The following is a 57,671-nucleotide window of genomic DNA, read 5'->3' as shown; positions in this document are numbered from 1 at the left end:
GCACGCGTTCGAGCAGCGCGTGTGCGGTGCGCACCGCATCGTTGCGATCGCGGCCGAGAATCCGGACCGGGGCGACGACGAGGTTGTCGAGCACGCTCAGGTGCGGAAACAGGTTGTATTGCTGGAACACGAAGCCGACCCGCTTGCGCAGCGCGATTTCGTCGCGCTCCGATGCGAGCAGGTCGACGCGCGTGCCGTCGACCTCGATCAGGCCGCGCTGCGGCCGCAACAGCCCGGTGATGCAGCGCAGGATCGTCGATTTGCCGGAGCCGGACGGACCGATGATGGACACGGCCTGGCCGCGGTGCACGTCGAGATCGATGCCGCGCAGCACGGGCGTCGTGCCGTAGGACAGGTGCACGTCGCGCAGGCGGACGAGCGGCTCGTCCGCGCCGCGCGGAGTTTCAGTGGAATGCATGACGTCTTTCGAGAAGGCGGGTGAAACGGGCGATCGGGTAGCAGTACGCGAAAAACAGGCCGAGTACCGTGAAATAGACGACGACGGTGAAGTCGGCTCGCGCGACGGTGTTGCTCGCGACCTGCGCGGTGTCGAGCAGGTCGTGCACGCCGACCAGCGACGCGAGCGCGGTGGCCATCGCGATGCTCGCATACAGGTTCATCCACGGCGGCAGCATGCGGCGTACGCATTGCGGCAGGATGATCCAGCGGAACACTTGCGCGCGGCTGAACGCGAGCGAGCGCGCTGCGTCCCACTGCGCATGCGGAATCGACTGGATCGCGCCGCGGAAGATTTCCGCGAAATTCGCGCTCGCGGGCAGCGCGAGGCCGAGCGTTACCTTGAACCAGTCCGGAAACGGCAGCGACGCATGGCCGAACCTGATTTCGAACGGGAATACGTAGGTCGAAAAATAGATCAGCACGAGCAGCGGCGCGTTGCGGAACAACTGCACGTACGCGCGCGCCAGCACGCGCGCGATGCCGAGCCGCGACAGCGTCAGCGGGCCGAGTACGAGGCCGGCGAGCGTGCCGATCGCAATCGCGATCGCGCTGATGCCGATGTTGACCAGCATCGCCTTGCCGAGCGCCGGCAGCCACGTGGCGAGCGCGACGAGGGCCGGGTGACGGCGACCGGCGGCGGCCAGCGCGACGACGGCCAGCGCGCCCAGGGTTGCCGCGACGGCGCGCCATCGCACGAGGCGCACGGGCTGCGCGTTCACGTCAATGGCCATAGCCGGGTATCCTCAGGCGGTGTTCCAGCCAACGTCCCGCGAGGTTGACCGCGAACGTGAGCGCGCCGAAGAAGAGCAGGATCAGGATCATCAACTCGAGCACATTGTCGCGCTGCGTCCAGATCATGATCGACGCATAGGTGACGTCGCCGACGGCGATCGCCGAGGCGACCGTCGTCATCTTCACGAGGTCGACCAGGTTGTTGACGAGCGCGGGCAGCGCGAAGCGTATCGCGAGCGGTAGCTGCACGTGCCAGAGCCGCTGGCGGCGGCTGTAGCCGAGCGACTGCGCGGCCTCGAGCGTTGCGCGCGGTACCGCTTCGAGGCCGGCGCGCAGCGCTTCCGCATGGAACGCGCCCTTGTGCAGCGAGATCACGATCACGCTCCAGATGAACGGCGTCAGCGGATTGCCGCCCAGATCGCGCAGTGCGGCGCTGACCAGCATGTTGACGACGAGGAATGCGCAGAACAATTGCACGAGCGTCGGTGTGTTGCGGGTGACCTCGACGAATGCGCGCGCAGGGCGCGCGAGCGCCGCGCGCGGCGACACCAGCAACGCGGCGAGCACGACGCCGCAGGCGAGGCTGCCGAACGCGGTCGCGATCGACAGTTCGAGCGTCACGCCCATCCCGTGCACGAACGACGCGCGTTCGTCCGGGGCGAGCACGAAGCTGTAATCGAGGCCGAGCTTGCGGAGCGCATCGACGGCGGCGGCCACCGTCATGTGCGCTGCGCCTTGAGCTTCGCGTGCAGGTCGAGCACGGCTTGAGACGGCGTCATGCCGTTCTTGCGCTCGACGTCGAGCAGCCAGCCGCTGCGGTGCCAATCCTGAACGATCCGGTCGAGCGCGCCCTGCGTATCGGTCTCGCCCTTGCGGACCCAGATCACCGCCGGCGACGGAATCAGGTCGGTCGACAGCGGCGTCGTATAGTCCTTCCAGTCGGGGTTGCGCGCGACGAGCATGCGCAACGTCGGCGCGACGTGCACGGCGGCCACGCAGTTGTTGCCGCGAAGCGCGAGCAGCGATTCCGGCTGGCCGCGGAAGGCCTTCACCTGCGCGCCGTATTCCGTCGCGAGCGGCTTCGTGTAGTTGCTGCCTTGCGACACGCAGACCGGCTTGCCGCGCAAGTCGGCCCAAGATTTGATACCGCTGTCCTTGCGCGCGATCAGCGCGCCGCCGATGGATTCGAACGGCGTCGGCGCATACGACAGGATCTCCGCGCGCTCCGTCGTCAGCTCCATGTTGGCGATCAGCGCGTCGACCTTGCCCTGCTGCAGGAACTGCACGCGGTTCGACGGCTGCACAGGTGTCAGCTCGACGTCGACACCGAGTCGTTTCGCGACGTCGTTCGCCAGATCGACGTTGAAGCCGACCGGCTTTTGCGTCGCGGGATCGAGCGAGCCGAACGGCGGGCCCGACAGGATCACGCCGATCGTGATCGTGTGACGTTGATGGATGCGATCGAGCGTGCTGTCCGCGCGGGCGACGCCGGAAAAGGCGGAAAGGAGGGCGGCGACGCACAGCGCGTGGCCCGACGTAGTGCGAAACGATCTGCTGAACATGGGAAAGAGGAACGTTGTTTGAGCGACGCGGGGCGGCGCATCGCGCGCCCGGTTGTCGGGAGCTCGTATTTTCGGGATGTGGAACGCATCCAAGAACCAAGAAATTCTCATACCGTTATCTGGTCCGCAGATTTACGCAGACGAACACGATGCTCAAACGGCCAGAATGGCGATGTGGCGGAGGGCTTGCGCCAAAGTAGGCTGCAATAATCTTCGCGAACCGGTTGTCCGGCCATTGCCGGGCTTCGATCGGTGTCCCGATACCCAACCCGCCGCGCCGTGTTCCCGAAGCCGGGCGACCAGCCGCTCAAGCCGCCGCACGCTCAAATCCGGCCGTTCGGCCGCCTGGCCGGGCTTGAGCCGACACCCGGCTACCGCCTCGATGACTTTCAGCCGATCTGCTTCACGGATCGTCATCGTGATCCGTTCTGTCGCAGTCGTCGAAGCTCCCGGCGCCGGACAGCTTACGAGGGGTCGAAAAGCGGGGGCTCCTTGATTTTTATGCAGGTTACCCACTCCGCCGTGTACGGCTTCGCAACCGCACGCCACGCTGACCGCCCGATTACCGTTTTGTAATCCATGGCGTTTGCGCACGCACGCAGCGATTCCCTGTCGCCGTTTGCCGGTAACATCGCCGGATGTCCCCACGAAAGCAACGGAGCCGGCCGTGCGTATCCTGATAGTCGAAGACGAACCGAAGACGGGCGCATACCTGAAGAAGGGGCTCGAGGAATCGGGCTTCAGCGTCGATCTCGCGAAGGACGGCGGCGAAGGGCTGACGCTCGCGCAGGAAGAGCGTTACGACGTGATCGTGCTCGACGTGATGCTGCCCGTGCTCGACGGCTGGGGCGTGCTCAAGCGGCTGCGCGACACGCATACGACGCCGGTGCTGTTCCTGACCGCACGCGACGACGTGCAGGATCGCGTGCACGGCCTCGAACTCGGCGCCGACGACTACCTCGTGAAGCCGTTCGCGTTCGTCGAGCTGCTTGCCCGCATCCGCACACTCGCGCGTCGCGGGCCGCCGCGCGAGACCGAACACCTGGCGGTCGGCGATCTGGAAATCGACGTGGTGCGCCGCCGCGTGAAGCGCGGCGCCACGCGCATCGACCTTACGCCGCGCGAATTCTCGCTGCTGCAGCTGCTCGCGCGCCGGCAGGGCGAGGTGCTGAGCCGCACGCAGATCGCGTCGTACGTGTGGGACATGAATTTCGACAGCGACACCAACGTCGTCGAGGTCGCGATCCGACGCCTGCGCGCAAAGATCGACGACGCGTTTCCGGTCAAGCTGATCCATACCGTGCGCGGCGTCGGCTACGTGCTCGAACCGAAGGACGACGCATGACGCGGCCGCGCTCGCTTGCCGCGACGCTCGCGCTCGCGTTCGCCGCGACCACGCTTGCCGCGTTTGCGCTGGTCGGCGCATACGTCTATGCGGGCCTCGAACGGCAGGTGAACACGCAGGACGACCTCGACATCGTGCTGGCCGCGCGCCACACGCGCCGGCTCGCGGGCGAGCTCGAGTCGCTCGATGCAGTCCGCACGCATGCCGAGCGGTTGACGAGCCAGGTGCTCGGCAACGAGGCGCTGTCGATGGCCGCCGTCGATGCGCGCGGCGACGTGCTCGCGCGCCACAACGTGCGGCTCGCCGCGCTCGACGATGCGCCTGCCGCCGCATCGGTTCCACTTGCCGATGCGCAACTGTTCGCGCCGCATGCGGTGCCGGTTCCGGCGGACGAGCGGATCACGGCCGACCAGCTCGTCACGTGGACGGCCGACAGCGGCACGCCGATGCGCGGCGTCGTGATCGAGGCTGCGCTCGGCGACCGCACGCCGATCCGCGTCGCGATCGCGCGCAACATGCACGACCGCGCCGACCTGCTCGACGGCTACCGCGACCGGCTCGAGATCGCCGGCGGGCTCGGCGCGCTGTTTGCGCTGCTGCTCGGCTACTGGCTGATCCGCACGGCGCTCGCGCCGCTGCGCGAGATCGTCGACAACACCGGCCGGATCACGGTCGACAAGCTCGACACGCGGCTCGACGCGTCGCGTGCACCGAGCGAGCTGCGCGCGCTCGTCGATGCGCAGAACGCGATGCTCGGCCGCCTGCAGCAAGCGTTCGCGCATCTGTCGCAATTCAGCGCCGATCTCGCGCACGACCTGCGCACGCCGCTGAACAACATGCGCGGCGCCACCGAAGTCGCGCTCGCGCGGCCGCGTTCGGTCGACGAGTATCAGACGCTGCTCGAATCGAATCTCGAGGAATACGATCGTCTCGCGCGGATGATCGAGAACGTGCTGTTTCTCGCGCGCGCCGAGCATCCGAGCTTCGTCACGCGGCAGCGTGCGTTCGACGTGCACGACGAACTCGAGCGCATCGCGGAGTATTTCGAGGGGCTCGCCGACGAAGCGGGCTCGACATTGCGCGTCGAAGGACGGGGGCATCTGACTGCCGACGTCGAGCTGTTCCGCCGCGCGGTGGGCAACCTGCTCGCGAACGCGCTGCGTTACACGCCGGCCGGGGGCGTCATTACGCTGAGTGTCGATGACGCCGCCGACGCGGTGCGCGTCGTCGTCGCGAATCCGGGCGAGCGGATCGATCCCGCGCTGCTGCCGCGGATCTTCGACCGGTTCGTGCGCGGCGACCCCGCACGCAGCGGCGGTGCGCCGGGCGGCACGGCCGGGCTCGGCCTCGCGATCGTGCGCTCGGTGATGGAACTGCACGGCGGCACCGCGCAGGTCGAAAGCGATGCGCGCGGCACGCGCTTCGTGCTCACGTTCAACCGGCCGACGGCTGCGTGACCGCGGGGTCGGGCAACGCGGCTGCCGGACGTTCGTCCGTGCCGGTTTTCGATTCCGCGTCCGCGCTCGCTTGCCAGCCGCCGCCCAGCGCCTTCAGCAGGCCGACCGCGGCCTCCATCCGGCGCGCGTCGATCTGGTCGGCCGTGCGCCGGTTCGTCAGCGCGATCGTCTGTGCGGTCACCACGTCCAGATAGCTGACGGCACCCGCGTTGAAGCGATTCGTCGTCAGCCGCAGCGACAGGTCGGCCGCATCGGTCGCGCGCTGCTGGCTGCCGGCTTCGGACGCGAGCGCATCGAGCGTCGACAACTGATCCTCGACCTGCTGGAACGCGACGAGTGCGGTCTGCCGGTAGTCGGCGACCGCGCCGTCGTATTGCGCATGCGCGCCGCGCAGCGATGCGCTGCGGCGACCGCCGTCGAACAGCGTGCCGGCGAGTTGCGGGCCGAGCGACCAGAACAGGCTCGGCGCGGCGAGCCACGGCGCGAAGAACGAACTCTCGAGCCCTGCGCTCGCCGACAGCACGAGATCGGGAAAGAACGCGGCACGCGCCTCACCGATCTGCGCGTTCGCAGCCGCGACACGACGCTCGGCCGCCGCGATATCGGGCCGCCGTTCGAGCAGTTGCGACGGCACGCCGGTCGGGATGGCCGGCACGTGGAACGCCTGCACGCGCGGCGGCAGCGCGAACGTCGACGCGCTTTCGCCGACGAGCGTCGCGATCGCGTGCTGCAACTGCGCACGCGACGCGTCGATGTCGGTGTCCTGCGTGCGCGTCGATTCGAGTTGCGTGTCGGCTTGCGCGACCGCCGACGCGTCGATCGCACCGGCCGCGAGCTGCTGCTTGAGCAGCGTCAGCGCGTCCGCGTACGCGCGCACCGTGTCGTCGAGCAGCCGCTTCTGCGTGTCGAGCGAGCGCAGTGCGAAATAGTCAGTCGCGAGTTCGGCCGTGACCGACAGCTTCACGGCCTGCAGGTCGGCCGCGCTCGCTGCTGCGTTCGCCTGCGCGTCCGTCACCGCGTCGCGCACGCGACCGAACAAGTCGGGCTCCCAGCTCGCGGCCACGCCGGCCTGGTAGTCGGGTGTCGTCTTGCCGGCGAGCGACGAGCCGAGCCGGTTCTGTGACACGCGCGCGCGGCTCTGCGCAGCGCCTGCCGTGATCGTCGGCAGGAATCCGGCGTGCTGGTAGTCGACCATCGCGCGTGCCTGCTGCAGATCGGCGACGGCTTTCTTCACCGTCTGGTTCGACACGTCGACGCGCGCTTCGAGCGCGTTCAGGTCGGCGTCGCCGAACACGGTCCACCACGCACCGCGCGCGGCGGCATCGGCCGGCATCGCGACATGCCAGCCGGCCTGCGCGGCCGGTGCGCCCGCGTAGTGCGCGGGTACCGTGACGGCGGGCGGCGAATAGGGCGGCAACGTCGAGCACGCGGTCAACGTGGCCAACGCCGCGGCGGCGCCGAGTGCGACGGCGTGGCGGGCGAACGGGAGCGGGGGAGGAAGGCGCATGGCAGGTATCTCGTGAGTCGTCGTCGATGGGTCAGCCGCGGGCGGCCGCGGGAGCGGGCGTCGACGCGGCCGGCGCGGTGCCGGCCGCGCGCAGCGGCGGCACGTCGCTGGCAGCGGCCGCGGCCCCCGTTTGCGCGGCCTGCGCCGACGAAGGGGACGAAGGGGACGAAGGGGACGAAGGGGACGAAGGGGACGAAGGGGACGAAGCGGCCACCGGTGCCGCGGCGCGCACGGTCGACACGATCTTCACGGCTTCGCCGGCCGTGATCGCGTCGCCCGGGTTGTCGATCACGCGATCGGTCGCCGCGAGCCCCTCGACGATCTCCACGCGCGTGCCGAAGTCGCGCCCGATCTGCACGGTCTTCAGTGCGGTTCGCCCGTTCGTACCGACGGTGGCGACCGTCACGCCGTTCGGGCGGAACAACAGCGCACTGACCGGCAGGTCGAGCGCCGGCGCCGCGCTCGGCACGACGAGATGCGCCTGCGCATACGCACCGGGCATCAGCGCGCCGTCGCGGTTGTCGACGTCGATCTCGACGCGCAGCGTGCGCGTGACGGGATCGATCGCGCCCGCGCTGCGCGCGACACGCGCGGCAAAGCGCCGCCCCGGATACTGCGGCGTCGTCAGGTAGACCGGCGTGCCGGTCGATACGCCGGTCGCGCTGTCCTGCGGCACGTCGACAAACACGCGCAGCGTGTCCGTCTGTTCGAGATGGAACAGTTCCCCGGACAGGCCCGGGCTGCCTGGTGTGCCGCCCGCCGTGACCAGCGTGCCGACGTCGACGCTGCGTGCGGTGATCACGCCGTCGAACGGCGCGGTGACGGACTCGTACGACACGAGTTCGGCAAGGTGCGCGACGTTCGCCTGTGCGGACGCGAGCATCGCGCGCTTCGCGTTCATGTCCGCGACCTTCGTGTCGGTGTCCTGCTGCGACACCGATTGCGTTTTCAGCATGTCCTGCCAGCGCTGCGCGGTCGATTTCGCATAGTCGTAGTTCGCCTGCGCGCTCGCTTCGTCGGCGCGCGCCTGGCGCAACTGCGCGTCGAGATCGGGCGCCGAGATCTGCGCGAGCGTCTGGCCGGCCTTCACGTGCGTGCCGAGATCGACGCTCCAGTGCGCGATGTAGCCGCTCGTGCGCGCGTAGATCGACGCGTCCGCATACGGCGCCACCGAGCCGGGCAACGTCAGCGTCTGGTCGGCCGGCGCCGCGCCGGGCACGATGACCGACACCGGCAGCGCCTGCTGCGCGGCCACCTGCGCACGCTGCGCGGCGCGTGCATCGATACGCGGCACGATGCCGAGCGCGAGCAGCGCTACGGCGAGCGCAGCGGCCGCGAACGGTACTGCGAGCTTGCGGCCGCGGCGGGCCGGCGGGGTGTCGGGCGCGGCGCCGCGCGCGGCGGACGGCACGGCGGTGGCCGCTTCGGCGGCGGGCGGCGGGGCGACGGGTTCGATCGAGTCGTTCATGATGGGTCCGGGGTCGGGCGAATCGAAGGATGAGAAGGGGGGCCGTCCGAACTCAACGCAGCGCCGGCGTGTCGGGCGCGTGCTGCGTGCGCCGCGCGGCCGCAGTGTCGCGGCGCCGCGCGAGCCATGCGTGGACGAAGCCGAACAGCACCGGGACGAACAGCAGCGTCGAGAACGTGCCGAACGCGAGGCCGCCGATCACCGCGCGGCCGAGCGGCGCGTTCTGCTCGCCGCCGTCGCCGAGGCCGAGCGCCATCGGCAACATGCCGATCAGCATCGCGAGCGCGGTCATCACGACGGGCCGGAAGCGGCTGAAGCCTGCGTCGAGCGCCGCCTGCCACGGCGACGCGCCGCCCGCGAGCAGCTCGCGCGCCGCGTTCACGACGAGAATGCTGTTCGCGGTCGCGATGCCGATGCACAGGATCGTGCCGGTCAGCGCGGGCACCGACAGCGTGGTGCGCGTGACGAACAGCATCCACGCGATGCCGGCGAGCGATGCCGGCAGCCCGCCGACGATCACGAGCGGATCGAGCCACGACTGGAAGTTCACGACCATCAGCAGGTAGACCAGCGAGATCGCGAGCACGAGGCCGCCGAGCAGGCCCGCGAACGACTCGTGCATCGCCTGCACCTGGCCGCGCAGCACGATCGACGAGCCGGGCGGCAGCTGCGCGCGCGCGGCGTCGACGAGCTTCGTCACGTCGGCCGTGACGCCGCCGAGATCGCGCCCCTGCACCGACGCGAAGATGTCGAGCACCGGCTGCACGTTGTAGTGCGACACCACGGCCTGCTGCGTCGAGCGCGAGAACGTGCCGAGCGCGCCGAGCAGGTTCTGCGCGGGCGCGCCCGCGGCCGGGCCGCCAGCCGGCGTCTGCGGCGAGCGCGCGGTGCCGGCGGGCAGCGGCACGTTCGCGAGCGACTGCAGCGAATTCACCGTGTATTGCGGCGTCTGCACGAGCACGGGATAACTGACGCCGTTGCGCGGATCGAGCCAGAAGTTCGGCGTCGTCTGCGAACTGCCGGACAGCGCGATCAGCAGATTTTGCGCGACGTCGCGCTGTTCGAGGCCGGCCTGGATCGCCTTCGTGCGGTCCACGTTCACGTCGATTGCCGGTTCGTCGCCGGGTTGCTGGATACGCGCGTCGACGAGCCCACGCACGCCGCGCAGCTTCGCGAGCAGCGTATTCGCGACCGCGCGGTTCTGGTCGAGCTTGTTGCCGACGATCTGGATGTCGATCGGCGCGGGCAGCCCGAAGTTGAGGATCTGGCTGACGATGTCGGCCGGCAGGAACGCGAACGTCACGCCGGGGAACGACTGCGCGAGCACGTTGCGCAGCTTGGCGACGTATGCGGCGGTCGACGCGTGGTTCGGCTTCAGCGTCACCAGCACGTCGGCGTCCTCGGTGCCGATCGGATCCGACGAGTCGTACGTGAGGTTGATCCCGCTCACCGGCACGCCGATGTTGTCGAGTACGCCAGCGAGTTCGCCCGCCGGAATCACGCTACGGATCTTCGCTTCGACCTCGTCGGTCAGCCGCGCGGTTTCCTCGATCCGCGTGCCGGTCGGTGCGCGCAGATGCAGGCGGATCTCGCCGGTGTCGACCGACGGGAAGAAGTCCTGCCCGGCGAACGCGTAGAGGCCCGTCGACGCGATGCACGCGAGCAGGAACGCGGCCGCGAAGCGGCGGCGCCGCGCGATCGCCGCCGAGAGCAGCGCGCGATAGCGCAGCCGCACGGCCTCGAAGCGATGCTCGAACGCAGCCTGGAAACGCGCCAAATGCACGAGGGGCGCGAATACGCCGCGCGGCGGCCGGCCGTTTCCTTTTGCGCGCATCAGCGCCATCGCGAGGGTCGGCACCAGCGTGCGCGAGAAGAAGTACGACGCGATCATCGCGAAGATCACGGCCTCGGCCAGCGGCACGAACAGATAGCGCGCGACGCCCGTGAGCAGGAACATCGGCACGAACACGATGCAGATCGACAGCGTCGACACGAAGGTCGGCACCGCGATTTCTCCCGAGCCGGTCAGGATCGCGTCCTCGAGCGGCGCGCCGAGCTCGAGATGATGCGTGATGTTCTCGATCGCGACGGTCGCGTCGTCGACGAGGATCCCGACCGCGAGCGCGAGTCCGCCGAGCGTCATGATGTTGATGGTCTGGCCGAGCGCGGACAGCGCGAGCAGCGACGTGAGCACCGCGAGCGGGATCGTGATCGCGATGATCAGCGTCGCGCGCCAGCTGCCGAGAAACAGCAGGATCATCAGCGCGGTCAGGCACGCGGCGATCAGCGCCTCGCGCACGACGCCCTGGACCGCTGCCTTCACGAACACCGACTGATCGTCGAGCGGCGCAATGTGCAGCGCCTTCGGCAGCCCGGCCGCGATCTTCGGCAGCATCGCCTTCACCTGATCGATGATCGTCAGCGTCGACGCGCTGCCGGTCTTCTCGACCGTCAGCAGCGCCGCGCGCTTGCCGTCCGCCCGCACGATGTTGGTCTGCGGTGCGTAGCCGTCGCGAACGTGCGCGACGTCGCGCACGTACACGACATTGCCGCCGATCGTCTTCACCGGCAGATCGTTCAGCGCGGCGACCGTCTGCGTGCTGCCGTTCATCTGCACGTTGTATTCGTGCGTGCCGATCTTCGCGGTGCCGCCCGGCAGGATCAGGTTCTGCGCGTTGATCGCGTTCACGACGTCGATCGGCGCGAGCCCCTTCGCCTGCAGCGCGCGCGTATCGAGATCGACGACGATCTGGCGGATCTTGCCGCCGAACGGCAGCGGCACCGCCGCGCCCTGGACGGTCGCGAGCTGCGTGCGGATGAAGCTGTTGCCGAGGTCGTACAGCTGCTGCTCGGCGAGCGTGTCGCTCGACAGCCCGAGCTGCAGGATCGGCACCGTCGACGCGTTGTACGTGATGATGTTCGGCGGCAACGTGCCGGGCGGCAGGATGCGCAGGATCGACGCGGCATTGCTCGCGGCCTCGGCGATCGCGCGATTGATGTCGGCGCCCGGGTGGAAGAAGATCTTCACGACCGACACGCCGTTCAGCGACTGCGACTCGATGTGCTCGATGTCGTCGACGTCGGACGTGAGCGCGCGCTCGTAGTTCGACGTGATCCGCTTGGCCATGTCCTCCGCGGAGAAGCCGTTGTACGACCAGACGATGCTGACGACCGGAATGTCGATGCTCGGGAAGATATCGGTCGGCGTGCGCAGCAGCGCAAGCGGTCCCGCGATGAAGATCAGCAGCGCGAGTACGACGAACGTGTAAGGCCTGCGTAACGCCAGCCGGACGATCCACATGATGGTGCTCCTCGAAGCAGGGCATGGATGCCGCGTGCGATGCGGCGAGCATGCAGTCTGCCGGCGCGGCGTTGACCCGATCCTGACCCGAGGATTACGAAACCGTTATCTATGCTGGCGCGCAGGTGCGAGTGTCCGACCGGACGGGCCGGCCCGTGACCGACATGCGGCCGCGATCAGATGACAGGACCGTAATCGAAGCCTCACCTTCCCGAAAGCGCGCGAATCGCAGAATGGACACAACTCTTCATCACGTCGATGCGGAGCGGATGTCCGGCCTGATCTGCGGACGCGAACATGCCATCTTGAGAGGTGAACATCATGAACAACCTGATTCGTGCGGTCCTGCTGTCCTGCGCACTGAGCGCACCGGTCTTCGCATATGCGCAAACCACCGACCATACGGTCACGCGGGCCGACGTGCGCGCCGATCTCGTGCGGGTCGAGAAGGCCGGCTATCGGCCAGTCGGTAGCGATCCTTACTATCCAGACGACATCCAGGCCGCGGAAGCGAAGATCGCCGCGCAGCCATCGCAATCGGTGGCTGCACGGCCGAGCGTCGCCGCAAAGACTGCCACGCAATCGCTCGCGTCGCTCGACACGGAACAGCTGTACGAGCATCACTGAGCGCAATTTTCGACCGCCGTCCGCGGCCCGAAGGAAGCGGCCGCGGATTTCGAATGCGTCATCTGCCGGTCGGCGCCGTGCGCGTCGCGATCGCGAGAATGAACGCGTCTGGCAGCACATCGCACGCGCGGTCGTGCCGGCAGCGCATCTTCGGTGCGCCCTCATCGAGTCTTCCCCGGGAGTTTCATCATGCATCGCACACTGATTGCAGCCGCATTGCTCGCCTTTTCCGTCGGTACGCCGGTCGCTGCGTTCGCACAGGCTACGTCGTCCGCCACGACGCGTGCCGACGTGGTTGCCGACCTCATTCAGGCGGAGCGCGACGGCACGCTGCCGACGTCGAACTGGGACTATCCACCGAGCGCGCAGATGATCGCGCGCAATCGCGCGCTGTATGCGATCGCCCATGGCGACCGGCACATGGCAATGGCCATGCCGTTGGCCTCCGTGTCGGCCGCGAGCGCGCCATGAAGCCCGGCCGCGTATCGACATGCGTGACAAGGCTGACGGCCGCCGCGTTGCTCGCGGCGGCCGTGGCCCCAGCTTTCGCGCGCGGGCAGCCGCAATTGCCCAATGACGACGGCGGGCGCGCCAGCGTGCTGCGCGCGCTGGATCCTTGGTTCGACCCGCACCGCATGGGAGTCCACTCCCGGCCGGCTGCCCCTCACGCCGCGCCCGTCAGCCGTGCGCCGAGCGCGATTCCGCGCGTGGACAACAGCGCGCCGGCCGACCGCTGATGAGCATCCCGGCCCGCCAGCGCGGCGTCAAACGCGGTACCGCGGGCGACGTCGCGCAATGCTTCGGCGAGACCAACCGCGTTGTCCGCCGCTTCGCTATGCCCGCCGCCGTGTGCGGGCGCACGACGCATTCAGTGTCGCCGAGCAGGACAGCACGCCCGAACGCCATGCGTGCGGGCGCGAGATCGAGAATGGCCTGCGCGAACCGTGCGGGCGCCGCGTCGACGAGCGCGGCAAGCATTGACGCGAGCAGCCGGTCGCCGGCATCCGCGAGTTTCGTGCGGTTGTCGCCGCGCATCGCACCGGGCGGCAGCGACCCGCCACGCTGCGTGCCGTCGCGCGCGAGGAAGAGCGACGGCAGCGGTGCGGTGAATCAGCTTCCGGTTTACCGGTGTGTCGTCCAGCAAGTAAAGCACTCGATCGTGCAGCACTGCCGGCGATTTCGATACCCGACGTATTTCACGCTAGGTCAACACTGTGTCCAGATGCTCGTCATCCTGCAGCGGCCGATGCGTATCGAAATCGCTCTTCGGTGGCTGCGCGAAGCGTGTGTTGTAAGCAGCGGCGAAGGAGGGCGCATAAGCGTTGGCGCGGGTCCAACTCCACGCATGTGTATCCGAAAGCGTGCAGTGGATAGTCGGACCCGGCCCCGGAACAGAAGCAACTCTTCCGTCGGCTTCCGGTCGGACGCGCCGTTTACGCGTCGTTCAACCAGGGCATTTCCACGGGTGAAACGACCAGTTGCCGGAATTCTCGCTTCAGATCGAAGATGAACCCGACCAGGATCATGGAGTCGGCGTAGGGAATCGGAAAGACCTGCGGATTCTCCGGCGTCCGCAGGGGCCGCTCTGGCGTGTCCGCTGTCGCTGCGGCGTTCTCGCGAACGCTTTCCAGGTCGTCAGCCATGGCCGGGCCACCGACTTTCAGCACACGGCTACGCAGCTCGCTGAAGGGTTCGATGCGCGCAGCGTCTTCGTGGTATTCGGGCACTTCATAAACGAACCAGGACATTGTCGTCTCCCATGAGAAGGGGCGCTATTCTAACGCTGCGCAAGGATCCACCAAACATCGACAGTCGGCTTGCGAGGCGTCTCCGCGTCTCAACTTTCAAGAACGCCTTGCGGGCGGTATCATTTGCGCTACAATGCAGTATCAAATGATACTGTTTGGGAGTCGCCATGTCACTCGTTACCCCTGAAGCCGTGGCTGCGGTCATGGAGCTGCGGCCGCTCCCGCATACGCTGGCGGAGCTGGAAGCGCTTGTGCGCGGCGGTCTGCCGAAGTCCGCGCTGCGCGCGGGCGTCGAACACGCGACGCAAGGCGCCGATGCTCGGCGCGCGCTCCTCGCCCGCATCATCCCCGAAGCGACCTACAAGCGCCGCCGCGATCGACTAACGCAAGACGAATCGGAGAAGACGGAGCGTCTGGCCCGGATCGTTGCAACGACCACCTACGTCTGGAACGACGAAGAGGACGCGCGGGAATTTTTGTCGACGCCGCATCCTGAACTTGAGGGACGGGCGCCGCTCGACGTCGCGCTGACCGAGCTCGGTGCGCGCAGGGTTGAAGAGTTGCTCTGGAAACTGTTCTACGGGCTACCGGCATGAAGTTGTTTCGCATCGGTGACACGCGACACACGATCTGGAGCGGCACCGGCGCGATGCTGGTCGGTGGCCGCTTTAATAGTCCGGGCCGGCCTGTCATCTACGCGGCGTCGACCTTCGCGGGTGCGATGCTCGAGGTGCTCGTGCATGCACGCATCGGCAAGGTGCCGAAAACCCACGGATGGGTCGAAGCAACCGTTCCCGACGACGTCAGCGTCGAACGCCATACGGCAGAAACGTTGCCGAGAGGATGGGATGCGGCGGCACTGCAGGCAGCACGGCAGTTCGGCGACGAATGGATGGCAGAATCGCGTACAGCGCTCCTGATCGTCCCTTCCGTCGTCGTCCGTGCAGAGTTCAACGTGCTCGTGAATCTGGCGCATCCTGACACCGCGCGGATCATCGTGACGGATCCACAACCGGTCGTGTGGGACGAGCGACTTTTTGTCATACCGCCAGTTGGCCGATCATAAATGTTTGATGGTGGTCTACTAACCAACCTTCGAGGCCTTTCTCCTGGAGACAGGAACGACTACGAGGCTGCTTTTGGTTTCATTCGCACTCCCACCGAGTTCCCGCCCGAGTAGGTTCCAAAGCCGCTCGCGCAGTTCGTTGCGAACTGCTTGCCAGGCTTAACGAAGCGTCCCTTGCTGGCTTATACCGCGAGGCTCGGTTGGAAGCCGATGTGGGAACCCATCCCGAAGCTTAAGCGAGTCGACATCGAAGCGTATGGCTTCGGGCTCACGATTGACGGTGTCGGCGTACCGCTTATTGCACGAATGCGTAGAGCCGCGAAAGATGTGTTGTCGGTCAAGATGCCGGAGCGGGATCCTCGGCAGATGAGTTTTCTCTAAACGTCAATTTCAACCTCGCCATCGACGTATGGCCGCTTATCCTTGCAGGGGCAAGGTGGCCGAACTCGTTCCTGTGCAGGGGCGGTTTGGGGGGGCGCATCTGCCGAATATCCAGGCCACGTATATCGACTTGCGCCGATTGCTCTCAAAGACACAACACCGCGGCTACATGATCCGCTGTTCGTTCTGCCAGGGTGTGGAGTGTCTCACCGGAGCGTCGATGCGATGCCGGCGCGACCGTCGCACGTATGAGGTTGAAAAATGGCACGCGGCAAATTCGAGAAAATCCTCAGAGGACTGTGATCCCGATTCGGTCTATGTGCATTGACTAATAGGAGCCAGGGGCGCCCGAACTGGCGAGGGAGCAAGCCGAATCCTCGGGAGCGCGCATACAACTTGCAGAGCACGCAATCTCGCATGCCGATGTCGCGGCCGATGCCGAGCGACGAAGTGACATCTCAGCTTTCATAGCTTCAGCACATCAGACTCTCTTGCTGAGACAGAACCCTGTAGACCGTACGCCGTGCCTCAGAAAAACTCTGGCAGTTTTTGCAGATGCGTTGTCATCTTCCACAAATTCAGGCCAGGTGAATGTAGATAAAGTACTCATCATGGTGACGCGTCAAAGCACCGGAGTGTCAGGTTCTCGTGCTTCGAGCCGGTAGTGAACAAGCGTTCTGCAATGTGGATGGCTGCCGTGCGTCATGAATCAATGGAGCATCGTTCACGCGCAAGTCAGCGCCATTGACAGATCGCCGACAGGTCAACCGTGAGGCCAAATCAAATTGGGGAGTCAATCATCATGAAGCTTGTCTTTTCGAAAGCCGTAAAGGCAATAGTGTCCATGTGCGCCATTCAGAAGCTGGACATCATGGTCTGCAATTCGGCAGGACAGGAAATCCCGTACGTCATGTTGTTCACCATGTATGGCTTCGTCTGAGCGCGGAACCGTCGCTTTACAAGGAAGGAGTTTTTCATGCGAACGATAATTGCAGCGGTACTCTGCATTGTCATGTTTTTCCCGTTGGCTGCAAGCGCCGGTGTAGCCGACGCGAGCTGCCCCGCGACGGTGGTCACGAGTGGAAAGACGCGCGCCGAGGTACGGGCCGAACTCGTGCAGGCAGAGCGCGACGGCTGGATTTCGGCACACTCGGGCAGGCAGCGAAACTATCCGCCCGATATGACCCAGGCTCGCCGGAATCAGGATGTCCATGATGCAGGCGCTGGGGCGATGCCGTCCTACCAGACATCGAACCAGCAACCTTGAGAAACCACCGTGGCGCCGGCATGTCGACAATGAAATACCGCCGCATCGTCATGTCGAAGCGTGGGCGAGCATCGCTCCTTAGAATTTATGTCGAACAGCAAGCCGAAAAACCATCTGATGGTTATTCGACGAATCGCCGGATCCGCCAATGTCGGCGACCGCCAGCGCGCCCGTCGACGATGTGCCGGAAGCGCGTTGCCAACCGCCCGAGAAGTATACGTCGGTACGTTTCGACAGCAGATAGTCCAGCGTGAACGCGACCTGATTGTAGTGCTGATTGCCGACGGAATTGCCTTGTGCCGTCGTGACGCCCCGCGCTTTCATATAGTCATACGCGACGCCGACGAAAAACGCCGGCGTTACACGGTAATTCAAACCGATGTCGTAGTTGTTGAAGATGGCCGTGCCGTTCTGGAACGACGCACCCAGATTCGCGTATTGAACGTTCGAGTACGACGCGCTGATCGTCGCATTGCCGATCGTGTAGGCCGCCGCGATGACGGCGCCCTGATAGGCTTGTGCGACCTGGTAAGCCGAGTTCAACGACGAGGCCAACAGATTGAAGCCGCTTGCATAGTTGGTGAACCATCCGTTACCTGGCGTCGACGTCGGGTGTTTGAAGTAATCGAACGCCGCGCCGATCTGAAGCGGACCGTGTGTGTAACCGGCTCCAACCGAATAGCCCGACGTCGAGGTGAAGTCGCCGGGCACGCCGCCCAGGCTGTATTCGACGCCAAAGGAGAAGCCGTGGAAGTCCGGGCTCATGTAGCGCACCGAGTTGTTGAATCGTACGCTGTTACTGGTGTTGTCGAAATCGCCCGGGTGCGCGCTCGCCAGGTCGCCAACCGCCGCGGCGCCGGCAAGAAACTCGGGGAAATACCACACCATGTCGTATTGACGGCCGACGGTGACAGAACCGTAAGCGTCACTGCTCAGTCCGACGAAAGCTTGCCGGCCAAACGCCGTGCCGCCTTGCGCAAGTTGTCCGTTATTCACGTTGATGCCGGACTCGAGCGTAAAAATGGCCTTGAGACCGCCTCCCAGATCTTCCTTGCCCGTCAGCCCCCAGCGACTGCCGTCGATACCGTCCAGCGAGTCCATGTAGACGGCTTTGCCGCCACCCACGTTGGTCTGGTAATGAATACCGTTGTCGATCTCGCCATAGAGCGTGACGCTACTTTGGCTATGCGCGACGGAGCTGGCGAGCCCCACGAGCGAGCCGACAATGATTTTGATTTTTTTCGTTTTCATGAGATCTCCGCATTTCAAAGGCAATACAAAAGAACAGTTAACCTGACGTCCATCGATTCAGTGCGCGGTGCAGGTCAGGCCGAAAAGGACTTCTTCAGGTCTTTCTTCGTCAGGCCATAGCAGGCGCCCATCAGCGCCACGCAAGCCGCCGCAACGAGTATTGGCGCTGCTGCAACGCGAAACATCGCGTCGGCGGTCCAGTTGTTCGCGTACAGCACGCCCGCGAGGTAGGTGCCGCCCGCGGCGCCGAGCCGACCGAATCCGTAGGCCCATGCGACGCCCGGGGCGCGCAGTTCCGGGCTATAGAAGAGCGTGCACAACGCGATGGCGCAGGTTTGTCCGCCGCTGATGCAAAAGCCGCAAAAGAAGATCGTCGTGAGCAAGGCGAGATGCGATGAGCCGATTGCGATCGAGATCGCGTACATCGAGACGGCGCCGCCGACGTAGGCCGCGGACAGGATTCTGTAAGGGCTCGTGCGGTCCATGATCGGTCCCATCAGCAGACTGGCCACGATGCCGCCGATGATCACCGTGATGGTCGCCCAGACCACGAGCGCGGGCGGGAACGAGATGGACGCGAGAACGGTCGGCAGCCAGCTTTGCAGAAAATAGAACGCGGCCAGGTTGATCGCGAATACGGCCCACAGCAGGAATGTCCCTACGCGGAATTCCGCGGAGAACAATCCGAGCACGCTTGCATCCGCAGGCTTGTCTTCGTGAGTGACCAGTTCGGTGTCCGGTTGCAGCGTGAAATCGGGAAAGAGGCGCCGGGTTGCATGAAGCAGTTCGGCCTGATCCGCATTTCTCGACAGATAGGCCACGGATTCCGGTAGCAGCGGGATCAGCAAGACCGTCAGGCCCAGTGCCGCGAGCCCGCCCAACCACATTGGACCTTGCCAGCCAAACCATGGAATCAACGCGCTACTGCAGAGGCCCGCGAAGATAAACCCCAGCGCGTACCCGACGTAGACCAGAATGACGAACGTCGCGCGGGTTCTCTTCGGGCTGAATTCCGAAACGAGGCCGACCGCACAAGGCGTGGCCGCGCCGAGGCCGATGCCCGTGAGGAACCTCAACGCGATCAGTTGCGGCACGCTGGTGGCAAAGACGGTGAGCAGAGTGAACAGACCGAAAGCAGCGGTTGCCACGAAGGCAATCTTCTTCGTGCCGAAGCGCTGGGTCACGAACGGAATGCCAAAGTTGCCGATCAATAGCCCGAAGAAAACCGCTGAAAAAATCGCGCCGAATACCGCCTTGGGGAGGTGCCATTCGTTCGCGAGAACGGGCACGATGAAGCTGATGACCTGGGTGTCGAAGCCATCGAACAGCATGAGCAGCGCACAGAAGGCGACGATGAAATACTGCCTCTTGCCGATTCTGCGACTATCGATCAGATCGTAGACGTTGATTTGCCGTATTTCCATATTGTTCTCCTTGCGTTCAAAGGAAGGGTTTACTCCGGGTATTGCATTTTGTTAGCTGGTTTTAAAGGCGGCGGTGCGGGTGGTTGTAAATAAAGGGAAAATAAATCGGGTTTAACGAATCATTAATTAATGTGACAAGTACTTGCCTCATTGCTGAGGCTGTTTTGTTATATGAATAGAGCGGTGCTGTGGATCCAACCGCCGACGACCTTGACGTGCCGGTGCGAGCGCCATACGCAATGGCGCGGCGCTGCGGCGCGTTCGGGTATTCACGTCAAAAAATCTGTCTCGCCTTATTTATTATTTCGTCGTTCCGGATTTCAATGTGCTTAATGAAATCCGGGGCACCCGGACCATGAATTCATTTGATTGCACGGGGAAATATTGCCGCAGTTCAGGCAGCATTTCTTATTCTTGTGTTGCCGCAGTGGCGGTCCGTTCGGCAGATTGTGCTGCGAGAGCCGGCGACCGAAGCGCAATTCGCGGTCGGTGGCTCGCCGAACTTCGGGGCGACGTCCGCGTCGATCCGCTCGACGTCATCGCGGCTTTCGTCTGACTTATAAGCCGCGCGTTTGCTCTGCCACAGACCATGCAGCAAGCACAATCGGGCGCAAACCCGACTGCACAGGTATTGATGCTGTCGGAACGATCCGGTGCGAGCTCCGAGTTCAACCATCGCCGTATCGTTCGCCAACAGCCTTCTTGCGGCCGTCGGCGCGCGGCCCGAAGTCACGCGAGCTATCTGGAAGCGGGCGGGATCATGCGCGGTCTGCGTGGCGAGGCGGCGGCGCCCGTTACCGGGGAGCTATGCGAAGGAACGTATACAGAGCCGGCCCCGCGCGCCGGAGGTCTGGAACAAAAGTCGTCGCGGCATTCGAGCGTGGAATGACGCTACTATGCCGACTCATTCTCCGCATGCATTTCGCTACAATTCCGACGTGTTGCTAAAAGATGCCCGATATGAACCGTTACGTTAGTCTTCCTGATTTTGCGGATCCGGACACGATCGACCGGCCAGCCGTATCGCTGCGCATGCACGTCGACGAGCATGCTGCCGAAATCCCGGTTCACAAACATCGGAAGGGGCAACTGGTGCTGGCGTTGCACGGCGCCGTAACCTGTCAGGTCGCGGGCGCCTTCTGGATCGTCCCGCCGCAATGCGGTGTCTGGATTCCCGGCGACATGCCGCACAGCAACCATGCGACGCCCAATGCCCGGCTTTGCTATCTGTTTGCGGAGCCCGGTATCGTCGACTTGCCGACGGATTGCTGCACGCTGTCCATTTCGCCGATGGTGCGGGAAATGATCCTGCATCTGGCCGGAGTGCCGCTGGACTACGAGCAGGGCGGCCATACCGACCGGCTTGCGCGCGTGCTGTTGCACGAGCTGACGCTGATGCCGGTCGAGCGCCTTTATCTGCCGGTTACGGATCATCCGCGAATCCGGCAGATGGCTGATGCGTTGAACGCCAATCCCGGCGATCGCAGCACCGTCGCGCAATGGGCAAAACGTCTCGCAATGAGCGAGCGTTCGCTGGCGAGGCTCGTCGTCAGTGAAACGGGACTGACGTTTGGCCGTTGGCGGCAGCAGTTGCAACTGCTCGTTGCGGTGCGTGAGCTTGCCGGCGGCGCTACCGTGCAGCGTGTGTCGGACGAGCTCGGCTATGAGTCGGTCACCGCGTTCATCACCATGTTCAAGAAGGCGCTCGGGCATTCGCCAGGTCGTTACTTCGCCGCGCTGGCGCGTACGCAGTCGGACGCCGTACTCGTGTCGCCGGCTTCGACCGAGGTGGACGACCGAGCGGATGGCCCGGCGGATGCGGCGGCCGACGTGTGAAATCGCGCCTGCGTCAGCGCGTCGATGAACGCGCGGCGCGAGCGGTCGCAATGATACGGCCGCTTCCTTTCTGATGGCCGTTGTAATCGAACGCGCTTCCACTCTCGACGCGCGTTGCGCCTGTTTTCTCGCCCAGGACTTGACCATCCCGCACGCGACGTCGCCCGCGTCAAAAAGAAATGCTGTAGATCACGCATTTCGCAGAAGTGAGCGCAGCCGACACCGCTTCGGCAGCCCTGAATACGACCACACATTCTGCGGCATCCCCCGTAATCTTTGCGCACTCGCCACTGAATTCGCATTGCTCTTACGGAGTTGCAAGATGACCGACTTATCAACGGGGACACCCTCGATCCTTTCCCTGCGTCAGACGAAAGTCGACGATGATCCACTCGAAACCGCCGAATGGCTCGACGCGCTCGATGGCGTGGTCCGGCATGCGGGTGCCGCGCGGGCGCAGTACCTGTTCGATCGGCTCGCGGCCCACGCTTCATCCAACGGTCTCACAACGGCGCGCCTGAATATCACGCCCTACGCGAACACGATTCCCGTCGATCAGCAGCCTCCGTATCCGGGCGACTTCGATATCGAAGAAAAGCTTGCCGCTGCGCTGCGCTGGAATGCGCTGGCCATGGTCGTGCGGGCCAATCGCGCGTATGGTGAGCTGGGCGGGCATATTGCCAGCTATGCGTCGGCGGCCGACCTGTTCGAAGTAGGCTTCAACCATTTCTTTCGTGGCCCGAACGATGGTCATGGCGGCGATCTCGTCTATTTTCAGCCTCATTCGGCGCCGGGCGTGTACGCGCGCGCTTATCTCGAAGGCTTTCTCGACGACACGCATCTCGAACATTACCGGCAGGAAATCACCGGTGCGGGCCTGTGTTCCTATCCGCATCCATGGCTGATGCCGGATTTCTGGCAATTCCCGACCGGCTCGATGGGCATCGGGCCGATCAACGCGATCTACCAGGCGCGCTTCATGCGTTATCTGCAGAACCGCGGGCTGCAACGCACGGAAGGCCGCAAAGTGTGGGGCTATTTCGGCGATGGCGAAATGGACGAACCCGAGGCGATCGGCGCGCTTTCGCTGGCCGCGCGCGAGGGACTCGACAATCTCGTGTTCGTGATCAACTGCAATCTGCAGCGGCTAGACGGACCGGTGCGCAGCAATGGCCGCATCATCGACGAACTCGAAGCGCAGTTCACGGGGGCCGGCTGGAACGTCATCAAGGTGTTGTGGGGTTCGGACTGGGACGCGCTGTTCGCACGGGATCGCACGGGGGCGCTGTTGCGCGCGTTCGCGCACACCGTGGACGGCCAGTTCCAGACCTTTTCCGCCAACGACGGCGCCTACAATCGCGAACGCTTTTTCGGTCAGAACGCCGAGCTGGCTGCGCTCGCCGCGCATTTGAGCAACGACGATATCGACCGCCTGCGGCGCGGCGGCCATGATGTGCGTAAATTGCACGCTGCGTACGAAAAGGCGTCGAAACACCGCGGGCAACCCACGGTCATTCTCGCGAAGACCATGAAGGGCTTCGGCATGGGCTCGATCGGCCAGGGCCGCATGACGACGCATCAGCAAAAGAAGCTCGACATCGACCAGTTGAAGGCGTTTCGCGACCGGTTTCGCCTGCCGCTCTCCGACACCGATGTCGAACAACTCAAGTTCTACAAACCCGAGGAAAGCAGTGCCGTGATGCAGTATCTTCACGCGCGCCGTGCAGCACTGGGCGGGTACCTTCCCAGAAGGCGCGCGGCGGCATCGCACACGCCGGATGTGCCCGCGATGTCGTCGTGGGGACAATTCGCGCTCGACACCAACGGCAAGGAAATGTCGACCACGATGGCGATCGTGCGCATGCTCGGCAACCTGTTGAAGGACGCCGCACTGGGGCCGCGTGTGGTGCCCGTCGTCGCCGACGAGGCGCGTACCTTCGGCATGGCCAATCTGTTCCGGCAAGTCGGTATCTATTCGCCGCTCGGTCAACTGTACGAGCCGGAAGACATGGGTTCGATGCTCTATTACCGCGAGGATACGGGCGGCCAGATTCTGGAAGAAGGCATCTCCGAGGCGGGTGCGGTGTCGTCGTGGATTGCCGCGGCAACGTCTTACAGCGTGCACGATCTGGCGATGCTGCCGTTCTATATCTACTACTCGATGTTCGGTTTCCAGCGTATCGGCGACCTGATCTGGGCGGCGGCGGACCAGCGCGCGCGCGGCTTCCTGATCGGCGCGACGGCCGGCAAGACGACGCTCGGCGGTGAAGGCCTGCAGCATCAGGACGGCACGAGCCATCTTGCGGCCTCGACGATACCGAACTGCCGTGCGTACGATCCGGCCTTTGCGTACGAAGTGGCGATGATCGTCGACGAAGGCATGCAGCAGATGATCGTGCGTCAGCGCGACCTGTTTTACTACTTGACCGTCACCAACGAAAACTACGCGCAACGTCCATTGGCTGAAGCGGATGTCGATCGTGTCCGGCGCGGCGTACTCAAGGGGATGTACGCGCTGGAGCCTGCGCAGGTCGAGATCGCGCAGGTCCAGTTGCTGGGCTCGGGCGCGATTCTCGGTGAAGTCCAGGCCGCGGCCCGGATGTTGAAGGACGACTGGCATATCGACGCGGCCGTCTGGAGCGTGACGAGCTTTGCCGAATTGCATCGCGACGGCGTGTCCGTGGAGCGCGCGCAGCGGTTGCTGGAGCGTGGCGAGCCGGCGGTGCCCTACGTGACGGCCGCGCTGGGCGCCGCGCGTGGGCCGGTGATCGCCGCGACTGATTATGTGCGCGCCGTGCCGGAACTGATCCGTGCGTACGTGCCGTCCCGCTATGTCGTGCTTGGCACCGACGGCTTCGGGCGCAGCGATACACGTGCGGCGTTGCGCGCGTTCTTCGAAGTGGATCGTGCGTCGATCGTGATCGCCGCGTTGAAGGCACTCGCCGACGATGGCCAGCTGGACCCGGGCATCGTGCGTCAGGCGATCGACCGATATGGGCGAATCGGAAGCGGGTTGATCGAACCGTGGCTTGTCTAGAACCCATTGACCGGTGTGCGCCATGAGAGTGGCGCGCGAATCGGCTGCTCGAAAGCGTCGCGCGTTCATCGGTCAATCGTGGGCAATCCGATCGAATCAAGTGCGTGCGGCCAGGTGAAAAGCGCGGCGCCGACTGTTGAAACGCTTGCTGTTGGAGACGAATGTGCAGGTGACACGAATAGAAGTGCCGGATATCGGCGATTACAAGAACATTCCGGTAATCGAAGTTATGGTGGAAGTAGGACAACGGGTCGAACAGGAGCAGTCGCTCGTCATGCTCGAGTCGGACAAGGCGACGATGGATGTGCCCAGCCCGACCGCTGGCGTGATCAAGGAACTGAAGGTCGCGGTTGGCGACACGGTGTCGGAAGGGGTGCTGATCGCGCTGATCGAAAGCGATGGGGAGCGGCATGATGAGGCTGTGCCGGTGCCTGCCGCCGCTGCTGCGCACGATCTCACGCGGCCGGAAGCGGATGTCACGACAGTGCCAACGCAAGTGCCCGCGCCCACGCCCACGCCCGCGCGCACGCCCGAACCGAATTCCGCGCCTGCGCCATTGCATCGCGCCCCGGCGCGCGAAGGCGAGCCGCGTCGCGACAGCCATGCGTCGCCGTCGGTGCGCAAGCTCGCGCGGGAACTGGGCGTAGAGATATCGCGCGTGCACGGCACCGGTCCGAAGCAGCGCGTTACATCGGAAGACGTTACTGCGTTCGTCAGGAACGCGATGGCGACATCGCCTGGCACGCCGACAGTCTCGACGCCGCCTGTCTCGGCGAACGGAGCAGAGTTGGGTCTATTGCCGTGGCCGAAGGTAGATTTCGCGAAGTTTGGTCCCGTCGATTCGCAGCCGCTGTCGCGCATCAAGAAGATCTCCGGCGCGAACCTGCGTCGCAACTGGGTGATGATCCCGCACGTCACGAACAACGACGAAGCAGACATCACCGAGCTCGAAGCGCTGCGCGTGCAGCTGAACAAGGAACACGAGAAGGCGGGTGTGAAGTTCACGATGCTCGCGTTCTTGATCAAGGCGGTCGTCGCTGCGCTGAAGAAGTTCCCGGCCTTCAATGCGAGCCTCGACGGTGACAACCTCGTGTTCAAGCAGTACTACCACATTGGTTTCGCCGCCGATACGCCGAACGGGCTCGTCGTGCCCGTCATTCGCGATGCGGACAAGAAGGGCCTCGTCGATATCGCTAAGGAAATGGCCGAGCTGTCGAAGGCCGCACGCGACGGTAAGCTCAAGCCCGATCAGATGCAGGGTGGCTGCTTCTCGATCTCGTCGCTCGGCGGTGTTGGCGGCACGCATTTCACGCCGCTCATCAATGCGCCAGAAGTGGCGATCCTCGGGGTCTCGCGCAGCGCGATGAAACCAGTGTGGGACGGCAAGCAGTTCGTGCCGCGACTCATCCTCCCGCTCTCACTGTCGTTCGATCACCGCGCAGTGGATGGCGCGGAAGCCGCGCGGTTCAATGCGTATCTCGGCGCGGTGCTTGGCGATTTTCGTCGCATCGTTCTTTGACGGGAAGAGGGCTCGCTGGGGCGTGGTTTTTTGTCGGTCCGCATCCCCTTTCGTTGAACCTGTTGCGATTACGGTCTATTAGCGTCGCCCCTGCGCGGGGCGGCGGTCACTTTTCTTTGTCTTCCAAAGAAAAGTAACCAAAAGAAGGGCGCGTCCTTGGGCGGACGGCAAAGGAGGTTCTGCCCACGTTCATGTTCTCTTGTCAGGCTCTAGTCCGGTTCATACACGAGTTTCCCCATCCCTCTCTCAGTAGGCAAACAACAAGGGACGTACATGAGTCTCATCGAAATCAAAGTGCCGGATATCGACGATTACAAAGAAGTCCCCGTCATCGAAATCGCAGTGAAAATCGGTGATCGCGTCGAGAAAGAGCAATCCCTGATTACGCTCGAATCCGACAAGGCAACCATGGATGTACCAAGCCCAATCTCTGGCATCGTCAAGGCATTGAGCGTCCAGGTCGGCGATATCGTGTCCGAAGGCACGTCGATCGCGCTTCTTGAAGACGTTCGCGAACTGCCTGCCGCGAGTTCGTTGGCGGGCGCTCCGGTCCCGCCATCGGAAAATGCATCAGCCACACCGCAAGGCGGCAGCCTCTCCGGTAACGCAGATATCGAATACGACATGCTCGTGCTCGGCGCCGGCCCCGGCGGCTACTCGGCCGCGTTCCGCGCAGCCGACCTCGGCATGAAGACGGTGCTCGTCGAACGCTACTCGACGCTCGGCGGCGTCTGCCTGAACGTCGGCTGCATCCCGTCGAAGGCACTGCTGCATACGGCGCTCGTGATCGATGAAGTCGCGGCGCTCGGCTCGCATGGCATCACCTTCGGTAAGCCGCAGATCAATCTCGACAAGCTGCGTGACTTCAAGTCGGGCGTCGTCAGGAAACTCACAGGCGGCCTCGCCGGCATGGCGAAGGCACGCAAGGTCGAAGTCGTGACGGGCACGGGCGCGTTCGTCGATCCGTTCCACATGGAAGTGCAAGGCGAGAACGGCAAGAAGGTCGTCCGGTTCAGGCAGGCGATCATCGCCGCGGGCTCGCAGGCGGTGAAGCTGCCGTTCATGCCGGAAGACCCGCGCGTCGTCGATTCGACGGGCGCACTCGAACTGCGTCAACTGCCCAAGCGCATGCTGGTGATCGGCGGCGGCATCATCGGCCTCGAAATGGCAACGGTGTACTCGACGCTCGGCGCCGAGATCGACGTGGTCGAAATGATGGACGGCCTGATGATGGGCGCGGACCGCGATCTCGTGAAGGTCTGGGAAAAGTACAACGCGAAGCGCTTCGGCAACGTGATGCTGAAGACCAAGACGGTCGGCGCGGAAGCGAAGGAAGACGGCATCTACGTGAAGTTCGAGGGCGAAAAGGCCCCGGCGGAAGCACAGCGCTACGACCTCGTGCTGGTCGCAGTGGGCCGCAGCCCGAACGGCAAGAATATCGGCGCCGACAAGGCAGGCGTCGCGGTCACCGACCGCGGCTTCATCGACGTCGACAAGCAGATGCGCACGAACGTGCCGCACATCTTCGCGATCGGCGACGTCGTCGGTCAGCCGATGCTCGCGCACAAGGCCGTGCATGAAGGCCACGTCGCAGCGGAAGCCGCGCACGGCGAGAAGGCGTACTTCGACGCACTGCAGATCCCGTCGGTGGCGTACACGGATCCGGAAGTGGCGTGGGCGGGCAAGACGGAAGACCAGTGCAAGGCCGAAGGCATCAAGTACGGCAAGGCCGTGTTCCCGTGGGCCGCATCGGGCCGCGCGATCGCGAACGGCCGCGACGAAGGCTTCACGAAGCTGATCTTCGACGAGGAAACCCATCGCGTGATCGGCGGCGGGATCGTCGGCCTGAACGCGGGCGACCTGATCAGCGAAGTGTGTCTCGCCGTCGAGATGGGCGCGGACGCGGAAGACATCGGCAAGACGATCCATCCGCACCCGACGCTCGGCGAATCGATCGGCATGGCCGCCGAGCTGTACGAAGGCGTCTGTACGGACCTGCCGCCGCCCAGAAAGGCCTGATCGCCATCTCGGCTTACGTGTCGTAAGTATGACGAATTGCGGGTTTTCCCGAGCGGGCGTCAGAATGGCTGTTTTTGGTGATAACTCGACTTTTTATCGGAATTTTCCACGGAGTCGGCTGGCATAAACTCGTTCATCAGGTGATGTTGTTCGAATGCGTGCTGGAGCGGAAATCGATGTTCCGCTCGACAACGAGCGTTCGAACCTCAGGGCACCGGAGCCTTAGGCAATGAGGAGACCCAGGCCATGAACGTTGCGCTGGACAGAATAGACCTTAGCATCCTGAGTGAACTTCAGGAGGACTCAAGTTTGACGAATCTCGAACTGGCGGCTCGAGTCAACCTGTCGCCGTCTCCCTGTCTCGTCAGAGTCAGGAATCTCGAGCGTCTCGGTGTAATCAGCCGGCGCGTCGCGGTGCTCAATGCGTCCCTGCTCGGCCTGGGCGTGATGGCCATCGTCGAGATCAGTCTGGAGCGGCAGGGCATGCAGGCGCGGGAGAATTTCGCCGATACGGTGAGAGGCATCACCGAAGTCATGGACTGTTTCATGATGACCGGACAAACCGACTATCTGCTGCGGGTGGTGGCGAGGGATCTCGTCGAACTGGAACACATCATCACGCACAAGCTGACGTCGCTTCCCGGCGTGGCCAGCGTTCGCTCGAACGTCGTGCTCAAACGGCTTGCCAACAAGACGACGTTGCCTATCGACAAGACACGGCCTATCCAGATTCACGGCATGGCGCAGGCGTCGTGATCACATCGCTCGAGGTGGTTTCATGAGTAACGCAACATCGATCCGCCAGCCGGTGGATTCGCGCGCCGACATCGCGACGGCGTCGGACATTATCGAAGAAGCACGCGCCGGCCGCATGTTCATTCTGGTCGACGACGAGGATCGCGAGAACGAAGGCGACCTTTTCATTCCCGCGCAATTCGCCACGCCCGATGCCGTCAACTTCATGGCGACGCATGCGCGTGGCTTGATCTGCCTCGCGATGACACGCGCGCGCTGCGAATCGCTGGGCCTGCATCTGATGAGCCGGATCAACGGCTCGCGGCACGAGACGGCCTTCACGGTGTCGATCGAGGCGCGTGACGGTGTGAGCACGGGCATCTCGGCGGCCGACCGTTCCCGCACGATTTCGCTTGCGATCAATCCGGAAACGGGGCGCGACGAGCTCGTGTCCCCCGGGCATGTGTTTCCGCTCATGGCGCGCGACGGCGGCACGCTCGTGCGCGCAGGGCACACGGAGGCCGCGGTAGATATCGCCCGTCTGGCCGGGCTCGCGCCGGCCGGTGCGATCTGCGAAATCATGAACGACGACGGCACCATGGCGAGGCTGCCGGACCTCATCGCCTTTTCACGGCGACACAAGCTGAAGCTGGGCACGATCGCCGATCTCATCGCGTATCGCCGACGAACGGAAAGGCTCGTGGAGGCCGTCGAACACGGCAGCTTTACCGAGCCGAATGGAAGACATTGGCGGATCGTCGTCTACCGGAACCGGATCGATCAGGTCGAGCATATTGCGTTCGTCATGGGCGATCTTCGAGGCGCTGACCCCGTGCTCGTGCGCATGCATGCGATGGACACCATGAACGACGTCATGGGCGGTCACCACCTCGCGTCTCTACGCGGCGCCGCGCGATTGCTGGCGGACGAGAACCGCGGCGTGATCGTGGTGATCCGCGAGTCGCGTGCCACGGCCGTGTCGGAACGTGTGCGTTCGATGATGCATCCCAAGCCTGCCGAGCCGGAACTGCGTGACTACGGAATCGGCGCGCAAATCCTCACCGAACTCGGCGTGAAGAACATGATCCTGCTCTCCAATCACGAACGAACGATCGTGGGCCTGGAGGGCTACGGTTTGAACGTGGTGGAGCAGAGAAAAATAGAGCGTATCCACGACTATCAGGAAGTTTGACGCCATTCAGCCGCGCCCCGTGCCGATGAAGAGATCGGGTGCTCTCGTCCGAGTCACGGTGGCCTCGTTCCGAATGAAGTCGTGCCGCTCGTTTCAGAGCGTTTCGTGACCATAAAAGCAACTGGAGGAGAGATGAGACACGCAGAAAACCTGGGCATCTTCGGCGAGCGCGAGCGCCATAGCCATGGGGCGGCCCGCATGAAAACAACGGCAGACAATCCCTATACGATCGGACTCGAGCGCGACCCCGCGAACTTCGTCGCTTTGTCGCCGCTGACGTTTCTCGAACGCGCCGCATCTGTCTGGCCGGAGCGCACGGCCATCGTGCATGGCGCGATTCGCCGTGATTGGGCCGAAACGTATCGACGTTGCCGGCTACTCGCCGGTGCGCTGCTCGGGCGCGGCATCGGCAACGGCGATACGGTGGCGATGATCGCGGCCAATACGCCGGAACTGTTCGAGGCGCACTTCGGTGTACCGCTTTGCGGCGCGGTACTGAACACCATCAACACGCGGCTCGATGCCGATACGATCGCGTTCATTCTCGACCACGGCAACGCGAAGCTGCTGATCACCGACCGCGAATTCTCGCCGACAGTGAAGAAAGCGCTGGCGCGTCTTGGCCGCGTCATTCAGGTGATCGACATTGACGATCCGCAGTTTGGAGAGGGCGATCTGCTCGGCGAAAAAGACTACGAAGCGTTGCTGCAGGAGGCCGAGCACACGGAATTCTCTGTCGCGATGCCTGAAGACGAATGGCAAGCCATTGCGCTGAACTACACGTCGGGCACGACGGGCAATCCAAAAGGCGTGGTGTATCACCATCGCGGCGCATATCTGAACGCCGTGTCGAATGCACTATCGTGGCATCTGGACGAGCACACGACCTATTTGTGGACCTTGCCGATGTTTCATTGCAATGGCTGGTGCTTTCCCTGGACCATGGCGTTGGTGGCCGGCACCAGTGTCTTTCTGCGCCATACGCGGGCCGAGCGGATACTCGATGCCATCCGCACCGAGGCGGTTACGCATTTCTGTGGCGCGTCCGTGGTGTTGAACATGATCAACAACGCCGCGCCGGAGCTGAAAGCGGGCATTCGTCACGGCGTCAAGGTCATGACCGGCGGTGCGCCGCCGCCTGCTGCGGTGATCGCCGGCATGGAACGCATGGGCTGGGACGTGACGCATGCCTATGGGCTGACCGAATCTTACGGGCCGGTCGTGCAATGCGTGTGGCGCGAGTCGTGGAATGCGCTCGATCTCGATGCGAAAGCGCGACTCAAGGCTCGCCAGGGTGTACGCGGCCCGGTTCTCGACGCGATGATGGTGGCACACCCGGATACGCTGGAGCCCGTTCCACAGGATGGGCAGACGCTCGGCGAGGTCTTTCTGCGCGGCAACAACGTGATGAAGGGCTACCTGAAGAATCCGGGCGCCACGGTCGACGCATTTGCCGGCGGGTGGTTTCATACGGGCGATCTCGGGGTTTGGCATTCCGATGGCTACCTGGAAATCAAGGATCGCTCGAAGGACATCATCATCTCGGGAGGTGAAAACATTTCGTCGATCGAGATCGAGGACATGCTGTATTCCCATCCCGCTGTTCTGGAGGCGGCAATCGTCGCGCGTCCGGACGACAAGTGGGGCGAGACACCTTGCGCGTTCATCACGCTCAAGGACGATTCGGTCGTGACCGAAGCGGACATCATCGCGTTTTGCCGCGAGCGGCTGGCACATTTCAAGGTGCCCAAGACCATCGTCTTCACGCCACTGCCGAAGACATCGACCGGCAAGATCCAGAAATTCATCTTGCGGGAGCGCGCGCGCGAGCTGTGAAAGACGCGGCGGTGTAGCGCCAGCCGCCGCGTTTCGATCAACGCGAAGAAGCGTCCTTGTCCACTCGAAATTTGCCGGGACTTTGTCCCATGGTCTTCTTGAACATGGTGATGAACGAATTGGGACCTTCATAGCCGAGTTCGAGCGCGACGGCGTGAACCGACGCTCCCGCCGACAATCGCTGAAGCGCAATGATGATATGCAGACGCTCGCGCCAGCGCCCGAACGTCATGCCGGTTTCGCTGCGCACCAACCGCGCGAGCGTACGCTCGCTCATCGCATATCGGCGCCCCCATTCCGCGATCGTGCTGCGGTCGGCGGGATTGTCGAGCAACGCCGAAGCGATCTGTTGGAGCCGCGGATTGTCGGAGATCGGGAGAAAGACGTCGTCGGGCGCCAGTTGCGCAAGCTGATCCAGCAACACTCGTGCGAGCCGACCCACCGGGCCGTCCTTCGGATAGTCGGGTGGAAATCTGGCCAGAGAACGGATCAGCTCGCGGATGAGCGGCGTGATCGTGAAGCTGCGGCAGTCGGTCGGCAGGCCGGCTTCGTCCGGTGCAATGAAGATGACGTATAGCTTCGCGAAGTCGGAAGCATGATTGCTGTGAGGAACGCCGCCCGGAATCCACACCGCGCCGTTGGGCGGGACGATCCACCATCCGCTCGGCGATCGGCACATGACCGACCCGCTCAACGCGACGACCATTTGCCCCTTGCGATGAACGTGCATCGGCAGTTCATCCTCTTTTCCACTCGTCTCCAGCAGGACGGAAATGACCGGCAAATCGACGGAATCCGGATCGAACGGTTGATAGTTGATCTTCACGTCGTCTGTCATGGCTGGCGAAGCGGACATACGGATTTCAGGCGTTTCGGGTTCCACGGTTCACTCGCTTTCTGCGCGTGCGCGGCCTCGGTGAGTTCATGAGTCGCCGCCCTCAGCGCAACATTCGGTGGGCCATCTGAGTGACGCGATTTTAATCCGCCGAATCAACCATGGCGCCGGCAAATCAAAATTAAATTTGGCCCCGCTGCACCTACACTGACCCAATCAAAAATGACGAGGCATCAGGTATGAAAACCGACGAACTGATTTGCACACACATCGATGCAGACCTCGTGCAGCTGACGATAGACCGGCCGCCGGCGAACGCGCTGAGCGAACCGCTCATCACTGCCTTGATTTCGATCTTCAGCGACTTCGCGCAACAAAGCGTGCCACCGGGCATCGTGCTCACCGGGGCGGGAGAGAAGTTCTTTTGTGCCGGCGGCGATATCAATGAAGTGGCGGACCATGAACTCGCGCTGTCGCGCATGGAAGCGTTCCACGCGTTCCTGGAGCAACTCGAGCAGTATCCGAGCCCGCTCGTGTGCGCGATCAACGGCTACGCGGTGGGCGCGGGATTCGAAATGGTGCTGCATGCCGATTACGTCGTCGCGTCCGCTGATTCCCGGCTGGGATTTCCCGAGATCAATCACGGCTTGTTGCCCGCGGCAAAAGGCATGCGCCACGCAGCGACGCTGCTCGGTCAACGTGCCGCGCGTTCGCTGCTGTTTTCAGGCGAACTGATCACTGCCGGCGATGCGCTCGCTATGGGCGCGGTGGACGCGATATCCACGCGTGACGAAGTGCTGCGAGACGCGCTTGCGAAATGCCGCGCGCTTTGCAGCAAGGAGCGGCAACTCTTCGCCGCCATCAAGAGAACGCTGCGCGAGAGCTCACGGATGAACGATGCAGCGCTGCTGCAGATGACGCTCGATGACCTGCGTGGATATCTCGGCAACGCGAAGACCGCGGACGCAAGATCCCGATTTCTGACCCGCAACAAGAAGGCCTGATCGTGAGCAATCTCCAACCACCGGAAACACTGCATCTCGCCCGGATGACGTATGAGGACGTGGCGGCCGCATTGGCCACGCAGTTTGATCGCGTGATCATTCCCTGCGGCGCGATCGAGCAGCACGGCCCCCATCTGCCGCTGAGCATGGATGCCGATCATGCTGACGCGCTGGCCGTCGAAATCGCCACGCTGCTGGGGCGAACCCTGATCGCACCGACGATCCAAGTGGGATGCTCGAAGCACCACATGGCCTTCCCGGGCACGATCTCGTTGCAGGAGCACACGTATGCCGCGCTCTGCCACGATTACTGTGTGAGCCTCGCGACGCACGGATTCAAGCGCATCTACCTTTTTTCCGCTCATGTCGGCAACTTCAATGCCCTTCATGCGATGTTGCCGAGCTTGCGAGAGGCTGTCGGGCCGGACGTCCAGGTGCTTGCCTATACGGATCATCAGGCGTGGCTGCGCGAATGGCGACTGGCGGTCGAGGCAGCCGGTGGCGATCCGGAATCCGTGGGCGGACACGCCGACATCGCCGAAACCTCGCTCATGATCCATCTTCGCCCCGACAGCGTTCGACACGATCAACTCGTGGCAGGCCATGTGGGCGCCATGACGACCGAGCAATTGAACCGGATGTGGAAGGAGGGCGTGGCGTCGATCTCGCGAAACGGCGTGCTCGGCGATGCGCGAGGATCGTCACGCGAGATCGGCGAGACGTGCCTGCATGCCACGGCCAGACTTCTCGCGTCGGCATTTTCGGCCGAGTCGTCGACGTAGAAGGGCCGGTGCGCCGGCAGCATGATCTGCCGGTATCGACGAGGTGGCGGCATGAAAAGAATAAAAAATGCTGCGAGATCTGCGGCAATATTTATTCACGGAAACAACGAGGATTCAAAGCCGAAGCGGAAGACGAATCGATAAGTATCCCTATCGACTTCCGCTGAGATGTTTCGAAATCTAGCGCAAGGACGATGTTCATGGTTTTACGGCGAGACACTGGCCGAACCTGGGCAACAGTTCGCGCGCGCCGTGAATTTGCAAACTACGACTATCAAGGAAAAGAAAATGCCATTGAAAATCGGTTTTTGGTCCGAGCAGGAGACGCAGGTCGGGCATAGCTACTCGAACAGGCTTCGTGAACTGGTTCGCGAAGCGCTTTTCGCGGAGCAAATGGGTTTCGACTTCGTTGCGTTGTCGGAGCAACACTTTGCGCTTGGCGGCGTGTCGAGCTCGGCGCCTGAAGTGGTCTTTGGTTATCTCGCGGCCGTCACGTCGCGAATCAAGCTTCGTCCCGCCGTGGCGTTGATGCCCAAGGCTATCAATCACGCACTGCGTACCGCGGAACGGCTGGCGGCAACCGACATCCTCTCCAACGGGCGGATGGAGATGTATTGCGGTCGCGCCAACACCACGATCGCCATGCGTGCGTTCAACGTATCGCCGGAGGAAACCCTGCCGCAGATGGAAGAGGGCATGGCGCTGCTGCGCAGAGCGATGCGTGAAGACGTGTTTACCTTCGAAGGAAAGTATTACCAGGTGCCGCCCCGGTCGCTCGTGCCGAAGCCGATGCAAAAACCGTATCCCGTGCTCGGCGTTGCCGCGACCAGCGCGAACAGCCACGCGTGGGCCGGCTCGGAAGGCCTTGCGGTGATGAGTCATGCGATTTATCAGGGATGGGAAAAACAGAAGGGGCTGCTCGACACCTACTGGAAGAGCTGGAAGCGCGACGAGACCGGGCCGTTGCACAAGCCGCGCGCCGGCATGCCGATCTTCATCGGTATCGGCAAGACCGACCAGGAAGCGAAGGACATTTACGCCGGCGCGATCATGAACTATGCGCGCATCTCGACCGATGCGTATCCGCGGCTCGCCAAACTCGCGGACAACTACGCATACATGGCCGAAAGCGTGCCCGCGATGCAACGGGCCGCCGAAGATTGGGACTACCTGCTGAACGAATCCGCCACCACGGTGTGCGGAAGCCCCGATACCGTCATTCGTCAGCTGGAGCAATACGAGAAGCTCGGAATCGACGAGGTGCTGCTGCATATCGACTCGGTACCGCACGAGCAGATCATGTCGGCGATCGAGATGGTGGGCCGTTACGTGATTCCGCATTTCAACGATCGCAACAATATCGTCCGCCCGACCGACGAGTTGCTCGAGAAGATTCGCGCCATGCGCCCGCAGGCCGCCAACCCGCAGCAAAGTCAAGGATGAACCTACGTATGAATACGTCTTCGCGCTATCAGTATCTGAATGTCGAACAGCGGTCGTCCGGCGTCGCGATTGTCACGATGAATCGCCCGGAAATCCTGAACGCCATCAATTGGGACATGCACGACGAGCTGGAACAGGTATTCGTCGATCTGGATCACGACAAATCGGTCAAGGCGATCGTTTTGACCGGCGCCGGCCGCGGTTTCTGCTCGGGCGGCGACCAGAAGTCGATCGACAACGGCAATATCCCGTCGGCGACGCGTGGTGGCCGTCACCTCGTGAGAAACATGCTCGAGGTCGAGGTGCCGATCGTGGCGGCGGTCAATGGCGTGGCCGTGGGTCTCGGCGCCACGCTCGCGCTGTTCTGCGACATGATTTATGCGAGCCCGACCGCACGGTTCGCCGATACGCACGTCAATGCCGGTGTCGTCGCGGGCGACGGCGGAGCGGTGATCTGGCCGCTTCTTCTCGGGCCGGTCCGCGCTCGGCACTATCTGATGACGGGCGACTTCGTCAGCGCGGAAGAAGCGCTGGCGATGGGGATGATCAACAAGATCGTCGAAAGCGACAAACTGCTGGACGCGACGATCGATTACGCGGAACTGCTCGCGAGCGGCCCGCGCGACGCGATCGTCTGGACGAAATACTGCGTCAACAAGCTCGTCAAGCAGAATGCCCACCTGCTGCTCGATACGTCGCTCGCGCTGGAAACGCTGACTTTCAATTCGCCCGAGCGCCGCGAAGCGGTGGCTTCGTTCGCCGAACGGCGCAAGCGCTTTGGAGACCACTGAAAATGAGCGCGGCACCGTGGACTTCCGGCAGTCAATTCGCCACCACTACTATTCCGGCGTTGCTGATCGAGCGGGTGAAGAACGACGCCGACACAAACGCGTTCTTCCAGAAGCGTGCCGGCGAGTGGATACCCACCACCTGGAAAGGCTATGCGAACGCAGTCTGTTCGGTATCCGTAGCACTCCGGGAGGCCGGTGTGGCACGCGGCGAACGGGTTGCGATCATGGGCGACGTATCCTGCGAGTGGGTCATCGCCGATATGGCGACGATCTGCTCGGGAGCGGTGACGGTGGGCATCTATTTCACCGCATCGGTCGAAGAGGTCCGCTACTACCTGGAGGATTCAGGAGCGAGACTCGCTTTTGCCGGAAGTGCCGAACAGCTTCGGATCGTGGAAGCGGCCGATACGTCCCGCAGGCTCGTCAAAATCGTGGTGCTCGATCCGAGCTGGAAGCGCACGCCCGGTGAAACCGGCACGAATGTCGTTTCGCTTGCCGAGTTCGCGTCGGATTTTGCCGGCGACGAAGTCGCCTATCTGCGTGAGCAGTCGCGGCTTGCGAAGTCGACGGACCTGGTGAGCCTCGGTTACACGTCGGGAACCACGGGGGCGCCCAAAGGTGCGATGCTCACGCATCTGTCGATGCTGGCGGGTGCGTTCACGTGGCCCACCTTCTGTCCGGCGATACTGTCCGAACCGCAGCGCATGGTGGTCCATCTGCCGCTGTCGCACACGGTCGCGCGCCTTCAGGGGACGACGCTGCCGTTGATCGCGAAGACGGTACCTTACTTCGTCGACGTGTCGGCCGATTTCGCGAAGTGCATTCAGGAAGTCAGGCCGACGTCCTACATGGCGCCGCCGCGCTTCTATCAGAAATTCGCGACCCAGCTCATCAACCACGTGAACGGCAGCAGTGAAGTCGAGCAGAGAAACTACAAGCTCGCACTTGGCATCGCTCGGGAAGTACTGGCCGATCGACTGGACGCAGGCACGAGCGACCCGTTCAAGGAACAGCTCTACGCCACCTGCCGCGAGCTCGTTTTCAAGCCGTTGCTGGCCACAATCGGCTTCGACGATTTGCGCTATCCGTATACGGCGTCCGCGCCGGTGCCGCCCGAGGTCGTCACACTGTTCCAGTTGTGGGGCGTCAACCTGAAAGAGAATTACGGGCAAACGGAGATGGTCGGCGGAAACCTCGCGCAGGTCACTGACTGGTCGAGGCCCGGCAACTCCGGCGTGCCGATTGACGACCCCGCATGGGAAACACGCGTGTTGCCGGACGGCGAAATGATCGTGCGCGGGCCGGGACTGTTCATCGGCTACTGGAACAAGGAAGCTGAAACGAATGCCGCGTTGCGGGACGGCTGGTTGTATACCGGCGACATCGTCGACGTCGGGGCGGACGGTTCGTACAAGCTGATCGATCGAAAGAAAGAGCTTATCAACACCGCCGCCGGCAAAACGATCAGCCCGGTGCAGATCGAAAACGAACTTCGCCAGAGCCCTTACATCACGGAGGCGCTGGTGATTGGCGAAGGGCGCAAGTATCTGACGGCGTTGATCGAAGTCGACGGCACGCTCACCATGGACTGGGCCAGGACGCGCGACCCTTCGATCACGCGCTACGCTGATCTGGCCACGTCGCCGATCGTGATCGACCTGATCCGCGAAGAAGTGGAAAAGGCCAACGCGAGGTTGGCGCGGGCAGAGCAGATCAAGGCGTTCAGGCTATTCCCCGAGGAGCTCACACCGGAAAACGGCGTGATGACCGCAACGCGCAAGAAACGCCGCAAGCCGCTGATGGCGCGTTACGAGCGCATCATTGCCGGCCTTTACGACGATGCCGAAGAACAGTTGATCAAAGAGCAGCTTGTCGGTTCGGGGCCCGCAGCTTCTGTTCACCCGCAATAACACGCGCCGGCAGCGCAACTGGCAGCGAGAACCCATTGACGGTGCGGCGCGGGCCATGACCGGTGCAACGCCACGGGTACTTCACCACGCTGCTTCGTGGAAGTACCTGTGGCGCTCCGCCACGAAGCCGCACCGCCGTTCCGTCAACCGAGAGAGGTACCGCCGTGATAGCACTTTCCCCAGACCGCACGACCTTCCGCGAGGCCATGGCCCGTATCGGAGCCGCGGTAAATATCATCACCACCACGACACCTTCCGGCGATGTCGGCATGACGGTGTCCGCCGTGTGCTCCGTGACCGACGACCCGGCGACGGTGCTCGTTTGCATAGGCCGGTCCAGCCGCCAGTATGGCCACTTCAGCACGGCGGGCATCATCTGTATCAACGTGCTGTCCCACGAGCATGAGGAGCTTGCGCCGATCTTCGCGGGCAAGGGCGATGTGCAGATGAGCGAGCGCTTCACGTACGGCGAGTGGCTCCGTCTCGTCACAGGTGCGCCGGCGCTGGCAACTGCGGCTGCGAGTCTCGACTGCACGGTGGACCGAAGCATCGACATTGGCACACATACGGTTTTCTTCTGTGCCGTGCAGGCGGTGCATCTTGGTTCCTCGGACTCGGGCTTGGTGTATCACGGGCGCGCTTATCATCGGCTGCCACAGAAGGAGGCTTGAAACGCCAGGGTTTTGTGGCGGTGAGGGGAAGATGGTGAAAAGTTGCGGTATCAGTAGGATTGTTTATGTTTTCAGTGAGTAAAACTGGTGCAAGTGAGTGTATCCGATGCCACGGTCTTGAATTTGGCCTTTGGCGATCATATGCATGAGCTCGATGCCGCTCAACAGATCCGGGTGTAACGAAAATCTCTCTTGCCGATGAATACGAAGCAGGCTTCGTTGGAATGACCGTTGACGAAATCGGTCTGGACCAACTTGAGATGGTGCAACCGATGAGCTTCCCTGCGCGCTCACTGAAGCCCATCGCAAGTTCCTTTTGTCGCTGGTCCGACTTGAGCCGGAATGGTCGCACTCTGACACAGCGTGGGTTTCGTTTCGATCGGTACGGCTTTCGGGTGCCGGCGATCGTCGTATCACCGTATGTCAAGCAAGCAACGATCGGTCATGCGTTTTACGACCACGTTTCGATCGCCAGAACGCTCGCGCTGATCACGCAGCGTACGGTAGTTCCGTTCCTGGATAGTCCGCGTTTTGCTGGTGCGGTAGATTTTTCGTCGGTTCTCACACTGAGCCGGCCTCGCAAGGCGAGCGACATACACGTGTGCCCTTCGGCGCTGCCCGTCGCGCCGCCTGCGACCACGCCGACGGTCAACCGTGCCGCAACGGCATTCAACAATCTGAACTGGCCGATGCAGTCCACGTACGGAGGGGCGTGAGGAGGGGCAGGGGGAGATATCCAAGGGCGTGTTGGAAGGCGGCGGTTTCTGGCCATGAAGGGATCGTCGCCCATCGCGTCACTCGGACACTCAAGAGGCCGCTTCATCTTGGAAACTGCCGCCCACGCCGCGCCCAGCCAACGGGCCAAAATGGGTCGACAGCACGCATTCACTAGCAGGGACATGGGGGTGACTGCGACCCCCTTTGTCGCAGCTAGAGCGGGCAACACCGGTAAAGTGTATGGAAATCCAAGGGCCCTGTGTTGTGCCGCACAATACTTTCCGGTATCATTCATGCCCCCCACAAGCTGCGCATACGGATTTCGAGCGAGGCGTCCCGGCCTCGACCATCTTTGCGTATCACGATTCCGTTCGCATCCCGGCAGGCAACCCATTCTGGCGTCATGCTCGCGACGATCGTCGGCTCATCTGTCGAGGAGCATGTATTGGCAATTCCTGATCGGAACGATTCCACATCCCCTGAAATCACAGCCACGGCAAAAGCCGGCCGCCGTGTGTCAAAGGGAAAGACCCAGGCCCTGACGCCGACGGACATCGCGTCACTGGCACGCCAGAATGAGGAGCGCCAGCACCAGATGCGCGCGTTGATCGCGCTCGGTCGCGAGCGCGGCTATCTCACCCACGCGGACATCAACGATCACCTGCCCGACAACTTTGCCCAAACGGCGGCGATGGACACCATCGTCAGCACGTTCAGCGACATGGGCGTGGCCGTATACGAGCAAGCGCCGGACGCCGAGACGCTCCTGTTGACCAGCGATGCGCCGGCCGTGGCATCCGACGATCAGGCGGACGAGGAGGCGGAAGCTGCGTTATCGACCGTCGATTCCGAATTCGGCCGCACCACGGATCCGGTTCGGATGTACATGCGTGAGATGGGGGCCAGCGAACTGCTGACCCGCGCCGGTGAAATCGAGGTCGCGAAACGGATCGAAGATGGTCTACAGGACATGATTCAAGCGATTGCCGCGTGTCCGTCGATCGTGTCCACGATTCTTGCCGATGTCGACCGCATCGTGGCAGGCGAACTCCGCATCGACGAACTGGTCGATGGCATCAGTGTCGACGCCGATGAAAGCGAAATAACGCCGGAGTCCCAAGAAGAGGATGCGGACGCACTCGCCGCCGACGATGATTCGGACGAAGACGACGTCGAAACGGATGCCGGGGATTCGGAGAAGGCGAACGCGGCGCGCCTCGAAGAACTCACGAACGACAGTCTGGTGATTTTCGCACGCGTGCGTGCACTGTTCGAGCAGTTGCCGGATGTGCCCGTCACTGGCGGTGCCCGTTCCGCAGCCGCTGCGCAAGTGCGCACGGCGATCCAGCGTGAACTCGCGCCGATCCGCTTTACGGCCAAGACCATCGACCGCCTGTGCGCCAATGTGCATGAGCAGGTGACCGAGGTGCGCGCGATCGAGCGCAGCATCCTGGCGATTGCTGTCGACCGTTGCGGCATGCCGCGCGACGCGTTTGTCGAGTCGTTCCCGGGCCACGAGACCGACCTCGAATGGACGAACCGCACGGCAGCGACCTCGCAGCAGTTTGGCGCGGCGCTCGAGCGACATCAGCCGGCGATTCAGGAGGCGCAGCAGAAACTCGTCGACATCGAGTCACGGGTCTCGTTGCCGCTCCAGCAGCTCAAGCAGATCAACCGCCAGATGAGTGCCGCGGAACTGAAAATGCGGCAGGCCAAGCGCGAGATGATCGAGGCGAACCTTCGTCTTGTCATTTCGATCGCCAAGAAATACGTGAACCGCGGCATGCAGTTCCTGGATTTGATCCAGGAGGGCAATATCGGCCTGATGAAGGCCGTGGACAAGTTCGAATACCGGCGCGGCTGGAAGTTCTCGACCTATGCGACCTGGTGGGTCCGGCAGGCGGTCACGCGTGCGCTCGCCGATCAGGCGCGAACCATTCGCGTGCCGGTCCATATGATCGAGACGATCAACAAGCTGAACCGGATATCGCGCGAAATCTTGCAACAGACAGGGCAGGAAGCGCATCCCGCAGTGCTAGCAAAGCGCATGGAGATGTCCGAGGAGAAAGTGCTCGGTATCCTCAAGATCGCCAAGCAACCTGTCTCGCTCGAAACCCCGGTGGGTGACGACGCCGATGCAACACTCGGCGACATGATCGAGGATGTCTCGGCGAGTTCACCGGCTGAGGCGGCGATTCACGCGAACATGCGCGCGGCGATCGACGAGGCACTCGCCGGGTTGTCGCCGCGCGAGGCCAAGGTTCTGCGGATGCGATTCGGGCTCGACACAAACTCCGATCACACGCTTGAAGAGGTCGGCAAGCAGTTCGACGTGACCCGCGAGCGGATCCGTCAGATTGAGAGCAAGGCGATGCGCAAGCTGATGCATCCCAGCCGTGCAGACAAGCTCAGGCCCTTTCTTGAGCGTTGAGGCAAGCCGGGCGTCGCCTCCCTTCGGCGCCCGGCTCCAGACTTGCAGCGATCAGGCGTCGGCCTGATCGTTGTCCTGACCGGGCGTGTTCGCTGTGGTGTTCTGCACAGTTGCCCGGGCGCGCGCGCGTTCGACATCGAACCGCGTGGCGGGCAACGCGCCGGGTGTGAATCCGCGCGCACGGCGCCGCGCGCGGCTTCGCTCGCCGTTACGCCGGGTTGCCGCTGCCGCCGGTGCCGCCGGTGGGCTTGCCGGCTGCCTTGCCGGCGTCACCCACCTTGCCGAGCAACGTCGCAGACGGCTGGCCGTTTCCTCCGAGCGCGCCCTTCGATTTCAGCGCTTCGAGGTCCGAATCCTGGCCGGCCTGGCCTGGCTTGAACGGCGTCGTCAGGAACGCGGACGTCGACAGCGTGACGCCGGTTTCGTTCTTGATGGTCTGGGCAACCCCATTCGCCGCAGCCGCAACGGCAGCGGGGTTCGTCAACGCGCTTTGATACGTCGGATTGGACGCGAGGCCCGACAGCAGCCCGTTCAGGTCCGTGCCCAGTTGCCCCGCCAGATAGGTCAGCAGCAGTTCGGTCAACGGCGTCACGTTGAACGTGCCGCCGCCGCTCGCGAACGAGTGCAGCGTGGTCGTCCCGTTCGTGCCGGTGATCGCGCACGGCCCCGCGAGCACAAACGTGACCGAGAAAGCGCCGTTCGCGTCGGCCGTGCCCGAACCGTTGCCGGTCGCGCACACGATCGTGATCGCCGCGTTCGCCATCGCTGCGCCGGTCGCGGCCGTGCCGTTGATCGTGGCCGACGACGCATTCGAAGGCGTCGTGCTCGGACTGTCGTCACCTCCGCCACAGGCCGCGAGCGTACCCGCGAGCGCAAACGTGCCGACTTGCAATGCCCTTAGTGCCGCTTTCTTCATCGTATTCATTGATTTTCTCCGTTAGATCAACTCGATTTTCCCGAGGACTCTCCGGTCCCTCGATCATTGAATGCTTGCCTCGCGCGCGGCCGACGGCTGCACGCCGTGAGCCGGCAGCGCCGCCTCCGTCGCGGGCGGCGCCACGCCGGCGGAATGCGCGTAGCGCTTGTATGCATCGCGCATCCGGTAAAGCTGCGTCGCGAAGTACTCGGCGCTGAAGCGCCCCTGGTTGAGCAGGAACTGTTGCGCGTTGTAGGCAAAGTCGAGATTCTCGGCGCCGTCTTGCGCGAGATAGTTCGACGATCCGACACGCGTGCGGAAATTGAGCGAGAACTGCTCGGGCCCGTTGATCTGCACGATCCCCGGCTTCATGCCCTGGCGCGGCGTCAACGGGAAACTGACCGACGCGCCGACGAACGAGCCGTGGCCGCTGTGCCATCCCTGCACGCTGAACGACACGTCGTCGAACCAGCGCGTCAACGTGATCAGCGGGCCCTTGTCGCCACCGACATAGCGCGCGACGCCCGCCTCGATCCACATCTTCCACGCGGGCTCGACCCACCGGTACGTGAGCAGCGCGTTCTTCTCCGCCGGCAGCGCATCCTTGCCCGGCTCGTGATGCAGATAGGCGAGCTTCAGCCGCACCACGTCGGGACGGCCCGGTACGAACGCGGTCGTCTCGTTCTCGACGCCCAGGTACTGGAGGTCGAACTTGCCGAGCGCGGTCACGTTGAAAACGCGCGGCGCAATCCAGAAGCTCTGCACGAGCGCAACGGTCGACAGCCCGCCGCGCAAGCGGTATTGGTCGTAGACGCGGCCGTTGTCCATGTTCTTGCTGTTCGCAATCGGCACGATCACGCTCGAATACAGTTCCGCGCCGCGCCACAGCGGCACGAAGCCCTGGATTTTCGCGCCCACGGAGTAGTCGAAGTTGCCGTACTCAGTGCCGTAGAGGTAGTGCGTGACCGGCGCGATCTGGATCCGTACGAGCCCGTGCGCGCGGGCGTTGCCCACCCACGCAATCGAATCAGCATCGTGCGTCGGCCGCGTGCGCATCGACAGCGACGCGCCGGCGGCGGTCGACGCGCCACCCGCGACGAAGCGCGCGTAGTCCGCCCGATCGACGCTCACCTCGCCCACCGGCTCGTTCGCCTTCTTGATTACGATGCGCACGGTCTCGACGCCCTTCGGCGCGTACTCCGCTGCCGCGCCGAGCGCGATGCCCAGCGCGTCCGCCTCGTTCTGGTTGTAGCGGTGGTTTTCATATTCGACGACGAGATCCGCGCCCGCCATGCCGGCGCGCACGCGCTCGAGTCCGGCGTCCGTCAGCGCGCGCACGATCCTGTCGAGCGCCGCCGGGTCCGGCGCCGCGTCGACTGCCGGCGCGGCGGTCCGAACGAGATCCGGCGGCGTGTGAAGCGACGGCATGACTCGATCGTCGCGTGACGCGTCCGCCGCCGCAGGCGTGGCAGGCTCGATCCGCGTGAATGCGCTGAGCGGCGCGAGCGCGGCCGCAGGTCGCAGCGTGTCGTCGTCCGCTGCGCGCACGTCGTCCGGCGCCGATGTGCCTGCCGCGACAACCGGCGCGTCGCTACACAAGCCGTCGCCGCAGCGCGCGGCATCGAACCGCCTGCCGAGCGGAATCTGCACGCCGATCGAGAACGACGTGCGCGGCGCGATCCCGTCCGTATGCCTGAGCGAGCGCATCACGGTGCCCACGAGGCTCGCGTCGGCCAGCCACTTGATCGGCGGCGATTGGAAGCGGATGCCCGCATAGGGCGTTTTCGAATCGTGCTCCGCCAGCAGCGACAGGCCCGTGTGCCACAGCCGAAGCTCGGCGCCGCCGAACACCCCGTCGAGCCGGTCGCCGTGCCCGTAGCCGACCGTCAGCGTCGCGGGCCCGAGCACTTGCGATACGACACCGTAGGTGGACCGGAAGTAATGCGTTTGCCCGCCAACGTCATTGATGCCGATCGCGATGTCCGGCTGGTATGTGAAGAACTTCGGAATCGAGACCTTTGCGTTCGCCATCAGATGTCGAAGCACGATGTGGTCGTAGCCCGGCACCGTCGTGCGTACGTCGCCTGGATAGTTCGCCAGACCGCCGGATATCTCCACGTGCGGAAACAGGCCGATCGCGCCCCAGACGATGTCCGAACTCGTCGTCTGCTTCCCGAACCGTGGATCGATGTAGTTGTTGTATTGCCCCTCGAATGTTCCTTCAGGCAGCGTGAATCCGTATGGAATCAATAGCCCGCCGGACTGCCCCAGCGATGTCAGCACCGGCGTGCCCGCCGCACCAGCCGGCAGGGAAAATGCCAACGCTGCCCCCAGGGCAATGGCCGCCGGCTTGTTCGTGGTCGCGTTCGCACGTAGCTTGATCGTCATCGGTCGTGTACTTGATTGTTCGTATCGTGTGTGGCATCCGACATCGCCGAACGTCGACATGCACCGCCGCGGCACTGGCATCGCTCGTGGCCGTGAACGCTCATGCGGCGGCGATGCGATCGAAGATCCCTCTCGATCCTCTACCCAACCCCGTCCCGCGGAACGGCGAAGTGCCCGCATCACCTGCGACGCACCGGTATGCATAACTCCGATCGCTGTCGCGCGCCGATCACATGGCACCGTGATCGACACATGGCAACGCCCCCCCAACATCGCGCGCCCGTTAGCGATTTGGCGCGCCCACCTCGTCGTGCCGCGTGGACCGTTCCCCGAAGCGACTCGCTCGCGCAATCAAGCCCGGCGACCGCAATCGGCACCGGGTTTCGTCAATATCGTTTCGTTCGCATAACTTATAATTAGACCGACTTTCACCCCATGCTCATGCGTCCGGCGATCGGGCCGACGCCGTGCGGTACACGTCCGCGGGCAATCGGGTTCGCATGTCTCGCTGCTGTATTACGGATCGTTACCTATATGCGAGTAAGTCTATGGAAACCGGAAGCGCAATCTGCGCCGGATTCTTGATCAAATCCGACAAATTGAGTCGACGGAAACAAGCATGCCCGGGCGCGCGAACGGGATCGCCTTTCGCTTGAACACCGGATAAACCAGTATTGAATCAATCGCTTGATGCGTGCGTGCGCACCTGGAGCGGCTCGAACAGTACCTCGACGTGCTCGCGCGATTTGGCTATGGCGATCGCGCTTCAATCGTGGCTTTTCATCCGGGTTATGCCGCCGTGACGACCTGGTCACTGGACAAACTGTTGACCGTGGCAGGACCGTTGAATGACCGGGCCGCCGCACCGGACGTGGCGAGCTGGGCGGTGCGCGTCCACTGGCGCGGAAACGCGGAGTCGCTGGAGTACCTCGTCGACAGAATGCCGGCAAGGACCATGGACGCGTTGAATCAGAGGCTGTTCGTCATGGACATGTGTCCGACGCTCGTGCGCTATGTCGTCGAAGGGCAGAGACTGAACGATATCCGGTCACTGGATGACTGGGACTACGCGGAAGCCTGGGGCGCTAAAGATTACGCGGGCTTCCGGACAATCGACGACGCCGAACGCGCGCTGATCGAAGATGCATTTCGGCGTAAGAATCTCGCGGTGCTGGAGGGCAATCGGAAATGTCTCGATGACGTCGTCTCCGCGCACGTCCGCGCGGCCGTCCCTGCACCGATCGACCGCACCGCCGAAGGCTGGGAGGCGTATTGCGAAGCATGTCGCCAAACCGAGTGCCGTGAGCGTGACGCACTCTATCCGATTCTTCACGTCGTGCTCAATGAGACCGCGGGCATGCCGCTACGCAGCTTGCTGGAGGCGGCGACACAGGCGGGGCCGACTTTCCTGCGGAAATGTGATCGACAGGGCTTACGCTATGGGCTGACTCCGTTCTTCGTCTATTCGGAGATGCCGGCATATCTGGCGCAGTCACGCTTTTCTCGCTTATGGAGTCAATTATATTCGGAGGTGCAATTGTATTAATTTGAATAAAAATTTCAAATATTATATGGCGATGGTTTATATGTTAATTTATGGTTCTATATTTATTCTGAATTAAATTGGGTGGAGTGCGAGGGGGCTTGAAATAGCGTTGGAAGTGGCGGGTTTACAGAAAACAGCTCGAAGATATTGCCGAGTCCAGCGAAAATCATTCTACTTAAACGGGGATCGATCTCTGTGCCGGAAGAACAGCCGAATAACCTGAATATCCCTGGCAGATTGCCTGCATGCGGAATGCAGACCGCCGGGCGGTTCGTTCCGGCCAACGCGTCTGCCGTCGACCAGGCACCGTTTCTCCCGCTTCCACACCTTGTACACGCGGGCTCATACGTCAGGGCGTCCCCGCTTCAGCACATACCTGACGGCCGTCCGTCTTTCCGTTTCGAACACCTGTGATGGCTCGTCTCTTGCTTCTATTCGGATCTTGGCGGTCAGACGCCGGCGGTCGACATTCAGCCTTCGACTATCGCAGCGACATGCCTTCCGGTCATGAAAGCAAATCGCAAAAAATGCACCGAACCGGGCAGTCATGCAACGAGCTTTCAGGGCCAAGTCGGTAAGGACTTTACGAGTCGCCGTCGATCCGAAAGCGCGCCCGCGGGCGTCCATTTTTTTTCAAACCGACCTTGATATTTGATCGTCGGTCGCACATCATTTGTACCACAAGAAAAGACGGCTGCATTTTTTGTTCAACCACAATGAAACGGGGGCCAAAATGGCGCTGGAAATCCTGAGTCAAAATGTGGTGTTGAATGGTGGCTCGACACCCTTTAACTTCAATAATCCCGTCACGCAGTTTCTTGCCGGAATCGCGTCGTTTCAGCTGTCGTTCGGCAGCAGCGACGACCACCACTTCGAGCAAATGAGCGTTCTGCTCACGACGGGCAAGCCGAGCAGTCAGCAAATCACCGTCGGCGCGGCAGTCGTGCTCGACGACGCATCGGGGCATCCGATCGACAAGAATGCGTCGTATGTCACGGTCTCGGTGATTGCGTGGACGGGCGCACCCACATCGAAGGTGTTGTTGAGCCCGCCTTATGCGGTGGCCGATCACAACCAGAGCCCCGGAATCCTGCTCCCCGGCACGCCGAATCCAGTCCTGCAGGCCACGCTCGCCGGGTTCTACCTGAGCTACGGCAACACGGATCATCATGTGGAGACCGTAACCGTATCGGTCGGTGCATCGTCGCCGATCAACAATACCTCGTCGATCTCGGCGACCGCCGCGATGCACGACGCGTCCGGCAACGGTGCGGCGAATCCGACAGCGACCGGCTCGCTGATCGCGACGTCGATCAATGATCCCGGTTTCGTGGTCGTACCGTATCAGGCACAAGTCGGTACGGGCGAGACGTCGATCCCGATGGGCGCCACGATCACCAATGCGGTCAGCTTTCTGACCGGATTCCAGGCGCAATACCCGAACGCCGAGGATCACCACGTGCGCACCATCGGCGCCGGCCCGAACCAGACCCGTGTCGACCCGAGCAACCATTCGCATGCGCAGACCAGCGGCGTCTGGGCCTGGATGTCCGACGGGTCGAACAATCACCAGGACGACAAAAACAGCTACGCGAGCATCGTCGTAGTCGGTCTCGTCGGTTGACGGGCGGGGGCGCTCGCCCCCGTTTGCCCGCACGCGCCGCACCCGGCGCGCTCATCTCGCTCATCTCTCTCAAGGAGAGTGCCATGCCTGCGGATGCCACCAATTCGCAGATCCCGGCCATTCGTACGTTCCAGTTCGATTCGAGCAGCGTCGGGGATCTGAGCAGCAGCGTCAACCTGTTTCGCGGCGACATCAACTTCACGCAGACGCTGCTGTCGATGCCGGGACGTACCGCGGGCGACAATCTCGACCTCACGCTGTCACTGCTCTATCAGAGCAACGTGCACGAGGGCGCGATCACGTGGAACCGCGATGCGCCGACCGGCGCGCTCGGCCTTGGCTGGACCATGCCGGCGCCGACCATCGTGCTGAACGACGCGGGCTCGCTGATGCCGGCCACCCGCAGCTACTGCTACGTGAGCCAGAGCATCTCGACCGATCTCGCGCGCGAGCCGACGACGCCGTTCGTTTTCTCGATGAATGGCACGATCGCCGATTCGCTCGTCAACGGCGGCACGGTACCGGCCGCGGCCGTCGCCGCGTTCGGCGCGAACGGCCTCGTGCTGTCGCCGGCCTCGCGCGTATCGTCGACGGGTGCGTCCGCGTGGCAGCTCGCCGACGACGCCAATCAGCAACTGTACGAACTGGCGCTCGACGGCGCGGTGCTCAACGTGTTCGACGGCGGCGAATCGTATCAGCTCGTCAACTACGAATTCTGGAAGATCCTCTACTACGCGTGCTACGAGCGCTGGGTGATCGTCAAGGACAACGGGCTCAGGCTGTCGTTCGGCGGCCTGAGCGCGAACGTGGGCAACTATGCGGCATCGGTGGGCAACAGTATCGAATGGGGCGTGCGGTGGGCGTCGGGGAACGGCACGTCGGGCGCACCGGTCGCGCTGTGGCAGGGCAGCAGCGGATCGATCGACGGCCAGTACCAGTACGCGCGCGCGTGGCATCTGAGCGCCGTGACGAACCCGTGGGGCGACGGCATCGCGTATCGCTACAACGACTGGCCGCGCACGAGCGCGGGGTTGCTGCCGAACGTCGAGCAACTCGTCGGTGCGGGCGGGCTACCTTACACCAAGGCCTGTTATCTGACCGGCATGACCGATGTGTTCGGCCGCGAGGTCGTGCTGCAGTATGGCGACAAGATGTGGGCCAACACGACGCCGCAGAGCCCGCGCGAATACGCGGATCCGCACAAGTCCGTGCCCGACACGCAGCCGAACGCGTATCAGGACCGCTACGAAACCTTGTATCTGCAACGTATCGCGGTAGCGGACGCCACCGGCGCACCGCTGTTCAGCTTCGCATTCGACTATCGGCCGTCGAGCCCGGCGGGTGGCGCCGGAAGTCCGGTCGCGAACGTCACGTCGCACACCGGCGAGCTGTTCGGCGACACCTGCAAGCGCTTCCTGACCGGCATCGTGCTCAGTAATGCGGCCGGCGAAAGCCTGCCCGGCCTCGCGTTCGACTATTACTTCGATGCGACGGCAACGGGCGCGAGCCCGGGCGCGCTCAAGTCGATCACGTACAGCGAAGGCGCGACGGCGACCTACGTTTACACGAAGCAGGCGCTCGACATCTGCGATCGCTCGCTTTCCGTGTCGCCGCCGACGGGCACGTCGTTCGCGGGGGCGACGCCGCGCGTGTTCTTCGGCAAAGGCTACGCGGTCGTGACCTGGTACGGGACGGCCAGCGGCGCACTGTCGGTCGAGGTGTACAGCTGGCTCGGCAGCTGGCGGAAGTGGCAGCCGACGTCCGACGGCGTGCTGTTCAGGAATACCACGGGCCTCGATCTGTCGTCGCTCGAGGTGGTCGCCTGCGAGGATTTTTTTGCGCTGTCGTTCGCGCCGGGCTCGGCCAGCAACAGCACGACCGTCTATATCTTCCAGGCAGACAACGCCCGTCCGGCCCAATGGATTCCGGCCACGATCAACGGCGTCGTGACCGGCTACAACACGCCGAGCCTCACGTATTCGAGCCCGAGCGGCAGTGTGTCGCTCACGGGCGGCGACACGTTCCTGATCGCGGCGACGACCGATGTGGTCCATGAGGCCACGAGCTACGACCGCGTCACCTGGCGGTGGCCCGATGCCGCATGGACGGTCGAGCACTTCACGGTGCAGGCGCTGGCCCTGGCGGTCGCGTACAACGAGTATTACCTGCTGCTCGACATGCAGGGCAACGTGTCGCTGTTCGCGCTCGACGCCTGCCTGAAGTGGGGCGCGGCAACCCGATCGCAGATCGGGAATTTTTCGGCGTCCAGCCCGTCGAGCGTGACGCTCAGCCCGTCCGATTCGTTCGTCGCGGTCAGCAACCTGCTCAGTACGAGCGACACGCAGATCTCCTATACGGTGACGATCGTCCAGTGGGACGCGCTGTATCGGCCCGTCTTGCCGATGAAAACTCACACGTTCGACGACCGGATCGACAGCGAGGATCCGGGCGTCCAGCGCATCGCCGGCTCGATCGGCAACGAACTCGTCGCGGTGGCCGGGCATGTGCTGCGCTTCAACGGCAAGACCTGGCTCGAGAACAACACGCTGCAGGCGGAGAGCGCGCCGACCGGCCTCGAGCAGCGCTATGCCTATGGCCCTGACTATGCGCTGAGTATCCTCGCGTATCCGAACGGCGGCGGCGACACCACCGCGCAGGTGCTGTCGTTCGATCCGAATACCGATTTCGGCGCATGGACACGCAAGCCGGCCACGCCCGCACAGACGCTGCCGATCGACTTCAGCGAAACGTCCAATTGGCCGTCGGGGGGCGGCACGGACTGGCTGACGCTCGGCCAGTACCTGTACTTCCGCGGCCACGCGTGCGAATGGGATGGCGTCGTCGGCCAGACCCCGTGCGCGGATATCCAGGCGCGCGTCAACGAAGCGCTCGGCGGCGACGGCAATTACGTGCTGAATGCCGAAGCCGTGATCGACGAGGCGCCGCAGTTCCTTGCGTATTTCGTCAGCGACAGCACGTCGCCCGAAAGCGATCAGGCCGCGGCGACGCTGCTGCGCAACGGGCGCGTGTCGATCTCCGCGCAGGCCTTCGCGCAGGAGCGCATCTACACGGCCGATGAAGGCGACGTCGGCGCCGGCACGTATCCTGGCGGCGCCGGGATGTTCGTCGCGTATCCGGGCGCGGACGGCGATTTCGACAACGCGTCGCGGATCATCCTGCACAGCTATGCGGGCGACGCGGTCGAAGGCCGTCTCCATCACTACGCGGTGACGGGGCTGTCGATCGACAACGGGCTCGGGCAAACCAGCGCGACCTGTTTCGCGCCGGAGCCGGCAACCGCTGCGTGCGATCCGACCGGCCAGGTATTCAAGTACTACACGTCGATCGTCTATCCGGGCACGGGCGACCCGTCCCGGCCGCAGTTCGGGCGGACCGTGAACCGCTACCTGAACGGGCTGAACGTGCGCGACGGCAGCGATTTCTACGACATGCTCGACGGACAGCTGCATCAGGTCGACACCTACGACACGACCGGCGCGCTGCTGGCGTCCACGACGACGCAGTGGAAGGTGTACGTCGCGCGCGCGGCGTCGCCGACCGATCCGGGCGCGGGCACGCTGAACCTGAAGGGCGGCTTCCTGTGCCGGACGACGCAGACCACGATCGAAGACGGCGTGACGAGCAGCCAGACGGCGCGCTACGTGGGAGATGGCTTCACCGCGCCGTTCTCCGGCAACGTCGTCGGCACCGACACCACGACGTACGGCGGCACCGGGCAGCTCGAGACGTTCAGAAACACGACCCTCTATGCGTACGAGATGAACGACCCGGCGCTGGCCGCCGCGTTGCTCGCGCAGCACCGGTTCGGCGATATCGCGCAGAGCGTCACGCACTGGCGCCGCGACGGCGGCGAAGCCGTCGTGTCCCAGGCGTCGGCGAGCACCTACGCGCTGTTCCCGTGCGTGTACGACGGCGTCGTGGTGCCGGCCCAGGCTGGGAAATTCATCCGCAGCGCCAACGGACGGGTGCCGTTTCCGTTCACCGGACGCGATGCGGGCGCCGCGCCGCAGGGCTGGCTGCCATCGACCGCGACGATCGCCTGCACGCCGTACGGTCAGCCGACGGAAACCCGCGATGCAATGGGCGTCGCGCAATCGACGCTGTACGGCACCGATTCCGCGTTCGCCGTCGCGCTGTTCACGAACGCGTCGGTCGCCCGCGGCGAGTGCGCGTATTACGGCTTCGAATCGTACGAGACGGGACGCGGGTGGAACGTCAACGGCTGCCGCTCGGTGGTCGGCGACGCACACACGGGCACGACGAGCCTCGCGCTCGCACCGAACGGCGAAGGCACGGTGTCGGTGCAGCTTTCGCCGGCCAATGTCGACGCCACCTATCTGCTCGGCTTCTGGTACAAGACGCCGGCCGGCTTCACGCCGGTGGCCGGCGCGGGTTTCACGGCGACGCTCAGCGTCGACGGCACGGCGGGTACGCCGCGCTTCGCGCCGTTCGCGGATTCCGGTGGCACGTGGGTCTACTGCACGCTAGGCATTCCGGTGACGGCGGGGCAGGGCAGCGTCACGCTCGCGGTGGCGGCGGCCAACGCGAGCAGCGACGTCGTATTGCTCGACAACGTATTCGTCACGCCGCTCGTCAGCAAGATGACGGTGCGCGTCTACGATCCGTCGTACCGGTTGCTGACCGCGACGCTCGATGCGGCCGGCACGACGATGCAGCGCCGCTACAACGCGTTCCAGCGGCTGACCGCGACGATCGGCACCGACCAGCAGGTGAAGACGATGTCGATCGCGTTCCTGTCGCGCGAGGGCAATGCAGGCGGCAGGTTCGATGCCGCCGCGCCGAACGCCGATCTGTCGGTGAGCCCCGATCTCGGTGGCACGCTCGAGACGTTCATGACCGGCGACGAGTGGCAGCAGCGCTGGGCGGCCGGCAACGTCGCGACGAACTGGCGCTGCTCGGGCGGCGCGCTGCAGCACACGGCGGCGACAAACGACACGCTGACCTGGCAGGGCGGCAACTTCGGCGGTGCGTCGACCACCGCGTTCTATGTCGAGATCGCGGCACAGGGCACGCTCGCCGGTGCGGTCGGCGTGACGTTCGGCGCCGGCTATTCGATCGGCTACGATCCCGCCGCCGGGTTCTCGTTTGCCGCACCGGACGGCAGCATCGTGCAGAACCCGCTCGGCGCGCCGCCGAACCTGCCGGTGCAATGGCTGCTGGTGCTTGGCAACGGCCGCGTGGCGTTCTTCGGCGACGGTCAGTTGCTGTTCAGCACGGCGGTGAACGCCGGCGATCCGGCCGCGATCCGCCTGTCGACCGGCCCGAATACGCTGGCGCTGACCAACGTCGCGATGCTCGCCGGCGTGCGGCTGGCGGTGGCGTTCCGCGACGGCGCGGGGCGCAAGCGCCAGACCCAGCAATGGTTGGGCAGCGACGCGGTGGTGTCGGCCACGATCGCCGATGCACTCGGCCGCACGATCGCGATTACGCGCAGTGCGCCGGCCAGCTTCGGCGGCGGCGCGACGCAGCCGCTGTTCGGTTATCGCGCGAGCTTCGTCGATGTCGGCGCATTCCTCGCGGCGACGCAGGATACGTGGGCGATGACCGGCGACGTCGCGGACTACTACGCCGGGCAGAACGACGGCGTCGCGAGCCGTTCGAACGACCAGGGCTATCCGTACTTCGGCTATCGGTTCGAAGCATCGCCGCGCACCCGGCGCATCGAGCAGGGCGCGCCGGGCAAGGCGTACGCGGTGCACGATCTGGCGAGCACGACGAGCGCGCAACGCCAGACGACGCAAATCGCATTCGGCGCGAATACGACCGGCGCGTTTGATTTGCCCGCGAACTATGTCGCGCAGACGGTGACGGGGCCGGTCAAGAACCAGTTGCTGCGTCTGCGCGACACGCACGGCCGCGAAGTCGGATCGAGCATCAGCGACCGTACGGGCGCCGTGTCCGGGCAGAGTCTCGCGAGCGTCGATTTCTCGGCGACGGGCAGCACGACGTCGATCAGCGAGCCAAACAGCTTCACCGATTCGCCGCAGCAGGATCCGGCCGCATACGTGTCGGCGCTGCAGCGCGACGGCGCGGGCAGAACGCTCGAGTCGACCGATACCGACAGCGCGGGGACCGCGTTCATCTGCGATCGCAGCTCGCGCGTTCGCTTCGTGCAGCCGGCGCTCGATCCCGATACGCTCGGCTTCATCTACTTCAAATACGACGCGCTCGGCCGCGTGACCGAACAGGGCACGGTCGCGCAGCCGTGGGACGAATCGACGCTGAGCGCGCATGCGAGCGACCCCGGATGGCCGGGCGGTGACGTACCGTTTACCGTGGTTCGTCGCAACGACTACGACGGCAACGGCAACGACCCGACGCGGATCGGGCGGAAGACTGCATCGGTCGCCTACAACCTTGCGCCGTCGAACATCGCCGGCGCCAGGCAGGTGCAGGTCAACGAATCGTTCACGTACGACGCGAACGGTCGCGTCACGGCGGCGACGCTCGCGGTGGACGGGCTGCCGGCGGCAAGCGGCGCGGTCGGCTACGCGTACAACAATCTCGATCAGATCGTCTCGATCGCGTATCCGTCGTCGTCACCGCTCGCGAACGTGTACTACCGGTACGATCAGGCGGCACACGTGACGGGCATCGGCTCGTCCCCGACGACGCCGACCGACATCGCCTCGTATGCGTACACCCCCGACGGAGATATCGAGCAGGAGATCCGCAACGGCGGCACGCTCGCGGCTGCATACGGCTATGCGTCGCCGGGCTGGCCGGTGTCGCAGACGGTCGCCGTCGCCGGCCGCGGCAGCGCGTCGTTCGCCATCGGCTACGGCTATTACGCGAACGGGGCCCCGCAATCCCGCACGATCTCGCTGGCGTTCGACACGCCGAGCACGTCGACGACCGCGTTCAGCTACGACGCACAGGGCCGGCTGGTCGATGCGTTGGTCGACGATGCGTCGACGGGAAGCGAGCAGGTCGGCCAGTACGACGCAAACGGCAATATCTGGTCGCTGACGCAGGATGGCGGGCAGGCATACGCGTTCGTCCATACGGCGGGCACGAATCGGCTCGACACGCTGACGATCGACGGCGGCGCGAGCACGTCGTTCACCTACGACGCACGCGGCAACCTGACCGACACCGGCACGATGACGCTCGATTACGACACGGCGACCAACATGGTGCTGGGCGTCGCGTCGGCGAACGGCGGCATGACGCAGCAGTTCGCATACAACGGCGTCGATCAGCGCGTGATGCGATTGCGCGGCAGCGCAACGCAGGCCGACGTCTATTTCAACGGCCTCGGCCGGCGCCCGTTGCTGGCGTTGCTCGGCGGCACGTGGTCGGCGTTCGTCTACGGGCCGACGGGGCTCGTGGCCGCGGCCAGCGATCAGCGCTATTTCCCGTTGAAGGATGCGGCGCAGAGCATCTGGGCCGTCGTCGACAGTCAAAACCAGCTCGTTGCCCGATTCGCGTATCGCGCGTTCGGTTCGCTCGCATCGAGCGACGGTCCGAACCAGGCCGCGGTGCCGTTCCGTTTCATGGGGCGCGAATACGACGACGCAAGCGGGCTTTACAACTTCAGCGCGCGTCTGTATTCGCCGGGGCTGAGGCGGTTCCTGTCGGCCGATTCGGCGCGCCAGACCGCGAGCCCGTACCTGTTCGTCGGCAACAACCCGCTCGTGTTTGCCGATCCGTCCGGCAACAAGATAACCGTCGGCGAGCAGGTCGGCATCGGCATCGGGATGGCGGCCCTGATGGTCGTCGGCCTCGTCCTGAGCTTCTTCACGTTCGGCGCGGCGGAAGCGCCGGTGGCCGTGCTCGAGGAGGGCATGGCCGACGGCCTGGCGGCCGGCGAGGCGGGCGGCGATGCGCTCGTCGACGGTGCAGCGTCCACGGCGTCCGCCGGCAGTTCGACGGCATCCTCGTCGGCGTCGTCGTGCTTCAACATCACGTTGTCGACGACGTCGAAGCTCGCCGCCACGAGTGCAAACTTCCTGACGCAAGTCACCACGAACACGATGTTCGGCGTCGGGTTTTCGGGCTTCGAATACGACTGCCGGCCCGGCAACGAATTCACCCGCAAAGGCTTTGCGCAGGCGCTCGAGATCGGCGCGGCGAGCGGTGCGCTATTCGGTGCGATGTCGTTCGGCTATGCGACGTTGGCCGCGGATGCGATCAAGGCGATACCGAGCCTGTTGGCGCGAACCGGGATCAGGATGCTGGTGAACGTCACGGAGGGCATCGCGGCAAACGACTTGACGCAGATGGCGACCAACGGGATCGAGCACAAGCCGTGGAGCCTCGGACTCGCGGAAGCGACGTGGACGGGCGCCGTGGGCGGCCTGCCGTTCGGGATCGGCGACGTGTTGCTGAACGACGGCAAGACGATGTGGGACCAGGCAAGGAGCCAGTTTTCCGATCGCGTCGGCAGTGCGCGTGTCGGTGAGCCCGCTCCGTCAGGATTGCCCGGCACGCAGGCACAGGACGAAAAGACACCGCTCATCCGGGCACGCGCGGACTCCAGTGACGGGACGCATCTGCTGTCGTCGCCTTCGCTCAACTCTTCGTACGGCACGATGGGTACGCAGTAGCCGCGGTCCGGCGCGGCCGGCGGTCTCGATCGGGGGCCGGTCGGCTGCCTGGGCGGGCTTGAGCCGGCACTCGGCCACTGCCTCAATGACCTTCAGCCGATCCACTTCACGCATCGTCATCGTGATCCGCTCCGTTGCAGCCATCGCAGCCTCCGGCGCCGGACACCCGGCGGCCGGACAGCTTACGCGGCCCGAAAGCGGACATTTCTATCTAGCCAAAAGCGGACATTTCTATCTAGCCACTACAATCAAA

40 protein-coding genes and 2 pseudogenes (1 of these 42 running past the window's edge) are annotated in these 57,671 nt (G+C 63.9%); 25 read left to right on the top strand and 17 right to left on the bottom strand.

Annotation, left to right across the window (positions count from 1 at the left end):
• The 5 genes from U4Y91_RS25735 to U4Y91_RS25715 form a co-directional block, all read right to left on the bottom strand.
• Positions 1–418: the start of an amino acid ABC transporter ATP-binding protein gene (locus U4Y91_RS25735; RefSeq protein WP_321807449.1), read on the bottom strand. Its footprint begins 422 nt before the window's first position; only the first 418 of its 840 coding nucleotides appear in the window; it begins with the start codon at positions 416–418; its stop codon lies beyond the left edge, outside the window.
• The gene (locus tag U4Y91_RS25730) at positions 405–1,190 is read right to left on the bottom strand and encodes an amino acid ABC transporter permease (RefSeq protein WP_321807448.1); all 786 of its coding nucleotides are present in this window, start codon (positions 1,188–1,190) and stop codon (positions 405–407) included. Before U4Y91_RS25730 ends, U4Y91_RS25735 begins: the two co-directional genes overlap by 14 nt.
• The gene (locus U4Y91_RS25725; RefSeq protein ID WP_321807447.1) at positions 1,180–1,914 is read right to left on the bottom strand and encodes an amino acid ABC transporter permease; all 735 of its coding nucleotides are present in this window, start codon (positions 1,912–1,914) and stop codon (positions 1,180–1,182) included. The genes U4Y91_RS25730 and U4Y91_RS25725 overlap by 11 nt, the downstream gene beginning before the upstream one ends.
• Positions 1,911–2,753, bottom strand: a complete 843-nt coding sequence (locus U4Y91_RS25720) for a transporter substrate-binding domain-containing protein (protein ID WP_415750496.1) — start codon at positions 2,751–2,753, stop codon at positions 1,911–1,913. The genes U4Y91_RS25725 and U4Y91_RS25720 overlap by 4 nt, the downstream gene beginning before the upstream one ends.
• A 153-nt stretch (positions 2,754–2,906) precedes the next feature.
• Positions 2,907–3,170, bottom strand: a complete 264-nt coding sequence (locus tag U4Y91_RS25715) for a hypothetical protein (RefSeq protein WP_415750495.1) — start codon at positions 3,168–3,170, stop codon at positions 2,907–2,909.
• 250 nt (positions 3,171–3,420) lie between these two features.
• Between U4Y91_RS25715 and U4Y91_RS25710 the strand changes: the two genes are divergently transcribed.
• Positions 3,421–4,098, top strand: coding sequence for a heavy metal response regulator transcription factor (locus tag U4Y91_RS25710; protein WP_027786146.1), 678 nt, complete (start codon positions 3,421–3,423; stop codon positions 4,096–4,098).
• Positions 4,095–5,555 carry a heavy metal sensor histidine kinase gene (locus U4Y91_RS25705; RefSeq protein WP_321807445.1) on the top strand — a complete coding sequence of 487 codons (1,461 nt, stop codon included), beginning with the start codon at positions 4,095–4,097 and terminating at the stop codon, positions 5,553–5,555. Before U4Y91_RS25710 ends, U4Y91_RS25705 begins: the two co-directional genes overlap by 4 nt.
• Here the strand turns inward: U4Y91_RS25705 and U4Y91_RS25700 are convergent.
• The 3 genes from U4Y91_RS25700 to U4Y91_RS25690 are packed head-to-tail and all read right to left on the bottom strand — an operon-like array spanning position 5,533 to position 11,831.
• Positions 5,533–7,062: an efflux transporter outer membrane subunit gene (locus tag U4Y91_RS25700; protein ID WP_321807444.1), complete on the bottom strand. Its 1,530-nt coding sequence runs from the start codon at positions 7,060–7,062 to the stop codon at positions 5,533–5,535. The genes U4Y91_RS25705 and U4Y91_RS25700 overlap by 23 nt on opposite strands.
• 31 nt (positions 7,063–7,093) lie before the next feature.
• Complete coding sequence (locus U4Y91_RS25695; protein WP_321807443.1) at positions 7,094–8,530, bottom strand: efflux RND transporter periplasmic adaptor subunit; 1,437 nt, start codon at positions 8,528–8,530, stop codon at positions 7,094–7,096.
• 52 nt (positions 8,531–8,582) lie between these two features.
• Positions 8,583–11,831: an efflux RND transporter permease subunit gene (locus U4Y91_RS25690; RefSeq protein ID WP_321807442.1), complete on the bottom strand. Its 3,249-nt coding sequence runs from the start codon at positions 11,829–11,831 to the stop codon at positions 8,583–8,585.
• Positions 11,832–12,152: 321 nt separating this feature from the next.
• On the opposite strand from U4Y91_RS25690, the gene U4Y91_RS25685 reads away from it, so the two are divergent.
• Both U4Y91_RS25685 and U4Y91_RS25680 read left to right on the top strand, forming a co-directional pair.
• Positions 12,153–12,458 (top strand): DUF4148 domain-containing protein, encoded by a 306-nt coding sequence (locus U4Y91_RS25685; RefSeq protein ID WP_321807441.1) that lies wholly within the window; start codon positions 12,153–12,155, stop codon positions 12,456–12,458.
• Between the two features lie 189 nt (positions 12,459–12,647).
• The gene (locus tag U4Y91_RS25680) at positions 12,648–12,929 is read left to right on the top strand and encodes a DUF4148 domain-containing protein (protein WP_321807440.1); all 282 of its coding nucleotides are present in this window, start codon (positions 12,648–12,650) and stop codon (positions 12,927–12,929) included.
• Between the two features lie 207 nt (positions 12,930–13,136).
• On the opposite strand, the gene U4Y91_RS25675 is transcribed toward U4Y91_RS25680, so the two are convergent.
• From U4Y91_RS25675 to U4Y91_RS25665, 3 genes and pseudogenes are all read right to left on the bottom strand, one after another.
• Positions 13,137–13,493, bottom strand: coding sequence for a hypothetical protein (locus U4Y91_RS25675; protein ID WP_321807439.1), 357 nt, complete (start codon positions 13,491–13,493; stop codon positions 13,137–13,139).
• Between the two features lie 55 nt (positions 13,494–13,548).
• Positions 13,549–13,785, bottom strand: a pseudogene (locus tag U4Y91_RS25670) (ISNCY family transposase); the annotation flags it as partial.
• 106 nt (positions 13,786–13,891) lie between these two features.
• The gene (locus tag U4Y91_RS25665; protein WP_124529501.1) at positions 13,892–14,206 is read right to left on the bottom strand and encodes a helicase; all 315 of its coding nucleotides are present in this window, start codon (positions 14,204–14,206) and stop codon (positions 13,892–13,894) included.
• A 167-nt stretch (positions 14,207–14,373) separates the two neighbouring features.
• Between U4Y91_RS25665 and U4Y91_RS25660 the strand changes: the two genes are divergently transcribed.
• The 3 genes from U4Y91_RS25660 (at position 14,374) to U4Y91_RS25650 (ending at position 16,920) form a co-directional block, all read left to right on the top strand.
• Positions 14,374–14,802: an antitoxin Xre/MbcA/ParS toxin-binding domain-containing protein gene (locus tag U4Y91_RS25660; protein WP_011879772.1), complete on the top strand. Its 429-nt coding sequence runs from the start codon at positions 14,374–14,376 to the stop codon at positions 14,800–14,802.
• Entirely contained in the window at positions 14,799–15,272 is a 474-nt protein-coding gene (locus U4Y91_RS25655) for an RES family NAD+ phosphorylase (protein WP_321807438.1), read from the top strand. The genes U4Y91_RS25660 and U4Y91_RS25655 overlap by 4 nt, the downstream gene beginning before the upstream one ends.
• Before the next feature lie 1,357 nt (positions 15,273–16,629).
• Positions 16,630–16,920, top strand: coding sequence for a DUF4148 domain-containing protein (locus U4Y91_RS25650; protein ID WP_321807437.1), 291 nt, complete (start codon positions 16,630–16,632; stop codon positions 16,918–16,920).
• Between the two features lie 78 nt (positions 16,921–16,998).
• Here the strand turns inward: U4Y91_RS25650 and U4Y91_RS25645 are convergent, their stop codons facing one another.
• Together U4Y91_RS25645 and U4Y91_RS25640 are read right to left on the bottom strand one after the other, a co-directional pair.
• A complete protein-coding gene (locus U4Y91_RS25645) occupies positions 16,999–18,171 on the bottom strand; it encodes a porin (protein ID WP_321807436.1) in 1,173 nt (390 codons plus the stop codon).
• A gap of 74 nt (positions 18,172–18,245) precedes the next feature.
• Entirely contained in the window at positions 18,246–19,595 is a 1,350-nt protein-coding gene (locus U4Y91_RS25640; RefSeq protein ID WP_321807435.1) for an MFS transporter, read from the bottom strand.
• Positions 19,596–20,555: 960 nt separating this feature from the next.
• Here U4Y91_RS25640 and U4Y91_RS25635 point away from each other — a divergent pair.
• The 7 genes from U4Y91_RS25635 to U4Y91_RS25605 all read left to right on the top strand — a co-directional run bounded on the left by U4Y91_RS25635 (position 20,556) and on the right by U4Y91_RS25605 (position 31,769).
• On the top strand, positions 20,556–21,431 hold the full coding sequence (locus tag U4Y91_RS25635) for a helix-turn-helix transcriptional regulator (protein WP_321807434.1): 876 nt from the start codon (positions 20,556–20,558) through the stop codon (positions 21,429–21,431).
• Positions 21,432–21,753: 322 nt separating this feature from the next.
• Positions 21,754–24,468 carry an alpha-ketoglutarate dehydrogenase gene (gene mdeB, locus U4Y91_RS25630; protein ID WP_321807578.1) on the top strand — a complete coding sequence of 905 codons (2,715 nt, stop codon included), beginning with the start codon at positions 21,754–21,756 and terminating at the stop codon, positions 24,466–24,468.
• 229 nt (positions 24,469–24,697) lie between these two features.
• Positions 24,698–25,987, top strand: coding sequence for a dihydrolipoyllysine-residue acetyltransferase (gene aceF / locus U4Y91_RS25625; RefSeq protein ID WP_415750501.1), 1,290 nt, complete (start codon positions 24,698–24,700; stop codon positions 25,985–25,987).
• A 273-nt stretch (positions 25,988–26,260) separates the two neighbouring features.
• Positions 26,261–28,006 (top strand): dihydrolipoyl dehydrogenase, encoded by a 1,746-nt coding sequence (gene lpdA / locus U4Y91_RS25620; protein WP_321807432.1) that lies wholly within the window; start codon positions 26,261–26,263, stop codon positions 28,004–28,006.
• 246 nt (positions 28,007–28,252) lie between these two features.
• On the top strand, positions 28,253–28,762 hold the full coding sequence (locus U4Y91_RS25615; protein ID WP_110385807.1) for an Lrp/AsnC family transcriptional regulator: 510 nt from the start codon (positions 28,253–28,255) through the stop codon (positions 28,760–28,762).
• Positions 28,763–28,784: 22 nt separating this feature from the next.
• Entirely contained in the window at positions 28,785–29,933 is a 1,149-nt protein-coding gene (ribB, locus tag U4Y91_RS25610; protein ID WP_321807431.1) for a 3,4-dihydroxy-2-butanone-4-phosphate synthase, read from the top strand.
• Positions 29,934–30,131: 198 nt separating this feature from the next.
• Entirely contained in the window at positions 30,132–31,769 is a 1,638-nt protein-coding gene (locus U4Y91_RS25605; RefSeq protein WP_321807577.1) for an acyl-CoA synthetase, read from the top strand.
• Positions 31,770–31,806: 37 nt separating this feature from the next.
• On the opposite strand, the gene U4Y91_RS25600 is transcribed toward U4Y91_RS25605, so the two are convergent.
• Positions 31,807–32,625, bottom strand: coding sequence for a helix-turn-helix transcriptional regulator (locus U4Y91_RS25600; RefSeq protein ID WP_321807576.1), 819 nt, complete (start codon positions 32,623–32,625; stop codon positions 31,807–31,809).
• Between the two features lie 218 nt (positions 32,626–32,843).
• Here U4Y91_RS25600 and U4Y91_RS25595 point away from each other — a divergent pair, with 218 nt between their 5' ends.
• From U4Y91_RS25595 to U4Y91_RS25570, 6 genes are all read left to right on the top strand, one after another.
• A complete protein-coding gene (locus U4Y91_RS25595; RefSeq protein WP_321807430.1) occupies positions 32,844–33,608 on the top strand; it encodes an enoyl-CoA hydratase/isomerase family protein in 765 nt (254 codons plus the stop codon).
• A gap of 2 nt (positions 33,609–33,610) precedes the next feature.
• Positions 33,611–34,390 (top strand): creatininase family protein, encoded by a 780-nt coding sequence (locus U4Y91_RS25590; RefSeq protein WP_321807429.1) that lies wholly within the window; start codon positions 33,611–33,613, stop codon positions 34,388–34,390.
• Positions 34,391–34,678: 288 nt separating this feature from the next.
• Positions 34,679–35,833, top strand: coding sequence for an LLM class flavin-dependent oxidoreductase (locus U4Y91_RS25585; protein WP_321807428.1), 1,155 nt, complete (start codon positions 34,679–34,681; stop codon positions 35,831–35,833).
• Positions 35,834–35,841: 8 nt separating this feature from the next.
• Complete coding sequence (locus U4Y91_RS25580; RefSeq protein ID WP_321807427.1) at positions 35,842–36,624, top strand: enoyl-CoA hydratase/isomerase family protein; 783 nt, start codon at positions 35,842–35,844, stop codon at positions 36,622–36,624.
• A 2-nt stretch (positions 36,625–36,626) separates the two neighbouring features.
• Positions 36,627–38,534, top strand: a complete 1,908-nt coding sequence (locus tag U4Y91_RS25575) for an AMP-dependent synthetase/ligase (protein ID WP_321807426.1) — start codon at positions 36,627–36,629, stop codon at positions 38,532–38,534.
• 206 nt (positions 38,535–38,740) lie between these two features.
• Positions 38,741–39,205, top strand: a complete 465-nt coding sequence (locus U4Y91_RS25570; RefSeq protein ID WP_321807425.1) for a flavin reductase family protein — start codon at positions 38,741–38,743, stop codon at positions 39,203–39,205.
• 63 nt (positions 39,206–39,268) lie between these two features.
• Here the strand turns inward: U4Y91_RS25570 and U4Y91_RS25565 are convergent.
• Positions 39,269–39,376: pseudogene (locus U4Y91_RS25565) on the bottom strand (IS6 family transposase); the annotation flags it as partial.
• 53 nt (positions 39,377–39,429) lie between these two features.
• On the opposite strand from U4Y91_RS25565, the gene U4Y91_RS25560 reads away from it, so the two are divergent.
• Both U4Y91_RS25560 and rpoD read left to right on the top strand, forming a co-directional pair.
• A complete protein-coding gene (locus U4Y91_RS25560) occupies positions 39,430–39,921 on the top strand; it encodes an alkaline phosphatase family protein (protein ID WP_321807424.1) in 492 nt (163 codons plus the stop codon).
• Positions 39,922–40,325: 404 nt separating this feature from the next.
• Complete coding sequence (gene rpoD, locus U4Y91_RS25555; protein WP_321807423.1) at positions 40,326–42,353, top strand: RNA polymerase sigma factor RpoD; 2,028 nt, start codon at positions 40,326–40,328, stop codon at positions 42,351–42,353.
• A 208-nt stretch (positions 42,354–42,561) separates the two neighbouring features.
• Here rpoD and U4Y91_RS25550 read toward each other — a convergent pair whose 3' ends face one another.
• Positions 42,562–43,278 (bottom strand): carboxypeptidase regulatory-like domain-containing protein, encoded by a 717-nt coding sequence (locus U4Y91_RS25550; protein ID WP_321807422.1) that lies wholly within the window; start codon positions 43,276–43,278, stop codon positions 42,562–42,564.
• A gap of 54 nt (positions 43,279–43,332) precedes the next feature.
• A complete protein-coding gene (locus U4Y91_RS25545) occupies positions 43,333–45,861 on the bottom strand; it encodes a YjbH domain-containing protein (protein ID WP_321807421.1) in 2,529 nt (842 codons plus the stop codon).
• A 490-nt stretch (positions 45,862–46,351) separates the two neighbouring features.
• Here U4Y91_RS25545 and U4Y91_RS25540 point away from each other — a divergent pair, with 490 nt between their 5' ends.
• From U4Y91_RS25540 to U4Y91_RS25530, 3 genes are all read left to right on the top strand, one after another.
• Positions 46,352–47,203, top strand: a complete 852-nt coding sequence (locus U4Y91_RS25540) for a hypothetical protein (protein ID WP_321807420.1) — start codon at positions 46,352–46,354, stop codon at positions 47,201–47,203.
• 673 nt (positions 47,204–47,876) lie between these two features.
• A complete protein-coding gene (locus tag U4Y91_RS25535; RefSeq protein ID WP_321807419.1) occupies positions 47,877–48,827 on the top strand; it encodes a hypothetical protein in 951 nt (316 codons plus the stop codon).
• 83 nt (positions 48,828–48,910) lie between these two features.
• Positions 48,911–57,418, top strand: coding sequence for an RHS repeat-associated core domain-containing protein (locus tag U4Y91_RS25530; protein WP_321807418.1), 8,508 nt, complete (start codon positions 48,911–48,913; stop codon positions 57,416–57,418).
• Positions 57,419–57,671 lie beyond the last annotated feature (253 nt).

Origin of the sequence: Burkholderia sp. BCC1993 (assembly GCF_905339865.1) — a bacterium.
Classification (GTDB): Bacteria; Pseudomonadota; Gammaproteobacteria; order Burkholderiales; family Burkholderiaceae; genus Burkholderia.
This window is presented reverse-complemented; position numbering and strand designations above follow the sequence as displayed.

Bases quoted from the DNA above. Each gene is read 5' to 3' on its own strand.
- U4Y91_RS25730 (WP_321807448.1), bottom strand. From the start codon at position 1,190: ATGGCCATTGACGTGAACGCGCAGCCCGTGCGCCTCGTGCGATGGCGC.
- U4Y91_RS25725 (WP_321807447.1), bottom strand. From the start codon at position 1,914: ATGACGGTGGCCGCCGCCGTCGATGCGCTCCGCAAGCTCGGCCTCGAT.
- U4Y91_RS25720 (WP_415750496.1), bottom strand. From the start codon at position 2,753: ATGTTCAGCAGATCGTTTCGCACTACGTCGGGCCACGCGCTGTGCGTC.
- U4Y91_RS25715 (WP_415750495.1), bottom strand. From the start codon at position 3,170: ATGACGATCCGTGAAGCAGATCGGCTGAAAGTCATCGAGGCGGTAGCC.
- U4Y91_RS25705 (WP_321807445.1), top strand. From the start codon at position 4,095: ATGACGCGGCCGCGCTCGCTTGCCGCGACGCTCGCGCTCGCGTTCGCC.
- U4Y91_RS25700 (WP_321807444.1), bottom strand. From the start codon at position 7,062: ATGCGCCTTCCTCCCCCGCTCCCGTTCGCCCGCCACGCCGTCGCACTC.
- U4Y91_RS25695 (WP_321807443.1), bottom strand. From the start codon at position 8,530: ATGAACGACTCGATCGAACCCGTCGCCCCGCCGCCCGCCGCCGAAGCG.
- U4Y91_RS25690 (WP_321807442.1), bottom strand. From the start codon at position 11,831: ATGTGGATCGTCCGGCTGGCGTTACGCAGGCCTTACACGTTCGTCGTA.
- U4Y91_RS25685 (WP_321807441.1), top strand. From the start codon at position 12,153: ATGAACAACCTGATTCGTGCGGTCCTGCTGTCCTGCGCACTGAGCGCA.
- U4Y91_RS25680 (WP_321807440.1), top strand. From the start codon at position 12,648: ATGCATCGCACACTGATTGCAGCCGCATTGCTCGCCTTTTCCGTCGGT.
- U4Y91_RS25675 (WP_321807439.1), bottom strand. From the start codon at position 13,493: ATGCGCGGCGACAACCGCACGAAACTCGCGGATGCCGGCGACCGGCTG.
- U4Y91_RS25665 (WP_124529501.1), bottom strand. From the start codon at position 14,206: ATGTCCTGGTTCGTTTATGAAGTGCCCGAATACCACGAAGACGCTGCG.
- U4Y91_RS25660 (WP_011879772.1), top strand. From the start codon at position 14,374: ATGTCACTCGTTACCCCTGAAGCCGTGGCTGCGGTCATGGAGCTGCGG.
- U4Y91_RS25655 (WP_321807438.1), top strand. From the start codon at position 14,799: ATGAAGTTGTTTCGCATCGGTGACACGCGACACACGATCTGGAGCGGC.
- U4Y91_RS25650 (WP_321807437.1), top strand. From the start codon at position 16,630: ATGCGAACGATAATTGCAGCGGTACTCTGCATTGTCATGTTTTTCCCG.
- U4Y91_RS25645 (WP_321807436.1), bottom strand. From the start codon at position 18,171: ATGAAAACGAAAAAAATCAAAATCATTGTCGGCTCGCTCGTGGGGCTC.
- U4Y91_RS25640 (WP_321807435.1), bottom strand. From the start codon at position 19,595: ATGGAAATACGGCAAATCAACGTCTACGATCTGATCGATAGTCGCAGA.
- U4Y91_RS25635 (WP_321807434.1), top strand. From the start codon at position 20,556: ATGAACCGTTACGTTAGTCTTCCTGATTTTGCGGATCCGGACACGATC.
- mdeB (WP_321807578.1), top strand. From the start codon at position 21,754: ATGACCGACTTATCAACGGGGACACCCTCGATCCTTTCCCTGCGTCAG.
- aceF (WP_415750501.1), top strand. From the start codon at position 24,698: ATGGTGGAAGTAGGACAACGGGTCGAACAGGAGCAGTCGCTCGTCATG.
- lpdA (WP_321807432.1), top strand. From the start codon at position 26,261: ATGAGTCTCATCGAAATCAAAGTGCCGGATATCGACGATTACAAAGAA.
- U4Y91_RS25615 (WP_110385807.1), top strand. From the start codon at position 28,253: ATGAACGTTGCGCTGGACAGAATAGACCTTAGCATCCTGAGTGAACTT.
- ribB (WP_321807431.1), top strand. From the start codon at position 28,785: ATGAGTAACGCAACATCGATCCGCCAGCCGGTGGATTCGCGCGCCGAC.
- U4Y91_RS25605 (WP_321807577.1), top strand. From the start codon at position 30,132: ATGAAAACAACGGCAGACAATCCCTATACGATCGGACTCGAGCGCGAC.
- U4Y91_RS25600 (WP_321807576.1), bottom strand. From the start codon at position 32,625: ATGTCCGCTTCGCCAGCCATGACAGACGACGTGAAGATCAACTATCAA.
- U4Y91_RS25595 (WP_321807430.1), top strand. From the start codon at position 32,844: ATGAAAACCGACGAACTGATTTGCACACACATCGATGCAGACCTCGTG.
- U4Y91_RS25585 (WP_321807428.1), top strand. From the start codon at position 34,679: ATGCCATTGAAAATCGGTTTTTGGTCCGAGCAGGAGACGCAGGTCGGG.
- U4Y91_RS25580 (WP_321807427.1), top strand. From the start codon at position 35,842: ATGAATACGTCTTCGCGCTATCAGTATCTGAATGTCGAACAGCGGTCG.
- U4Y91_RS25575 (WP_321807426.1), top strand. From the start codon at position 36,627: ATGAGCGCGGCACCGTGGACTTCCGGCAGTCAATTCGCCACCACTACT.
- U4Y91_RS25570 (WP_321807425.1), top strand. From the start codon at position 38,741: ATGGCCCGTATCGGAGCCGCGGTAAATATCATCACCACCACGACACCT.
- U4Y91_RS25560 (WP_321807424.1), top strand. From the start codon at position 39,430: ATGACCGTTGACGAAATCGGTCTGGACCAACTTGAGATGGTGCAACCG.
- rpoD (WP_321807423.1), top strand. From the start codon at position 40,326: ATGCTCGCGACGATCGTCGGCTCATCTGTCGAGGAGCATGTATTGGCA.
- U4Y91_RS25550 (WP_321807422.1), bottom strand. From the start codon at position 43,278: ATGAATACGATGAAGAAAGCGGCACTAAGGGCATTGCAAGTCGGCACG.
- U4Y91_RS25545 (WP_321807421.1), bottom strand. From the start codon at position 45,861: ATGCATACCGGTGCGTCGCAGGTGATGCGGGCACTTCGCCGTTCCGCG.
- U4Y91_RS25530 (WP_321807418.1), top strand. From the start codon at position 48,911: ATGCCTGCGGATGCCACCAATTCGCAGATCCCGGCCATTCGTACGTTC.